Raw genomic sequence first — 40,693 nt, forward strand, 5'->3', positions numbered from 1 at the left:
GCGGCTTTCGAACAGAAATACGGCTACAAGCCCACCGCTATCCCGGTCGCGGTCGATGCGTTGGCTATTTTCGTGCATAAAGACAACCCGATTCAGCACCTGACCATGGAACAAGTAGACGCGATTTTTTCGGCGACCCGTCTGTGCGGCGCCAAGACCGAAGCAAAAACCTGGGGTGAAGTGGGTGTGACCGGCGATTTGGCAAATAAGCCGATTCAGCTTTTTGGTCGTAACTCGGTGTCTGGCACTTACGGTTACTTTAAGGAAGAAGCGCTATGCAAAGGCGACTTCCGCGCTAACGTTAACGAGCAACCTGGATCGGCCTCGGTCGTTAGCTCAATCAGCAGCTCGCTGAACGGTATTGGCTATTCGGGCATAGGTTACAAAACCTCCAGCGTCAAGACCGTAGCCCTGTCGAAGAAGGGCGGCACTGAGTTCATTGAAGACAGCGAAGAAAACGCGCTCAACGGCAAATACCCGCTGTCGCGCTTCCTGTTCATCTATGTGAACAAAGCGCCGAATAAACCGCTAGCACCACTGGAAGCGGAGTTCGTGAAAATGGTCTTGTCGAAACAGGGTCAAGAAGTCGTCATAAAAGACGGGTACATTCCATTGCCAGCCAGAGTTGTCGCTAAAGCACTGGCTGACTTGGGTCTGCAAGAAGGCACTCCCGGTGTAGCGGGCAAGTAGGTAGGGTTGGGCAGATGCTGATCTGCCCTGATTAAAGTCATTAAGCGAAACCCGGTAGACCGGTTTCGTTTCAGGTTTAGTAGTCCGCTGCCAGAAGGTTTGGGCGGCGGATTTTTTGCGTCTCAGAATTGTAATGTTTTTGTCATAAAGGACGGCTAGGGTGAGCGCATGAATGATTTGTCGAACTCCACCATGACCCAAAAGTCACCCCCTGAGCGCATTGATTTCAACACGCCCGACATGAAGCGTAAGCGCCGTGTCCGCGCGTTGAAAGACAAGTTGACCCAGTGGTATGTATTTGTCGGTGGCTTGGCCGTGCTAGCTGCCATTACTTTAATTTTTTTCTACCTCGCTTATGTAGTCGCGCCACTGTTTCAAGGCGCTAAATTGACCGCCCAAACGGCGCTTAGCCCTGCGTGGATGCAGGACGCGGGCAAGCCATTGCTGCTATCTATCGAAGAGCAAAACCAGGTCGCCCTTAGGGTTTCCGACAAAGGTGAGGCGATATTCTTCCGTGTTGAAGACGGCACCGAACTAAAGCGTGTTGTCTTGCCGGTTCCGGTCGGCGCGACCGTAACGTCTATCGGTGAAGATCAGCCGGGCACCCCATTGATGGTGCTGGGTCTGTCCAACGGCCAAGCGCTGGTGTTCAAACACAATTATCTGATCACTTATCCAGACAACAAAAAGACAATCACCCCGACCATCAGCTATCCCTATGGCGAGGCCGCGCTGAGCGTCGATGAGGATGGTCGGCCGCTGGAACACGTCAGCCTTAATGCCACAGATAAAGCGCTGGTGCTGGCGGGCGCAACGGGCGCCCAACTGCATGTTCTGTCCCTGACTCAGGAAGAGAACATGATGACTGGCGAAATTATCCGCGGGCAGACGCGTATAGAACTTCCGCGCATGACCGAGGTGGTCAAAGCGATCTTTATCGATCCTCGTCAGCAATGGTTGTATGTGATCAATGGTCGTGCTCAAGCGGATGTTTTTAACCTGCGTAATCGAAGCCTCAACGGCCGTTATAAATTGCTTGAAGATGCGAATGCTGAAGTGTCTGCCAGTACTCAGCTGGTGGGAGGTGTGTCATTGATTGTCGGTAGTTCCAAGGGGGGGTTGGCCCAATGGTTCATGGCCCGAGATACCGACTCAGAGATGCGCTTCCAGCACATCCGCGATTTTCAGATGGGCTCCGCGCCGATTGTGCGTATCACTGCGGAGCAGCGGCGCAAAGGTTTTGTCGCGCTTGACGCCTCGGGCAAACTCGGCGTGTTTCACAGCACTGCGCACCGCACATTGCTGATCGACCAAGCGGTCGGCGGTCCTGGTATTTTGGCACTGTCGCCACGAGCCGATGAAATCATTATTGAGCAGGGCGGCAAATTGCTGCCAATGACCCTTTCCAACCCACACCCGGAAGTATCGTGGAGCGCGTTGTGGGGCAAGGTCTGGTATGAGAACTATGACTCGCCGCAATATGTCTGGCAGTCCACGGCCTCCAATACCGACTTCGAACCCAAACTGAGTCTGGCGCCGCTGACCTACGGCACCTTGAAAGCCGCTTTCTACGCCATGTTGTTGGCTGCGCCACTGGCCATTGCGGCGGCGATCTATACCGCTTACTTCATGGCACCGAGAATGCGTCGCAAGGTCAAGCCGGTGATCGAACTGATGGAAGCGATGCCAACGGTCATTCTTGGCTTCTTCGCCGGTCTATTTTTAGCGCCGTATCTGGAAGGACATTTGCCTGGAGTTTTTAGCCTGCTGTTGCTGACCCCCTTGGGTATTTTGCTGGCGGGCTTCTTGTGGACCCGCTTACCTGAGTCGATCCGCTTGCGGGTACCGGACGGTTGGGAGTCGGCCATCCTGATTCCGGTAGTGCTGTTGGTGGGTTGGTTGTCGCTGGGCATGAGCTCACACATGGAAAACTGGTTCTTCGGCGGCGACATGCGCATGTGGATTTCCAATGATCTGGGCATCACCTACGATCAGCGCAACGCACTGGTGGTTGGCTTGGCAATGGGCTTTGCGGTGATTCCCAACATCTATTCGATTGCTGAAGACGCGGTATTCAGCGTGCCGCGAGGTTTGACCCTTGGCTCGCTCGCCTTGGGTGCGACGCCTTGGCAGACCTTGACGCGGGTGGTGATTCTCACCGCCAGCCCCGGTATTTTCTCGGCCTTGATGATCGGCATGGGCCGTGCAGTCGGCGAAACCATGATCGTACTGATGGCTACCGGTAACACCCCGATCATGGACATGAACCTGTTTGAAGGCATGCGCACCTTGGCGGCAAACGTTGCGGTGGAGATGCCGGAGTCTGAAGTGGGCGGCAGCCATTATCGGGTGCTGTTCCTCGCGGCATTGGTTCTTCTGATGTTCACCTTCGTGATGAACACGTTCGCGGAGCTGATTCGTCAGCGCCTTCGCAAGAAATACTCATCTCTCTAAGGAAGGTAGATGTCTGTGAAACAGAATTCCGTCAAGAGTTGGATCAAAAGCGGCGCCCCTGGTGTCTGGATGAGCGCCGGCGCGGTGTCCATTGCCGTGATCATGACCCTGGGCCTGTTAATGGTGATTGCCGTCCGTGGCCTGGGTAATTTCTGGCCAGCGGACGTTGTGCTGGCGCAGTACAACGTGCCCGGTCAGGAAAACCATGTCCTGATCGGCGAAGTGGTGCAGAAAGAAGAAGTACCCCGTGCACGGCTCAAAGGCGCAGGCTTGCCGGTGCCGGACGTTGGCCCTGAGTTCATGACCCGTGAGCTGTTCAAGGTGGGGAACCGCGACATCAACCCGAGCGATTTCACTTGGGTAGTCGGTGAGTGGCTGACCGAACAAAGCACGCCCAAAGAAATGATGACTCTGGAACGCCGCGAGTGGGGCAACTTTTACGGTTACCTGGTGAATATCAAGGAGAACGGTAAGGTCATTGCTGAAGGAGACGCGGCCTGGCCAATTCTTCAACAGCGCATCAAGCGCGTTGAACAACTCTCCAATGAGCTGAGCGGTCTTGAGAAGAAAGACATAGGCGCCATTAACCACGGCATCGAACGACTGCGCCTGCACAAACGTAAACTTGAACTCGACGGCAAGCTGGATGCCGCCGCGCAAGCAGACATCGACAGCGAGCGCGCAGAATACGATGCTCAGTACAAACGCATTGAAGGCCGATTGGGCATGCTGCACCAAGCGTTCAACCGCGACAGTCTGACCGCCCGCGATGCCAACGGCAAAGACATTGAAATAAGCGTCGGTAAAGTGGTCCACGCTTACCAACCCAATGCCATGAGTACCGTCAGCAAGCTGGGTTTCTACTTCAAGAAACTTTGGGAGTTTCTCAGCGAAGATCCGCGCGAAGCCAATACCGAAGGCGGGATTTTTCCGGCAATTTTCGGCACAGTGATGATGACTCTGATTATGGCCGTGATCGTCACGCCATTCGGCGTATTGGCGGCGGTTTACCTGCGTGAATACGCAAAACAAGGCCCGGTCACCCGGTTAATTCGAATTGCCGTCAACAACCTCGCTGGGGTGCCAGCCATCGTTTACGGGGTGTTCGGCCTGGGCTTCTTCGTTTATGTTCTAGGCGGCTCGCTCGACAGGCTGTTCTTCCCCGAAGCCTTGCCCGCACCGACGTTCGGTACCCCAGGTTTGCTCTGGGCCTCGTTGACTCTAGCTCTGTTGGCCGTTCCGGTTGTAATCGTTGCCACCGAGGAAGGTTTGGCGCGTATCCCGCGTACGGTTCGCGAGGGATCGTTGGCGCTGGGTGCGACCAAGGCCGAAACGTTATGGAAGATCGTACTGCCCATGGCTAGCCCGGCAATGATGACCGGCCTGATTCTGGCAGTTGCACGTGCTGCGGGTGAGGTTGCCCCGTTGATGCTGGTAGGCGTGGTGAAACTGGCGCCGTCGCTTCCGGTAGACGGCAACTATCCTTATGTACACCTTGATCAGAAAATCATGCATTTGGGCTTCCACATTTACGACGTCGGTTTCCAGAGCCCGAACGTTGAGGCTGCGCGTCCATTGGTTTACGCCACCGCGCTATTGCTAGTGCTGGTCATTGCGTTGCTCAACCTGTCGGCAGTGGCGATGCGCAACCACCTGCGCGAAAAATACAAAGCGCTGGAGAGCTGAACATAAGCCACAAGCGGCGAGCTAAATGCCGCACGTCGTTTTGCGCAACACTTGCAGCCTAGAGCTTGCAGCTACGAACGGAGTGAGATCATGCCACCGAAAGTCCATACCCACGGCGTCAATATGTCGGCTTTGGGGCGCACCAAACAGAGTTTGAGCCTGGCTAATGAATCCGTGGCCATTGAGGTTCCGGGTCTGAACCTGTTCTACGGCGATAAGCAGGCACTGTTCGACGTGGGGATGAACATTCCCAAGCAACGTGTCACCGCTTTTATCGGCCCGTCTGGCTGTGGCAAGTCGACCTTGCTGCGGACCTTTAACCGTATGAACGATCTGGTCGACGGATGCCGAGTAGAGGGTGCGATCAACCTCTATGGACACGATATTTATCGAAAAGGCGAAGACGTTGCCGAGCTGCGTCGTCGCGTTGGTATGGTGTTCCAGAAGCCGAACCCGTTCCCGAAAACTATTTATGAAAACGTCGTCTACGGGTTGCGCATTCAGGGCATCAACAAAAAACGCGTCTTGGATGAAGCCGTTGAATGGGCACTCAAAGGTGCGGCATTGTGGGACGAGGTCAAAGACCGTCTGCACGAGTCGGCACTGGGGCTATCTGGCGGCCAGCAGCAGCGATTAGTAATCGCTCGTACGATTGCGGTGGAGCCTGAAGTATTGTTGCTCGATGAACCGTGTTCGGCCCTCGATCCGATTTCGACGCTGAAAGTTGAAGAGCTGATCTATGAACTGAAATCCAAATACACCATTGTTATCGTCACTCACAACATGCAACAGGCTGCGCGGGTTTCCGATTACACCGCCTTCATGTACATGGGCAAGCTGGTCGAGTTTGGCGACACCGACACGTTGTTCACCAACCCGGCAAAAAAACAGACGGAAGATTACATCACCGGCAGATACGGTTAGGAAGTCAGCGGCGAGCGTCAAGCCGCAAGCTGAACAATCAGAAGCGGCGCTGGTTTTTGGATCACTACATAACTATTTGCAGCTTGAAGCTTGGCGCTTAGAGCTGTCGCGGAGCGACCCCATGATCGATAAAGACAGTCTTACTCACCACATCTCCCAGCAGTTCAATGCTGAACTCGAAGAGGTGCGTAGCCACCTGCTGGCGATGGGCGGCCTGGTGGAAAAGCAGGTCAACGATGCCGTGACGGCTCTGATCGAAGCGGACTCGGGCCTGGCCCAACAGGTTCGTGAGGTCGACGATCAGATTAACCAGATGGAACGCAACATCGACGAAGAGTGCCTGCGTATTTTGGCGCGACGCCAGCCTGCGGCATCGGATCTGCGGTTGATCATCAGTATTTCCAAGTCGGTTATTGATCTGGAGCGTATCGGCGACGAGTCCACGAAAATCGCCAAGCGCGCCATTCTGTTGTGCGAAGAAGGTGAGTCGCCGCGTGGGTATGTCGAGGTGCGACACATCGGCGATCAGGTGCGCAACATGGTTCGTGACGCGCTCGACGCATTTGCCCGTTTCGATGCCGACTTGGCGCTGTCCGTGGCCCAGTACGATAAAACCATCGACCGCGAATACAAAACCGCGTTACGTGAGCTGGTTACCTACATGATGGAAGACCCGCGCTCCATTTCGCGGGTACTGAACGTCATATGGGTACTGCGTTCGCTGGAACGTATCGGTGACCACGCGCGCAATATTTCCGAGCTGGTCATTTATCTCGTACGTGGCACCGATGTACGCCACATCGGCCTAAAGCGCATGAAAGAAGAAGTGCAAGGTATCAGCGGCAAAAACGCTAATGTTTTGGACAAGCCTGACGATAAATAAGACTGCCTGCGAAAAAAACGCCCAGCACGCTGCTGGGCGTTTTTCGTTATAAGCGTTGTATTTTGAAGCCGCCCGCGAACGAAAAGTCCTGGCGTCAAAAATGGACTGAGCAATGGCGATCTGCCAGCGCTATGCTGCCAGGAATTTAAGGAGCGTCGATGAGTAAAGTCAGTGTGTTGGTCGTGGATGACGCGCCGTTTATTCGCGATTTGGTGAAGAAAGGCTTGCGCAATTATTTTCCCGGTATCCATATCGAAGACGCGGTCAACGGACGCAAGGCGCAAACCCTGCTGGAACGTGAGACGTTCGACCTGGTGCTGTGCGATTGGGAAATGCCGGAGATGTCCGGTCTTGAGTTGCTAGCTTGGTGCCGCACGCAGGACAAGCTTAAAGCGATGCCTTTCATCATGGTGACCAGCCGTGGTGACAAGGAAAACGTAGTCCAAGCGATTCAGGCGGGTGTGACCGACTTTATCGGCAAGCCGTTCACCAACGAACAGCTGCTGACCAAAGTTAAAAAAGCCTTGGCCAAGGTCGGCAAGCTCGACACGCTGCTCGCTGGCGCGCCGACCAAGATGAATTCCGCATTCGGTAACGATTCGCTCAGCGCTTTGACTGGCGGCAAAACGGAAGTGGTTCGTCCACCTGCTTCGCCTTCGGTCGCACCGACGAGCCCGGGGTTGCTTAATGCGGTTGCTCGTCCGGCAGCGTCTGCTCCAACGCTGGCTGGTCGTGGCCAAGGTCAATTGCGTCTGCCCAGCGGCAACCAGCAATGCGTGATTAAAGCCTTGAGCCTCAAGGAGGCGCTATTGGTGGTGCGTCGTGGTGATGTCCTGCCACAGATCCTTGACAGCGCAGTGCTAGACCTTGAACAAGGCGAGAATGCTGAAGTCGCGCGCCTCAACGGTTACTTGCACGCCATCGTCGCGTATGAACAAAAGCCAGACAGTGACTGGCTGCAGTTGACGTTCCGTTTCGTCGATCAAGACGCGCAAAAGCTCGATTACGTCTCGCGCCTCATCGCTCGTGGCACCGCACAGAAGCACTTTGTTCCCGGCGGTTGAGAGTACTTTGTGGGAGTGAACTGGTTCGCAAAGAAAGCGAACCAGGCCATCAGCAACCTGTGTCATCGCCATCGCCAACAGTTCGGGCTCACCGCGATTGCCTGGGAGTTGCGTCAGTTACATGACCAGCGGGCTTATCTAGTAACGACTGATTTGATTCAGCGGTGCGCAGCGGTTAGCGAATCGCTGCTACGCTTGCCCTGCCTCCAGCCAACCTGATCAATCACCATGCTTAAACGGCCCCTCTTGCTGTGTGTTCTGCTGCTGACCGCACAAACGGCGTCGGCATTGACCATTTACAAGTTCACCGATGCCAATGGCGTGGTGTCTTTCACCGACAGGCCGACGGCGGGCGCCACGGTGGTGGTACCGCGTGAGCGTATCGTCGAGCACCTGGAACATCAGGTACACCTAGAGACCAGGCGGGACAAGGGCGTGCACAGCCTGTCTGTGCGCAACGATACCTATGCGCCGGTCGAGGTTGAATTGCAGCTCAACGGTCTGAAAAACGTGTTGGGCGCCACCGATAAAGCCATCCATCGAATCGTGCCAGCACGCAGCACGGTTCGCTTTGCGGTGCTGAGCCCGCGGTTACCGGGCAAAGCACTTAGCTACACGCCAAAGCTGCGTTATTCCTTGGGCGATCCGGAGCGTCAGCCCTTCGTTTATAGCTATCCGCTGCCGTGGAAAGGCGGGCCTTTTCGACTAAGTCAGGGGCCCAATGGCAAGTTCAGTCATTTTGGTGCGAAAAGCCGCTATGCAATGGACATCGCCATGCCGGAGGGCACTCAGATTATTGCAGCGCGGGCGGGCACCGTTATAAAAGTTGAAAATGGGCAGTCAGGTCGCGGTTCCGACCCTTCGGGCAACTTTGTGCGAATACTGCACGATGACGGCACTATGGGCGTGTACCTGCACCTGATGCGCGGTTCGGTTAGCGTCACGGAAGGCCAGCGCGTGGTGGTTGGTACTGACTTGGCCAAATCCGGTAACACCGGCAACAGCACCGGACCCCATCTGCACTTCGTCGTACAGCGCAATGTCGGGTTGGGACTGGAATCGATCCCGTATCAATTTGTGGTGCATGTCGCAACCCTGCCCAACTTTGCGTTGGGCGGAAATTGAGCGCGATCCTTGGACAAGCCCCGACGGAGGTTGTTGACTACCCGTTCAATCGATCTTCAGCACCTTGGCCAAGACGATTTTCGGGCCTTTCATCTTTTTGATGATGATGCGCAGGCCTTCAACTTCCAACACTTCTTCTTCGCCGGGAACCCGCTTCAGTGTTTCGTAGATCAAGCCGGCGAGTGTCTCTGCTTCTATGTGATCTAGATCGATGCCCAGCAGGCGCTCGACCTTGAACAGTGGAGTATCCCCTCGTACCAGTAGCTTTCCTGGCTGATAAGCGAGAATGCCGCGCTCAGCTTTGCGGTGTTCATCTTGAATATCACCGACCAATACTTCGAGTACATCTTCCATGGTCAGGTAGCCGATTATGTTGCCGTCAGCCTCCTCAACCAGTGCGAAATGCGAACCGCCTTGGCGAAACTGTTCCAGCAACTTTGACAATGGCATGTGTCTTGAAACGCGTTCCAGCGGCCGGGTTAGCTCTAACAGGTTGAACGATGCAGGCAGGTGATCCAGCGCTGCCAACTCCAATAGCAAATCCTTAATGTGCAGCAGGCCCACAAAGACGCCGCGCTCGGCGTCGTAGACGGGGTAACGGCTGAATTTGTGGCGGCGAAATAGCGCGAGTATTTCCTTTAGCGGTGCGTTGCAGTCCAGAGTGACCAAATCTTCGCGAGAGTTCGCCCAATCTACGACTTCCAACTCCCCCATCTCGACAGCAGAGGCGAGTACCCGCATGCCTTGATCGCTTGGATCCTGGCCGCGACTTGAGTGCAGAATCAGCTTCAATTCTTCACGGTTGTAATGGTGGTCGTGATGCGGGCCAGGCTCTCCCTGACCGGCAATACGCAGAATACCGTTGGCGCTGGCATTGAGCAGATAGATCGCCGGGTACATGCACCAATAGAACAGGTACAGCGGCACGGCCGTCCACAGCGACAGGATCTCTGGTTTACGGATCGCCCAGGATTTAGGCGCCAGTTCACCAACCACAATGTGCAGATACGAGATGATGAAGAATGCGCTGAAAAAGGACGCACCTTTGATTACTTCCTGCGACTGTACGCCGACGGCGTGCAGCACTGGCTGAAGCAAATGTGCAAACGCGGGCTCGCCGACCCAGCCCAAGCCTAGTGAGGCAAGGGTGATACCCAACTGACAAGCGGACAGGTATGAGTCCAGCTGGCAGTGGACGGTGCGCAGGATATGCCCGCGCCAACCGTTTTTTTGAGCAATGGATTCGACGCGAGTCGAGCGCAGCTTGACCATGGCGAACTCTGCGGCGACGAAGAAGCCGTTGAGCAGAACCAGAATCATTGCAAAAAGAATCATGCCGAAGTCGGCGAACATCGCGGAGAGGGTGATGCTAGGGGAAGGGTCCATGGTGGAGTTTTAAAGGTTCCGTATCATCTATTGAGTGTGTTGCCGCAGCTAAACCGGCGAATATGAGACCGGCAATGTAGCGGCTACCGGCCAGCTTGACTAGTGGGCTGGTTAAGAATTGATCACTTGAGTGGGCGTGAAATGGCAAGTAAACGTGCAGCCTTTGCCAACTATGCTGATGATTTCCAATGTTCCGCGGTGGCGTAGCAAAACGTGCTTAACAATGGCCAAGCCAAGCCCAGTGCCGCCTGTATTAGAGGCACGACTGGAATCGACGCGGTAGAAACGTTCAGTCAGGCGCGGCAAATGTTTGGTTTCAATTCCCGGTCCCGAATCCTGCACGCTCATGTGTGCGCCCTGTTCGTCATCCCACCAGCGAATGTGAATCGTGCCTTCAGCCGGCGTGTATTTCACCGCATTGAACACCAGATTGGAGAAGGCGCTACGCAGTTCAGGCTCGCTGCCTTTGAGCTTTGCGCTGCTATCGACGGATAACGTGATGTGCTGGTTACGATGCGCAGACAACGCTTCAGCGTCGTTTCGGATACTTTGCAACAACGATGAGACGACAACCGGATGATTATCCGACGGGTAGTCGGTGGCTTCGAGCTTTGCCAGCAGCAGCAGGTCATTGAGCAACGTTTGCATGCGTTCGCCTTGCTGCTGCATTTGTTGCAGCGCTCGAACCCAGCGCGGATTCACGTCCTCAGCGTTGTCAATCAAGGTTTCCAGGTAGCCGCAGATCACCGTCAGCGGCGTACGCAATTCATGGGAAACATTGGCCACAAAGTCTTTGCGCATCTGCTCAAGCTGATGAATACGGGTAACGTCGCGCACCAGCATCAAGTGTTCGTTATTGCCGTAGCGGGTGATCAGTAACTGCACGCGCACCCTGTCGTTGATCGGCGAGGGAATCTCTAGCGGTTCGACGTAGTTGTTCTGTTCGAAATACTCTTTGAAGCGCGGATGGCGTACCAAGTTGGTTACAGGTTGACCACTGTCCTGTGGCGATTTAAGGCCTAGCAAGGTTTCTGCTGCGCGATTCCACCATTCCAGATTCCCGTCACTGTCGAGCATGATCACAGCGTCTTTAAGCGCGGCTGTTGATTCTTGGACGCGATCAATCACCGCTTGCAGACGGCCACGCACGCGTTGGTCACGGCGTTGCAGGTGGTAGATGCTATCGAACACGTCGCCCCACAAGCCGAAACCGTCCGGCGGCGGTTCATCGGGTTGATGCTCACGGAGCCAATCGTGCATGCGCAGCAGTTGCTTTAGCGTCCAGGCGAGGTAAATGCCAAGGCCAACCGCCATGCTCCAGCCGAAATAACCGGTGATCAATCCAACCGACAGACAGGCGGTGACCAACAGCAGCAGGTGGCGGATCAGCGTACCGTGCCAGTTTTGATTCAATTCAAACGCATCCTAGTCGAGTAAACGTCATCATGCTTCCAGCATGCAAAGCGCAAAAACGACGTTTAACTCTTTGTGGAAAAACGGTAGCCCGTGCCGCGCACGGTTTGTACCAGATTTTCGTATGTGTCGCCGAGGGCTTTACGCAGGCGCCGGATGTGTACATCCACTGTGCGTTCTTCGACATAGACGTTGCCGCCCCACACTTGGTCAAGCAGTTGGCCACGGGTATAAGCACGTTCTTGATGGGTCATGAAAAATTGCAGTAGTCGGTATTCAGTCGGGCCCATTTCTGCGGGCTTACCATCAATGGTGACGCGATGGCTGATGGGGTCGAGTAAGAGACCGCCGACTTCGATCGGTGCCTCGCCATCCGTCGGCCCCGCTCGGCGCAATACGGCCTTCAGGCGTGCGACCAGTTCACGTGGCGAAAATGGTTTGGTGATGTAGTCGTCAGCGCCAACTTCGAGACCTTGGATCTTATTGTCTTCTTCGCCCTTGGCAGTGAGCATGATGATCGGAATGTCGCCAGTCAGTTCGTCACGCTTGAGGCGACGAGCCAGTTCGATTCCGGAAGTACCAGGCAGCATCCAGTCGAGCAGGATCAAGTCCGGTTTACGGTCAACGATGATTGCATGGGCCTGCTGAGAGTTTTCTGCTTCCATGCAGTCATAGCCGGCCATTTCTAATGCAACGGCGATCATTTCGCGAATAGGCGCTTCGTCGTCAACGATCAGAATACTCCTGCCAGCCATGCTCAATCCTCTTGTCATTTAACTGTCTTGGAGCGCATTAGATAACGGAATTATTGCAGTCGTGTGACAGCTTAGGTGGTCACTGGCTTCACTGCCCGCTCTAGGTCTAAGCTTAGGCTCCGACTTAAAGCAAATAAGAGGACGTATCCGATGACTAATATTTCTAAGACCTTGCTCGGCTTGTTCACCGTGGCAGCCTTGGCTACTTCGGGAATGGCGTTTGCTATGGACCCTGCCATGATGAAAGGCGGGATGATGGTCGATCAGAAGGGCATGACGCTTTATACCTTCGACAAGGACACCATGGCGGGTAAATCCATGTGTAATGACAAATGCGCTGAAAACTGGCCGCCGTTAATGGCTCCGGCCGATGGTAAAGCCATGGGTAAGTGGTCAATGGTCAAACGTGATGACGGTAAAATGCAATGGGCCTTTGATGGCAAGCCGCTCTACACTTTCAAGATGGACAAAAAAGCGGGTGACATGATGGGTGATGGCAAGGGTAACGTTTGGCACATGGTCAAATAACCCAAACCTATGCAACGCGGCGACCGTCAGCGTGGTGCTGACGGTCAGCGCAGCGCGTAGTCTGCAACGATGCCCAGGAAAATCGCTAGTCCGGCCCAATGGTTATGCAAAAAAGCCTTGAGGCAGCGTTGCGGCTCACGGTTGCGCGTGTACCAGAACTCCCAGGCGAAGCACGCGGCGGCCACCAGCAGTCCCAGGTGAAAATAGGTTCCCAGCTCGAAGCGTGATCCGGCCAGCAGCAGACAGCCTAACGCCAGCGCTTGCAGCGTCAGGATAATCACCCGGTCAGCGTCACCAAACAGCACGGCTGTAGATTTGACGCCGATTTTCAAGTCGTCTTCGCGGTCTGTCATTGCGTAGTAGGTGTCGTAGCCCACCGTCCACAGCAGGTTAGCGATGTAGAGCAACCACGCTGCTGCGGGTAGGTCGCCGGTCTGGGCGGTAAAGGCCATCGGCATCCCCCACGAAAACGCCGCGCCCAGCACCACTTGCGGGTAATAGGTGTAGCGCTTCATGAAGGGGTAACTGGCCGCCAGCAGCAGGCCGCCAAACGACAGCCAGACTGTTATCGAATTGGTGAGCAACACTAACAGAAAGCTCAAACCCACCAGTACCGCGAACAACACCAATGCCTCCCGAGAGCTGACTTTTCCGCTGACTAATGGACGCTGTTCCGTACGTTTGACGTGACCATCGACCTTGCGGTCAGCGAAGTCATTGATCACGCAGCCCGCAGCGCGCATCAAAAACACCCCTCCGACAAAGATCAGCAGATTGCCAACCGACGGCACGCCTTTAGCGGCAATCCACAGCGCCCACAACGTCGGCCATAGCAGTAAATAAATGCCGATGGGTTTGTCGATACGGGTCAATTGAACAAAGTCCCACACCCGACGGTTAAGGCGATTTAGGGACTTAAGCAAGCTCACGTACATCAATGACGCTCCGTTACAGCGGTGCCGGTAGTTCCGACCGCGCGCCAAAAGTTCGGCAGGAAGACTTCCGCCACCAACAGATTTAACGCTCCCCGGCTAAAGCAAGAGCGCCGCCCCCATAAACCGTTGGCGGTGTCCTCGATGGGCAACCATTCGACTGGATAGCGACAGACTCCAAGTGGGCCACGTTCGAACGCTTCGTCGCAAAACAGTAATTCGCCAAGGGAGCGGGTGCCCAGTTCGTCCATGTTCAAACCGCCTTGTTGCAGGGCACTTTGGGCCGCTACGCTACGGGCAAACACCCACTTCTGGCCGTTGCCCCGCAGATACACCTCCCGTACCCAGCCGATACTCTGGTCGGGCAGCGACAGCGCAGCGCATTCGTCGGGGCGCAAGACTTGCCATCCTTCTAACAATGGCAAAATGCTGAAACCATTGGCCGACTGACGCGTCAGACGACGAGTCAGGGAGTCCTGATTGAATAGCCAATCGAGCACAACAGGCTCGGGCAACTCCATTAGTTGATGTTGCTGACGCCAGTCAGAAGCAACGAGAAGAGTATTTTGTTGGGGCACGGTGGGTAATTATTGGCAACAATCGAGGCGAAGAGCTTAGCATGTTTGATTGCTGGGTCTGAGCCTGCGGTGCAACCCGCCTACATAGATCCCGCTTGCATCTGAGCGCGTCGATCAGTACAAACGCCCTAAGCTTGGCGGCAATTACTTTACTTAAAGACTACTTTGGCCATGAAAGCCTGAGAACCGAGAGAATATACGATGAAGAAGAAGTGGCAATGCATTGTTTGTGGTTTGATTTATAACGAAGCCGATGGCTGGCCGGACGACGGGATTGCGCCAGGGACGTTGTGGCAGGACGTGCCTGCGGATTGGCTGTGCCCGGACTGTGGCGTTGGCAAAATGGATTTTGAAATGATCGAAATCGGCTGATAGCTGTTCGATTCTCTATGCAATGCACTTCAATCGGGAAAACGTAATGAACGCACCTGTCGTGATCGTCGGCACTGGCTTGGCTGGGTATAACCTGGCCAGGGAGTTTCGCAAACTGGATAGCGAAACACCGCTGCTGCTCATTACTGCGGATGACGGGCGTTCTTACTCCAAACCGATGCTTTCTACCGGTTTTGGCAAAAACAAAGAAGCTGATGGTTTTAGCATGGCAGAACCCGGCGCAATGGCTGAGCAACTAAAGGCCGAAGTGCGAACCCACACCCGTGTGACTGGCATCGACCCCGGTCACAAGCGATTGTGGATAGGCGAGGAGGCGGTGTATTACCGCGACTTGATCCTGGCGTGGGGCGCTGAAACAGTGCGGGTTCCTGTTGACGGCGATGCTGGTGAGTCGATTTTCCCAATCAATGACCTGGAGGATTACGCGCGTTTTCGTACAGCGGCAGCGGGCAAGCGCCGGGTAGTGATTTTGGGCGCCGGGTTGATTGGCTGTGAATTTGCTAATGACCTTATTCTGGGCGGTTATGAGGTTGAACTGGTGGCGCCGTGCGAGCAGGTCATGCCGACCCTGCTCCATCCGGCTGCCGCCGCTGCCGTGCAAGCGGGTTTGGAAGGCTTGGGGGCTCGCTTCCACCTTGGCCCCGTGCTGGCTCGACTCTTACGCACAGAGCAAGGGCTTGAGGCGCATTTGTCGGACGGCGAGGTATTGCCCTGTGACCTAGTGATCTCAGCTATAGGTTTGCGTCCACGTATCGACTTGGCAGCGGCGGCCGGTTTGCAAACTGATCGCGGGGTGACCGTTGATCGTCACCTGAAGACTTCTCACGCCAACATTTATGCGCTGGGTGACTGTGCTCAAGTTGATGGCTTGAATCTGCTGTACGTCATGCCATTGATGAGCTGTGCCCGAGCCCTGGCCCAAACGCTTTCGGGCAACGCGACGGCGGTTAGCTATGGTCCGATGCCTATTACGGTAAAAACGCCAGTATGCCCGTTAGTGGTTTCGCCTCCTCCTCGCGGCATAGACGGCGTCTGGACAGTGGAAGGGCGGGGTGCCGATATCAAAGCGCTTTGCCATGACGTTGACGGTAAGTTGCTCGGTTATGCATTGACCGGCACGGCTGTAACGGAAAAATTGGCGTTTAATAAAGTTCTACCTCCACTGTTGGCATAAATACCAGTCGTTCTGTCGGATAAGCCACGGTATCGGCGCGATAAACGTCGCGTCCAGGGTGGCGCGGGTATCAGCAGCATGCCATTCTCATTCCCGTCTGCCGCACCGTAGAGCAGTTGCGGCACTTTGGTCGCCGTTCGGGAAGAACGGCACGGACATAACAACAAAAATCCAAACCGTCAAAGAGGCTTTATATGCGTAAACCAGAACTCGCAGCCGCTATCGCTGAAAAAGCAGATCTAACCAAGGAACAAGCGAACCGCGTTCTTAACGCCGTTCTTGAGGAAATCACGGGTGCCTTACATCGTAAGGACAGCGTAACGCTGGTCGGCTTCGGTACTTTCTTGCAACGACACCGTGGTGCTCGTACCGGCAAAAATCCGCAGACGGGTGAGCCAGTCAAAATAAAGGCAAGTAACACCGTGGCCTTTAAACCCGGAAAGTCCTTGAAAGACAGCGTTAATCCGTAATCTGTCTGACGCCTTAGCGGGAGGCGGATAGCAGCAAAAAATGGGCACGCCGACTCGATCGGGTGCCCTTTTTTATGCGTACACTGCAGCGTTCGCCGCTTTGAATAAACGGTTTTTTACTGAGGTTGTGCAATGAAGTTTCGTTTTCTTTTATGGATGCTCGGCCTGTTGATGGCTAAGGCCAGTCGCAATAATCCGGCTTTTCAAAGTCAGTTGGCCGGTAAAGAGCTGACCTTTCAGCTGGATACCTTTGACGGCAAGATTGCTCGGCATTTCATCGTTAGCGGACAGCGCCTTGTCAGTAAACCAGGAGTGGTTGCCGAGCCGGCGTTCGCGATTTCTTTCAAGGATGCGGCATTTGGTTTCGCCACGATGCAGGCCAAGAACAAGCAATTGGCATTTATGCAGGGCATTCAAAACAAAGATATTTTGATAAAGGGCAACCCTGGATTGGTTATCTGGTTCCAAGGTTTGACCAAATATTTGAAGCCGAAGAAAAAGACGGTTTAGCAGCGAACACATTTTGCTGACATTTCAGTGCTGCTACTGATTGAACTGCGACGCCAGTTCGCGCAGCAGCACTTCGGCCTCCAGCACTTTTTGCACTGACTCTTCGGCTTTTTCCCGCGACAGACCCAAACGTGTGAATAGCTCATCTGGAATGTTTTCTTGCGGCCCAGAGCCGATTCCGTGTTTGCGCAGTAATCGGACTGTCAGGCACACCAAATTTGCGTACTCGCAGTGAGCGCCTGCATAACTTGGATCATGCTGGAAGCGCAATGCTATTGCCAATTCTTCAGGCATGTCCCAATAGCGCATCAGCCAGGCGCCAATTTGTTCACGGCTAATGCCGAGCAGATGCTGTTCGACATAGCTGTGGCACAAGTGTGGGTTGACTTCCAGATGACGGCAAATCAGTGAGAAATGCGGTGGGAACACGTGAGCCAAGAGCAGGTAACCGAAGTTGTGCAGCAGGCCTGCCAGGTAGGTCAGCCCAGCTTCCGGGCGTTGAGCTCGGGGCATAGCGCGGGTTAGGCCCTCGATTACGGCGGCAGTGTAAATCGACTGTTGCCAATACGGCGTAGTCTGTTGGGGGTGATCTTTAGGCAAGCTCAGAGTTTTGCCCAACGCCAGGCCCAACGCCAGATTGATTACCAGATCAAAACCCAGCACGCGAACAATGGCGTCTTCCACCGAGCGAATTTTGCCAGGAGACGCGTAATAAGGTGATGCCGCCCAACTGACAACCTGGGCAGCCAGCGCCGGGTCAGTCTCGACCACGCCGGTTATGTCATCGATGGTGGCGTTGGGATCGACGCGCAATTTGATGATCTTTTGTGCAGTTTCCGCCAGAGGCGGTATCTCCAGCGTGGCTTCCAGACGCTGCTGAATACGGCGCGCTGTGAACGCATGCATCGCTTGAATGATTTCTTCGCGGTCATCGTCCGGGCGATCCAGGTTCGGACGGATCGTGATCAGGGGCTCGCCGAAATTCGCGGCGCTGGCTTTGCTCACCATACCTTTGAAGTCTTCGCAAGAAATCTCCAGGAGCACCCCCGTCTCGCCGGAGTTGATCAGCAACGTGGGTTCTTGTAGCAGCCGTTCCTCATACAGACACGGCGAGCCATTCAGCCCTGGCAGGCCGGGCAACAGGCTACGGTTGCTTTTGCCGAGCAAGCGCACAAGGCGCTCTTCATTCATGGCGCTGAGCTTGCGCCCCGTCAATTCGGCCAAGCGATTGAGGTCGAGTAAATGACTCTGTGGGAATAACACCAACAGCGGGCCCACAGCATCGTCGACTAATATCGCCTGAAGTTTTCTAGATGCAGGGAGACTATTGTCATCAATGACTTCGCTGTATCCGATGGCAAGTTTGTCCAGCAACAACCGGATGACAGAGGGGGCGAGCGGGATTGCATCGGCGAAGGCAACTTCTGTCATGGTCCGTATCCAAATTCTTACAATCGAAGGAGTATAACCAGCCTGATTATTTCTGCATTGTTATTGGCGGATGACTCTTAAACTTGCCCATATTGCTGCCCATGACGCAGCCAGCGATCCAGCAGCGGGCTTACATGGTTGGGCCAACGTTCTAGAAGCGCTTGCGCGGCATCACGAACGGCGGGCAATAGATCGGCGTCACGCATCAGGTCTGCAACTTTGAACTGCAACAAACCGGTCTGTCGCGTGCCGAGCATTTCGCCCGGACCACGAAGTTCTAAATCTTTTTCAGCGATGATGAAACCATCATTCGTCTCGCGCATGATGCCTAGGCGTTGACGCCCTATCTGTGACAATGGCGGATGATAGAGCAGTACACAGTGGCTTGCTGCGGTGCCTCGGCCAACACGCCCGCGCAATTGGTGTAATTGTGCCAAGCCAAGGCGTTCAGGATTTTCGATAATCATCAAACTGGCGTTGGGCACATCGACGCCTACTTCGATCACCGTAGTAGCAACCAACAACTGTATTGCGCCTTGCTTGAACTCGGCCATGACCGCTGCTTTATCCGCAGATTTCATGCGGCCATGGACCAGGCCTACGCGTAGCTCACCCAAGGCGCTGGTCAGCTCTTGAAAGGAGGTTTCTGCCGCCTGACAGGTCAGTTCCTCGGACTCTTCAATTAGCGTACACACCCAATAAGCTTGGCGTCCTTCGGCGCAGGCCGCACGAACGCGCTCAACCACTTCGACACGGCGTGTATCAACCACCAGCACGGTATTAACCGGCGTTCGGCCCGGCGGAAGCTCATCCAGGATCGACGTGTCGAGGTCGGCGTAGGCGCTCATGGCCAAGGTCCGCGGAATGGGCGTCGCGGTCATGATCAATTGATGGGGGCACATCAACCCGCCGACGCCTTTTTTGCGCAGGGCCAGACGCTGCTGTACGCCAAAGCGATGCTGTTCATCAATGACCACTAACGCCAGGTTCTTGAACTGCACTTCATCCTGAAACAACGCATGAGTGCCCACGACCATTGGCGTGCCCGTGGCGATTTGCTCCAACGCGGCGATCCGCGCCTTGCCTTTGAGCTTGCCCGCGAGCCAAGCGACATCAATGCCCAGCGGCTCTAGCCAACGCTTGAAATTGACATAGTGCTGTTCGGCAAGAATCTCGGTGGGGGCCATCAGCGCCACTTGATACCCGGCTTCAAGTGCCTGCAAGGCGGCCAAAGCGGCCACCACGGTCTTACCGGCGCCTACGTCGCCCTGAATCAGGCGCAGCATCGGTTCCGGCTGGCTGAGGTCGTAAGCCACTTCCTTGCCCACTCGCTGCTGTGCGCCGGTTGGGGCGAAGCCGAGGTTGGCGAGAAATTGTGCGGGTAGTCGTTTCGCGATGGGTAGGGCCGGTGCGCGCTGGGAGCGAAGGCTTTCACGCAGGCGTTGCTGCGAGAGCTGATGAGTCAACAGTTCCTCAAAAGCCAGGCGGTGTTGAGCCCAGTGATGGCCCAAGGCAAGTTCTTCGAGGTCGGCATCCGCAGGCGGGTGATGCAAATAACGAATGGCCTCGTCCAGCGGGGCCAGTTTGTAGTCGCGTGCCAGTTCTTCAGGCAGCCAATCGGGCAGGCTCTTGGGGCCTAGCAGTGCAAGACTTTGTTGGCACAACTGGCGCAACCGCTGCTGGGTCAGTCCTTCTGTGCTCGGATAGATCGGGGTGAGGGTCTGCTCAACCGGGAGCGGTTCGGCGCCTGCCAACGCACGGTATTCCGGATGGTAGATTTCCAACCCGGATGCGCCAGGCCGGGCTTCACCGAAGCAGCGTAAATGAGAGCCGCGTTTCATGCCGTCTTTCTGCGCGTTGCTGAAATGATAGAAGCGCAAGCTGACGACACCGGTGCCGTCGCCGAGTCGCACCAATAGGCTGCGCCGCTTGCCCATTACCACATCGGCTCCGCTGACTACGCCTTCGATTACCGCGTCCTGTCCCGGACGTAATTGGCCAATTGGCACAACGCGGGTTCGATCTTGATAACGCAATGGCAAATGAAACAAGACGTCCTGAAGGTTTTCAAGGCCAACCTTGCTCAATTTTTCAGCCATGGCATCGCCGACGCCCTTCAGCGCCGTGACGGAGACTTTTGACAGCTCGCTCATGATGGAACTTAGCTCGCTTCAACTTTCGGGCGAGCCACTGAACACAAACGCACGGAATCCGCGAGGATCTCGATCGCTTTAGGGCGAGGGAAGCTTGCACGCCAAGCAATCGCCACTGTACGGAACGGCACTGGAGGCGTGAGAGGACGAACTTCGATGATTCCGGCTGCGTAATGGTGACTGTCGACGGCCGACATCGGCAGAATCGAAATGCCCAGGCCCGACGCTACCATGTGCCGAATAGTTTCCAGAGAGCTGGACTCGACTGTGGTGTGTCGTGCGCCTTCGCTACCCTTTACCAGCGTCGGACAGGCCTCTAACACTTGGTCTCGGAAGCAGTGACCTTCGCCGAGCAGCAGCAGACTTTTGTCGTTCAGAGCCGAGGCATCAATGGTTTCTTTTTTGGTCCACGGATGATTTGCCGGCATCAGAACATAAAACGGTTCGTCGTACAGCGGCAGAGTCAGAACGTCTGCTTCGTTGAACGGCAGCGCAATGATAATCGCGTCAAGTTCACCGTTGCGCAGTTTGTCGCGCAGCACGTGGGTGAAATTTTCTTCGATGTACAACGGCATTTGCGGGGCGACCCGGTGCAGCTGCGGAATCAAGTGCGGGAACAGGTACGGACCGACGGTATAGATCGCCCCGACTTTGAGCGGTGCAACCAGCTGGTTTTTACCGGCTTGCGCGAGTTCTCGAATGCCTTGAGCTTGCTCAAGCACCTTCTGAGCTTGAGCAACAATGCCTTCGCCAACAGGCGTTAAGCGCACGGCACTCTTGCTGCGCTCGAAAATCAGCACGCCAAGTTCATCTTCAAGTTTTTTCACGCCCACAGACAACGTCGGCTGACTGACGTGACAACGTTCGGCCGCATGACCGAAATGTTGTTCTTGGGCGAGCGTAACGATATATCGCAGTTCTGTAAGGGTCATAGCGTGCGTCCATGAAGTTGCGAGCCCAGCATAGCGGCTGCAATCGATAGACGCACGTTATCAACGGACCTCATATCGATCAAAAGCGCGATTTAACGTTCTCGAGCGAGTAGTCGAAGGGCGCAGTGACCTCAATTGAGCCGTTTCTCAAAATTTCGGCCGGTGGTTTCGGCAGCGGCTGGGCTTGACGAATCATCGTCAGAGTTGCCCTGTCCAGCAACGCATGGCCGGATGACTGAGCAACCGAAACCGAGATTACTTTGCCGTCAGCACCCACATCAAAGCGCAGGTGCGTGGAGCCGCTGATGTTCCGACGACGAGCATCTTCAGGATATCTCTGATATTTGGCCAAATGGTTTTGAAGATCGCTTTGCCAAGAGCGTTGAGCGTTGCTGACAGATGGCGGGCTCGCCATCGCAAGCGGTGCACCGGATGTTACCAACTGTGAAGCGATCAACGGAGCTTCGACAGGCTTGGGGTCTACGGGTTCTTCTGGCGGTGGTTTTGGCTTCATTTCTGGTGTGGGCGGCTTCGGTTTTGTCTTCGGCTTGACCGGTTTTGGAATAGCAGTTTCTGGGTTTTCAGCTTTTGCCAGTTTTGGTAGCGGTGTTTCTTCAACCGGAGCTGGGAGCTGCGGTGATTGCACGACTATAGGTGAAGGCATTGGCGAGGCTGCAGGCCTTGGCGCCAGCTGGACCAGCATAGCTGCCGGCGGAAACTCGATGATCTGAGGCGCCGACCAACGCAGCGCGATAATGATCGCTACTGTGTGTGCGGCGAGCACCAACAAAAGACTGCCGCTATAGCGTGTCAGTTTTTGGCGCAAAGTCATCATTGTTCACTAACCGTCTCAAGACCTACGAGGCCAATCTTTAGGTAGCCCGCGCCACGCAGCGCGTTCATGACGCCCATCAAATCGCCGTAATCCAAGCCTTTGTCGGCTTGAAAGAAAATCGTCGTGTCTTTTTTGCCTTTGGTTTTGGCGTCTAGCAACTTACCAAGGTGCTCAAGGCTGACCTTGTCTTCGCCTAGAAACAGGCTCAGATCGGCTTTGACGCTTAGGAACAATGGTTTTTCCGGTCGTGATGCTGGCTTCGACGTTGAAGCAGGCAAATCGACTTTGATGTCGACCGTCGCCAATGGGGCAGCCACCATAAAAATAATCAGCAGTACCAACATGACGTCGATAAAGGGCGTGACGTTAATTTCGTGGTTCTCGATGAGATCATCGCCGCCACTTTCGTTCAGATGCAGGCCCATGACTTACCCCGCTCTCACCACGTGCGGCTGCTGGCCAGGTTGCGCCGGCAGGTGGTCGAGATCACGGCTGACCAGCAGCAGGACTTGGGCAGAGGCATCGCAAACCTGCGCTTTGTAACCCGCGATGGAGCGGGCAAATACGTTGTAGATCACCACGGCAGGAATCGCAGCAACCAGGCCCATCGCGGTTGCTAGCAACGCTTCAGCAATGCCGGGTGCAACAACGGCGAGGTTGGTGGTTTGTGTTCTGGCGATACCGATGAAGCTGTTCATGATGCCCCACACTGTACCGAACAGTCCCACAAACGGTGCGGTGGAGCCAATGGTGGCGAGTACGCCGGTACCGTTGCTCATGTTGCGACCGCACTCAGCCACAAGCCGCTCCAGACGGAAACTGACGCGTTCCTTGATGCCTTCGCGCTCGCGGCTATTGGTAGAAAGGCGCATTTCTTCGAGGGCGTCGTGAACCAGTAAGTGGGCCAGAGTGCCTTCTTTGCTTGCGCCGTCACTGGCTTCTTTAAGGGTGCGGGCTTTTTTCAGCGTAACGATTTCACCGCGCAGGCGACGTTTGGCGCCTACCAGTTCAAACCCTTTGGCGACCCAGATGGTCCAAGTGATTAAAGAAGCAATCGATAGACCGATAAGGACGATTTTTACGATGATATCGGCGTGTTGGTACATACCCCAAGGCGACAAGTCATTAGCCATGCCGAGGCTACTGTCAACAATGGTCGGAACGGTACCCAGTGCGGCTACGGAAAAATCGCTTGCCGCGGCTTGGGCTGTGGGTGAAACAGGAGAAGTCGCCTCCGCTACAAATTGCGTGGTGGGCGTCGCCTCGAATGCGGTCTGATAGGCAAATGCCGTGGGGGCAAGTAGTAAGCTAAGTATCACGACAGCAGTGCAGCACGATGCACGTGGCAAGCTGAACAGTTTGGTTGGCGAAGCGGAGGCTTGAATACATGTCATGCTGGCCGGACCTGGAAAAATGAGAAAATATGTTCTGCACTTGGGCTGGACAAAAAGCCGAGAGAGGAGAGCAAAATAGGCGGGCATTATTGCAAATAATTCTCGTTAGCAACAGCGATGCGTAATCTTTCTATTTGTAGGTGGCGTTAAATTATCTGTATTTAGCGGATATTTTGGGTCGTCTACCGTGCTCTTTTCGCACGCTTATCCGGAGCCCCAGAATGTCTGCCCCTTCTGTTTTAATTGCTGGCTGCGGTGACGTAGGAGGCCGTTTGGCCAACCAACTGCTCGCCCATGGTTGGACGGTTTATGGCCTGCGCCGGTCGATCTCACGACTACCCGCCGGAGTAGTTGGAGTTGCCGGCGATCTTTTCAATGCGGGTTGCCCTGGCGATTGGCCAACTGGGCCCTTGGATTATGTGGTCTACAGCGCGGCCGCGACTGATCATGATGAAGCGGGTTATCAGGCAGCTTATGTGGATGGGCTGAGTCATGTGTTGAACTGGCTCAAGCAACACGGACAACGACCGAAACGTTTGCTGTTTGTGTCCAGCAGCAGTGTGTATGGGCAGCTGCACGGCGAGTGGGTCGATGAATTATCCACCACCCAAGCCGTAGGCTATTCAGGTCGGTTGATGCAGCAGGCCGAGCGGCTTGCATTGGGCAGTGGCATTCCTGCAAGTGTAGTGAGGCTGACCGGTATTTATGGTCCTGGGCGCGAGTGGCTTCTGACTCAAGTACGCCAAGGTTATCGTGTGGCCACCGAGCCACCGTTATATGGCAACCGAATCCACGTCGACGATGCAGCAGGGTTGTTGGCGTACTTGCTACAGGCAGATGCTCGCGGGGTAGCGTTGGATGATTGCTACATAGGCGTTGACGATGCACCTGCGCCACTGGCTGAAGTGGTCGCTTGGCTGCGTGAGTATTTGGGCGTTACCGAGTGGTCCGCCGAAGCGAGCGTTCGCCGTACTGGCAGCAAGCAGTGCAGCAATGTCCGAGCCCGTGCTTTGGGCTGGGTGCCGCGCTATGCGAGTTATCGAGAAGGTTATGCCGCGATTATCGAGGGAAACCTGTAGAGCCAACTTGTGGCGAACGGTTAACGGGTGTAACCGCGTCAAGCCTTTCGCCAAAAGAGGGGAATGCACGTTAGTCGCGCTCAAGCAGCCATCGGCGAGGACCGGGATGCAGGTCGGGCATTTCGTCCGAGCGTGCTTGGTTTACGGCTTGCAGTATTTCAAGCTGATCGCCCTTGCGGACGAATATCCAAGCATTGCCTTGCTTGTTTTTCTCTAGCCAAAGACTGTCGTTTTCACCGCTCATGGCGGCGCAATCGCCGGCCAGGCAGAGTGCATAGCGGTCATCATCAGGCAAGCCATCGACACTACCGTCGGCATGAAATTGCACAATGTTCCCGACACCTTCGCCATCGACAATCTTCCATTTGCCGCCCATGTAAGCCCCATACAGCGCTTTTTCGAAGCTGCTACCCGGTGGTGCAGCAGCAGGTGCGGGGTCTTTTGGCTGTTGGAAGCGTTGTTCTGGACCTGATTCGCTGGCGATTTGGATCAGGTCATCACCTTTGATCTTTAAGTCTTCGAAGAAATTGCCATAAAAATCGACGTGATACTTACCATCGGCTGCGCTAGTGATCTTGCCTTCACTTTGCTCAAAGCCATTGGAAAACGAGGCCTGGGCGGCTTTGGAGTTAACATTCCACTCCAGGTTTGGTCCGTTGGCGAGAAGTGCCTGACGCAGATTACCGCCCTTTACAGCGGCATCGATTGCGGTTTGATTGATCCAGATACCGTCCGGGTTACGGTCGGAGTTGCTGGCACAGCCGCTTATAAGGGCAGCGAGCAGCGAGAGGGCAAGCGCAAAGCGCATGGCGATCATTCCTTTGCGTGGAGTAGGGCGAAACGGTTGACGATCCGCCCGGGAAAATTATTCGATGACGAGAATGGCGTCCATTTCTACCAGCGAGCCTTTTGGCAGCGCAGCAACACCGATCGCAGCCCGAGCCGGGTATGGTTGATCGAAGTATTTGCCCATGATCTCGTTAACCTTAGCGAAGTGGCTCAGGTCCGTCAGAAAGATATTCAGCTTGACGATATCCTTGAACGAACCACCAGCGGCTTCGGCAACGGCTTTCAGGTTCTCGAATACTTGTACCGTTTGAGATTCAAAGCCTTCAACCAATTCCATGGTTTTCGGGTCCAGTGGGATCTGCCCGGACATATAGACGGTGTTGCCAACTTTAATCGCCTGAGAATACGTGCCAATGGCCGCAGGTGCTTTATCGCTGGTGATAACTGTCTTGGTCATGAAAAACTCCTTGGGATAGTTTTTGGCTACGCGCGCATGCGAGTGATGCGAATCACTCCAGTCAGCGCGCGTAGTTTTCTGATTACACGCGCCAGGTGCACACGGTCGTGCACGCTGACTACCAGTTGGACCACGCTTATACGGCCGTCGCGTTCGTCCATGCTGATTTTTTCGATATTGCCGTCTGCGGCGTTCACGCTGCTCGCCAACAACGCGATAAGGCCGCGTTGGTGTTCCAACTCGACGCGCAACTCGACGTTGAATTCGCCGGTGACGTCTTTGGCCCATGACAACTGGATGCATTTTTCCGGGTTGTGTCGGAGTTCACTGATATTGCGGCAGTTGTCCAAGTGCACAACCATGCCTTTGCCTGCAGACAAATGGCCGACAATCGGGTCGCCCGGGATCGGTGTGCAGCACTTGGCATAACTGAGCACCAAGCCTTCGGTGCCGCGAATCGCCAGCGGGCCCTCCGAGCTTGGTAATTGCTCGGCATCACTGGTCAACAAGCGGCGGGCAACAACATAAGCCATGCGATTGCCCAAGCCGATGTCTTCGAGCAGGTCTTCAATAACCTCCACTCGGTACTCGGTGAGGATCAACTGCACTCGCTCTTCCGGAATCTTTTCCAGGGTGCTGTCGAAACCGTTGAGTACCTTGTTCAGCAGGCGTTCGCCCAGGCTGATGGACTCAGAACGGCGTTGAAGCTTAAGGGCGTGGCGAATGTGCGTGCGTGCTTTGCCAGTGACAACAAAGTTCAGCCATGCCGGGTTTGGGCGTGCGCCGGGCGCGCTGACAATTTCAACCGTCGAGCCACTTTGCAACGGCTCGGAGAGCGGTGCCAGGCGACGATTGATCCGACACGCAATGCAGCTGTTGCCGACATCGGTGTGCACCGCGTAAGCAAAGTCCACCGCCGTCGAGCCTTTGGGCAGCTCCATGATTCGGCCTTTAGGCGTGAATACGTAAACCTCGTCCGGAAACAGGTCAATCTTCACGCTTTCAATGAATTCCAGCGAATTACCGGCACGCTGCTGCATTTCCAGCACACCCTTAACCCACTGGCGGGCGCGGGCATGGGTGCTTATCGGCAGCTCATCACCGCTGGATTTGTACAGCCAATGCGCGGCAATCCCGTTGTTCGCCATCTCCTCCATTTCGCGGGTGCGGATCTGGATTTCGATGGGAACGCCGTGCATGCCAAACAGCGTGGTGTGCAGAGATTGGTAACCGTTGGCTTTGGGGATCGCGATGTAATCTTTAAAACGCCCGGGCAGCGGCTTGTACAAATTATGCACAGCACCAAGCACGCGATAACAAGTGTCGACCTTGTCAACGATGACCCGAAATGCGTAAACGTCCATGATTTCGTTGAAAGCCCGGCGTTTGCCGCGCATCTTCTTGTAGATGCCGTACAGGTGTTTTTGTCGACCGCTGACTTCGCCTTCGATACCGTCCACCGCCAGGCAATGGCTCAGGGACTCTTCAATCTTGTTGACCAGCTCTTTGCGGTTGCCCCGTGCGCGCTTGACCGCTTGACCGATACGTGAGGATCGCATCGGGTACATCGCCTTGAAGCCAAGGTCTTCGAACTCGATACGGATGCTGTGCATGCCTAGGCGGTTAGCGATGGGCGCGTAGATTTCCAGCGTTTCTTTGGCAATCCGTCGACGTTTTTCGCCTGACAGGACTTCCAGTGTGCGCATGTTGTGCAGCCGATCGGCCAGCTTGACCAGGATCACCCGAATGTCGCGGGCCATGGCCATGGCCATTTTCTGGAAGTTTTCGGCTTGAGCTTCGGCTTTGGTTTCGAAGTTCATCTGGGTCAGCTTGCTGACGCCATCGACCAGTTCGGCCACGGTCTCACCGAATTGCGCACAGAGCGCTTCTTTGGCGATTCCGGTGTCTTCGATTACGTCATGCAGCATGGCCGCCATCAGGCTTTGATGGTCCATATGCATGTCGGCAAGAATATTCGCAACCGCTAAAGGGTGCGTAACGTAGGCTTCGCCGCTGCGGCGACGTTGGCCGTCGTGGGCTTGTTCGGCGTAGAAATACGCTCGGCGGACCAGGTTGACCTGGTCTTTGCCGAGGTAGGTCGACAGGCGATCGGCGAGGGCGTCTATGCTCGGCAAGGCACTACTCCTCGCTGAAGGCGATAACCCTTTGCCGTACTACGTCGACCGGGCATAGGCTTAAATGGCCTCGTTGGACTCGTCCTCGAAGGCCGCGAACAGTGGCTCATCTTCAACGATTTCGGCTTCAGCGATGACAGCGTAACTCATAAGGCCGGCCGCGATTTCGCGCAGAGCCATAACGGTAGGCTTGTCGTTTTCCCAAGGCAGCTTAGGTTCTTTACCACCGGTAGCCAACTGGCGGGCACGCTTGGTAGAGAGCATGACCAGTTCAAAGCGGTTAACGACGTGGTCTAGGCAGTCTTCAACGGTCACGCGGGCCATGGGTATTCCTCGTAGCAAATGCAGTATGCGCGGTGCCCGGATGGGCGAGCGGACTCGATAGTTTAAAAAAACACCAGCGTTTAGGGAAGGGGAGATTTCATAAGCTTCAAGTTTTAAGGTACAGGCGGCCAGTAAAAGCGTCTTAAACACCGCCAACTTGAGGCTTACAGCTTACGTCTTGATGCTCCTAACCTATGCCAACAACTGAGCGAGCAAATTACCAAAACGCTGCTGTTGCTGTTTCTGATGCAGCTGGTTGGCGCGGAAGATCGCTTTAAGGTCTTCAAGCGCGGTGGCGAAGTCGTCGTTGATCACGATGAAATCGTATTCCACGTAGTGACTCATTTCACTGACGGCTTCATGCATGCGTCCTTCGATGATCTCGTCACTGTCCTGGCCTCGGTTAGTCAAGCGCTGGCGGAGCGCCTGTTGAGTCGGCGGCAAAATGAAGATCGAACGAGCGTCGGGCATTAACTTGCGTACTTGATCCGCGCCCTGCCAGTCGATTTCAAGAATCAGGTCGTGACCTTCATCCAGCGTCTGCTGCAAGCGACTTTGCGATGTGCCATATAGGTTGCCGAACACTTCAGCTTGTTCGAGAAAGTCGCCGTGTTCGATCATTCGCACGAATTCGGCTCGGTCGACGAAGTTATAGTTCACATCGTTGATTTCACCGGGGCGCATGGCCCGCGTGGTGTGTGAGACGGAAACACGAATCTGCGGCTGGGCGTCGATCAGGGCTTTGACCAAGCTGGTTTTGCCCGCGCCAGAGGGTGCAGAAACGATATAAAGGGTGCCGGTGCTGTGGGTCATGTCGGGGTTGCCTTACTCAATATTCTGCACTTGTTCGCGCATCTGCTCGATCAACACCTTGAGGTTGACCGCTGCCTGAGTGCTGCGCGGGTCGAAGGCTTTGGAGCCTAATGTGTTGGCTTCGCGATTGAGTTCCTGCATCAGGAAATCCAGGCGCCGGCCGGCCTGTCCACCTGCCTTCAAGACGCGGCGTACTTCGGAAACATGGGTGGCAAGGCGATCCAGTTCTTCGGCGACATCGCTCTTCTGTGCCAGCAGCACCATTTCTTGCTCAAGGCGCTGCGGATCAAGCTCGGCTTTCATGTCGGCGAAGCGATCCAATACTTTCTGCCGTTGCGTGGCGAGCATCTGCGGAACCAAGACACGCAGGGTCGCTACCTCTTCGGTGATGGATACTAACCGTTCGTCCAGAAGTTTAGCCAAGTCCGCACCTTCACGGCCTCGCCCCGCTTTTAACTCGGTCAGCGCTTCGTTGAATACGGCGATTGCGTCGTTGTTCAACGATTGCGGATCGCTGGCATCTGCCACTAAAACCCCAGGCCAGGCCAACACTTCCAGCGGGTTCAAGGGTGCGGGTTGCTTGATCAGGCTGGCGACCACTTCAGCGGCGGCTACCAATTGCGCTGCGCGATCACGATCTACTTGCAGTGGTTTGCCAGCGGTTTCCTCGGTAAAGCGCAGCGTGCATTCAACCTTGCCCCTCGACAATCCCTGACGCAGGGCTTCGCGGACGGCGCCTTCAAGATCGCGGAACGACTCCGGCAAGCGCAGGTGCGGTTCTAAATAGCGATGATTAACCGAGCGCAGCTCCCAGCTCAGGGTGCCTTGGGCGCCAACCCTTTCGATCCGGGCAAAGGCTGTCATGCTGTGCACCATGGGGAATACCTCTTTTACGCGAGCGGAAGAAAACTGCCATGGCCGGTAAATTGCCCAATAAATGTAATAAAAAGCCGCCAGGCTGTGAAGGCGCGCGATTGTAGCGCAGTGCAGTGGATGCGCCCAAATTGACGCGGTGGCAAGGTGCTGCCAAACGCCTATTCCGACTCCGCAAGCAGGTCAGAATCGGACCAATAGCGTTTTAGCACTGCCCACACCGGGTTGTGATCACTATAATGCTCGGCAGATTTCCGTCTTAGTACAGGTATTTCAAATGAAACGTCCAAGTGGCCGCGCTGCCGATCAGCTGCGCTCGATCCGCATCACCCGTAACTACACCAAGCATGCCGAAGGTTCGGTACTGGTCGAGTTCGGTGACACTAAAGTGATCTGCACAGTCAGCGTCGAAAACGGTGTGCCGCGGTTCCTTAAAGGTCAGGGTCAAGGTTGGTTGACCGCTGAATACGGCATGCTGCCGCGCGCCACTGGCGAACGCAACCAGCGTGAAGCGAGCCGTGGCAAGCAAGGCGGGCGAACGTTGGAAATCCAGCGTTTGATTGGCCGATCCCTGCGCGCAGCGCTAGACATGTCTAAATTGGGTGAAGTCACGCTGTATGTCGATTGCGATGTGATTCAGGCTGACGGCGGCACTCGAACTGCCTCTATCACAGGCGCCATGGTTGCGTTAGTTGACGCCTTGAAAGTGATCAAGAAGCGTGGCGGCCTCAAAAGCGGCGACCCACTCAAGCAGATGATCGCTGCGGTGTCGGTGGGCATGTATCAGGGCGAACCCGTACTCGACCTCGACTACTTGGAAGACTCTGCCGCTGAAACCGACCTCAATGTGGTGATGACCAGCACTGGCGGCTTCATCGAAGTGCAGGGCACGGCTGAAGGTGCACCGTTTCAACCTGAAGAATTGAACGCCATGCTCGCCTTGGCGAACAAAGGCATGACTGAACTGTTTGAACTGCAGCGCGCAGCACTGGCTGACTGATCCGCCTCCTACAAGTGATCGACAACAGTTCAGCGCCCACAAAAAAGCCGACACGGAGTCGGCTTTTTTGTGGGCGACGGAACGTTAAATGGTCAACGTCCAGTCGTAATCCACGATCAATGGAGCATGCTGTGAAAAGCGAGGTTGACGCGGTAAGCGCGCGCTGCGCACGAAGCGGCGCAAGCCCGGAGTCAGCAACTGGTAATCGAAACGCCAACCGAGGTTGAGCATTTCTGCCTGTTCGTTATCCGGCCACCAGCTGTACTGATCACCTTCGCGACTGACTTCACGCAGCGCATCGACATAACCCATGGTGCCGACAATCTCGTCCATCCAGGCGCGTTCTGGCGCAAGGAAACCTGGAGATTGCTGACTGTCGCGCCAGTTCTTGATATCAAGCTTCTGTTGCGCAACGTACAACGAGCCGCAGTAGATGTACTCACGGCGTTTGCGTCGTTGTTTGTCCAGGTAGCGAGCGAAGTCGTCCATGAGCTTGAATTTTTGATTCAAGTCTTCATCACCGTTCATCCCGGAAGGAAGCAGCAAGGTCGCAATACTGACTTTGTCGAAATCTGCTTGCAGGTAACGCCCGTAACGGTCGGCTGTTTCGAAGCCGAGCCCGCTGATTACCGCTTTCGGTTGCAACCGCGAGTAAAGCGCCACGCCACCCTGGGCAGGAACTTCAGCTTCGCAGGCATAAAGGAAATAGCCATCCAGTTGGAAGGCTGGGTCGTCCAGTTCAAAGGCGGAGGCGCGGGTGTCCTGTAGGCAGATGACGTCGGCATTCTGAGCTTGCAGCCAACTGAGCAAACCACGCTCGACTGCGGCCTGAATGCCATTTACGTTCACACTGATGATCCGCATAAATGGCCCCAAAAATCACGTGCGTGTATGATACCCGAGCTCTACCTAATTAGCTAAATCCGTGGTATTTGGGGCTTTTTTCATGCATGAGTATCAACGCGACTTCATCCGTTTTGCCATCGATCGTGGGGTTTTGCGCTTCGGTGAATTCACGCTTAAGTCCGGGCGCATCAGTCCGTATTTCTTCAATGCGGGGCTGTTCAATAGCGGTTCTGCTCTGGCGCAGCTAGGCCGTTTCTATGCCGCAGCAGTGGTCGACAGTGGTATTTCTTTCGATGTTCTGTTCGGCCCGGCGTACAAAGGAATTCCTCTGGCCGCCGCCACAGCCGTGGCGTTGGCTGAACATCACCAGCTCGATCTGCCGTGGTGTTTCAACCGTAAAGAAGCCAAGGCCCACGGCGAAGGTGGAAGCTTGGTCGGCGCGCCTCTTACCGGCAACGTGTTGATTATCGATGACGTAATCACCGCCGGTACCGCCATTCGCGAAGTAATGCAGATCATCAAAGACCAAAACGCTACGGCGGTCGGGGTACTGATCGCGTTGAACCGCCAGGAACGAGGCCGCGGTGAGCTGTCGGCCATTCAAGAAGTTGAGCGCGACTTTGGTATGCCAGTCGTCAGCATCGTGTCGCTGAATCAAGTTCTGCAATATTTGGCCGATGATGTACAACTAAAGCAGCATTTGCCGGCGGTCGAGGCCTATCGCAAGCAGTACGGAATCTGAGGATAGTGTCTATATGCCCAAGCTGAGCGTGTACGGATTAGTTCTGGCGTTGTACGTTGTGGCTGGGCAGGCAGCGGAAAAGCCTCAGATCTTGTTCTATCGCTACGTCGACAGCAAAGGTGGGGTTGTCCTTGATCGCCAAGGCGTGCCACCCGAGTACGTGGGCAAAGGCTATCAAGTGCTCAACGAGCGCGGGCGCGTGATGAAAGTAGTGCCCCCCGCGCCGACTGCCGCCGAACTTGTACAGCAGCGTGCCGATAAGGCCCAGGCCGATTCTGACGCTCAATTGCTGCGCCTTTACAGCAGCGTCGCCGACGTCGACAACGCCAAAGCCCGCAAACTCGCCGAGTTGGACGCACTGGTCGCCGTTGCACAAGGCAATCTACAGAACCTGAGCGCTCAGCAAAGCAACCTGCAAAGCCAGGCGGCGGACCAGGAACGAGCGGGGCGGGTTGTGCCGCAATCGTTAGTCGACCAGATGAAAAGCCTGCGAGACGACCAGAACAACATCAAGGCCGAAATTGTTCGCTACCGGGATTCGCGTAAGCAGGTGGACACCAGTTTCGCGGTGGACCGGGTGCGGGTGCAGAAGTTAGTGCCGTGATGGGCGTTGCTGCGGTTATTGGATAAGCCACCACCCGCATGAGCACACACGTAACAGTTGGAGGAGCGAGCCTGCCCGAGATCGGCTGTGCAGCAGTCATTCATTACAGCCATCCCAGTGGCATTGTTCGAAGTGGGTGCATGTTGGGGCGTACAGTTTAGCGATTCTGATTAAGTCATCTATTTGGTCTTTGGGTACAAATGCTTGAAAGCAAACATACTGCTCTTCAAGGGTCCTGCTGGGGTCCCAATGCGCTGTAAATACAACGAGCTTTCGTTTTCTATCAATGACGATCCAATCTAATTGGTCCCAAGTAAATCTAGTGTATTTAATTTCTCTTTTCCAATTTAGAAGGGATTTGGAGGCTAGAATTGCCATGCCTCCGGGGCCTGCCAGTAACCAGATTCCGGACGGCATGACTGCGATCAGGCAAACGACAAGGAATATGCCTATGCCCACCGTCCACCTGAAAAAAATATTGATGTTTTCAGGAATGTCAGCCCAGTAATTGGCTTGCCCGCCAACCTCAGTGATGCGCATCTTATAAACGTTTTTTTGAAGAACTACTTTTTTCCAAAAAAATATCCATATGCAAAGGAACAAAATAGCAGAGTCGGTCTGCGTGTCTTCTGTTATCGCAGGTCGGCCGGTAAAGTATTCGTAGACAATAACTCCAAGGGGTAAGCTGAAAACTACAGCCATCATTATATTACCTGCCAGGGTCGGGTGCGGCAGGGCCTTGGTTGTCCATGCCATAAGCTCTTTCCCTCCAAACAGAACTATTGCATTGAGCGGCGTCCGACTATCTGCTTGAAAGTAGGGCTGATCCTCATCAAGCTTATTCATGCTTTTCTTCCAATGGGGGACGACAAGAACCGTTACTCATTACAGCCGTCCCAGTGGCATTGTTCGAAGTGGGTGCATGTTGGTGCATGAAATTTAGCGATTCTGATTAACTCATCTATTTGGTCTTTGGGTACAAATGCTTCAAAGCAAACATACTGCTCTTCAAACGTCCTGCTGGGATCCCAATGTGCTGTAAATACAACGAGCTTTCGTTTTCTATCGATGACGACCCAGTTAAGTTCTTCCCATTTAAAGTCATTGTAGCGAACTACTCTTTTCCAATTTAGAAGGGATTTCGAGGCTAGAATTGCCATGCCTCCGGGGCCTGCCAGTAACCAGATTCCCGACGGCATGACTGCAATCATGCATACGACAAGGAATACGCTTATACCGACCATCCATCTGAAAAAGAACTTCATGTTTTCAGGAATGTCCGCCCAGTAATTTGCTTGACCGCCTACTTCAGTGATACGGACTTTATATACGTTTTTTTGCAGAGCACCTTTTTTCCAGAACAACAGCCATAGGCAGAGGGCAAAAATGCCGCAACCGAGAACTGGGAGGTCACCTATGACGGCCTGGTCGCCAAAATAGCCGTAAAAGACCACCCCGATGATGATGGCGCACACTGCGCCCATCACTATATTGATAGTCCCCACTGGATGCGGCAAGGCCTTCGTGGTCCAAGTTCTAAGCACTTTCCCGCCGAATAGCTCTATGGCGTTCAAGGGTAAGCGGCTATCTGGTTGGAAGAAGGGTTTATCCTCATCAAGCGTGTTCATGCTTTTCTTCCAGTGGAGGATGACAAAAATCGTTACTCATTACAGCCGTCCCAGTAGCATTGTTCGAAGTGGGTGCACGTTGGTGCATGAAATTTAGCGATTCTGATTAGGTCATCTATTTGGTCTTTGGGTACAAACGCTTCAAAACAAAAATACTGATCTTCAATCGGATCGTCCGCATTGTAGTGGCGTGTGAGCACGACGACATTTCGTTTTCTGTCAATGACAATCCAATTCACTCTATCCCATTTGAATTTTGTGTAATTTATTTCTCTTTTCCAATTTAGAAGGGATCTGGAGGCTAGTATTGCCATGCCGCCGGGGCCTGCCAGTAACCAGATTCCCGACGGCATGACTGCGATCATACAAACGACAAGGAATACGCTTATACCGACCATCCACCTGAAAAAGAACTTCATGTTTTCAGGAATGTCCGCCCAGTAATTTGCTTGACCGCCTACCTCAGTGATGCGGACTTTATATACGTTTTTTTGCAGAGCACCTTTTTTCCAGAACAGCAGCCATAGGCAGAGGGCAAAAATACCGCAACCGAGAACTGGGAAGTCACCTATGACGGCCTGGTCGCCAAAATATCCGTAAAAGACCACCCCGATGATGATAGTGCACACTGCACCCATCACTATATTGATAGTCCCCACTGGATGCGGCAGGGCCTTCGTGGTCCAAGTTTTAAGCACTTTTCCGCCGAACAGTTCTATGGCGTTCAACGGTAAGCCGCTATCTGGTTGAAAATAAGGCTGTCTTTCTTCACTGTTGTCCATGCTATTCCCAACCCGGTACAGCAAGAGCGGTCGCTTCATCTCGGCCACCCAGAGTTTGAACTTGTATATTTTTGGTATCCAAGCTGCTCATAAGCGTATCTTTTTCATCCGTAACACCTTGTTCTACCAATTCCAACTGGAAGCGAAATCCGCGATCACCCTCGGCGTTGGCCAGAATTTCCGCGGGATACCAAACTTGAGCTTCAATAAACTGGGCTTCTACGGTTAGGGGAACCCAAGCTTGCCAGATAATACCTTCGCCCCCCGAGGGTATGGGATGACAGCTTTCTATTCGTTTTTTAGCTCCACTCTCGCTTGGCGTATTACCGAGTAGCGAGGGGTCGATAATTTCGCCGTTATCGATAAAGGATTTTTGCAGTGAATGACCTGACTTCTCAACGGTGCCCACGTAATAGGGGCGATGGCTAGCTATCAAATTCACTTGAATCACTGATCCCTGAAGTTCCGTTGGGATGAGCAACTGAACCCATGCTCCGTTTTGGATGGGTATCTGTTCATGGCCTTTTTTGTAGGTATATCGTTCAATATATTCATACGTCGGTTTCACATGGAGTGTCGGGCTTAGTTGTATTTCCAAAAATGATCTGTTTTCTTCCAAATGGGTTATTTGACTTCCAGCTAGATCTTCAGGGTGACGTGACCATGAGCCCTTTCGCAGCCATTGACCAACGGCATCGCGTTTCAAGTAATTAAGTGCAAGCGTGGCCAAAAGATAAATTAAACCAACTGCAAGTGCACCCCCAGCGATGTAAGGATTCATAGCTAGCGCCAGCAACGCAGGGTTTCCAGCGAGAGCCATGCTCCCCGCTGTCAGTTGCAATATCCCTACAAGTGACATCCCCACAACGGCTCCAGCTTTTATCCACAGCAATTTTTTATCGCCCAACGAACTCGCATTTGTTATGTCGTCTGAAATGTCCCAAGTTTCTGTAAAGGTCGCCACCAAAGTAAACGCACCCAATCCCACCAGTCGAGCACCGAAACCACGTATGAGCGTTCCCCACCCCGGCTGTCTCTGACTCCAAAAACTAGCGCGCCTTTTTGTGATTTTTTCCTTTTCTCCATCAACAACCGTACTCAAATCCTTCATCACCCCCCACTTCGTCTCCACAAACAACCCCATCAACGCACTCCCGGTATACGCCGCCGCCGATGTCAGCTTCACCCAGTCTTTCTCACTCAACTCCCCATCTTTCGACAGGTCGCGATAAACCAGCGCGGTATTAATCAAGTTAGAAATGATCACGGCGTAGGTAAACGCTCCAGCGTTGAGGCCGCGTTTTTCGCTCCAGGTGCGGACTCCGTTGAGCCAATTATCGGCAGCGAGGCCGCCGCGGGCGAGGGAAGCGGCGATGCCTTCCTGGATGGATTTGAGGTACGGCGAATGTTCGAACTCAAACAACAGCGGTAGTTTTAGAGCATGGACTTTGAGGGCGTTGTCCGCGTCAGCCACGGCGCGGCCCAGGCTGCGGGCGTTGTAGGTGTCGCGTTGGTAGGTGAAGCGATACTGGGCGCCGTTTAACCCAGCGCGTAATTGGTTCATCTCCTGTTTCCACTGCATGAGGCGTTTGGCAAAGTCAGGGACGGACTTGAGTACATTGGGATGTCCCATCAGGAAATTGCCGATGGCCAGGTTGCGCAGCAGGGCGCCCAAGTGCGGACTTTTCCCACTGGCCAAACGGCTGTCCGCAGCCAATAAGGCGAGCAGGGTTTTCTCCAGAACGTGTTTGCCAGCGCCTTTGACCAGATCGCCCATGGCCTTGAAGGTGTTTTGAATCGGTTCGCTCAGGGCCTTCATCCAGGGGTGGCTGGCGATGGCGTCGTGGCCCAGCAACGCGTTCAGTTCGCTGGCACGACTGAACAGCCCATTGATATCGTTATGGTCTTGGATCAGGTCGTTAACTTGCGCATCGAAAGCGGCTTTCAGGCCGACGGAAAATCCGAAGCGGGCGACGCCGAACAGCGATTTGGCGTGCAGTTCTTCTTCCATCATCCAGTGCGAGGTCGTCAGGTCCTGGCCGAGGATTTCCAGCAGGCCCGCGATAAGGCTTTGCAGGTAGAGCAGGCTGTCGGGGTGGGTGGTGTCAACGAACAGTTTTAGCGGTTCGGTGCCGATGTGCTCGGCCCACGTCCTGAGGTCGTGCTGGGTTTTTGAGAGCTGCTGGCGCAGGGCATCACGCCGGGGCTGCTGGGTTTCGGCAAAGCTGCGTGCCGCGACATGATCGGCTTGCAGGCGCCACTTTTGCCGGTTCTCCCAACTTTCGCGCAGCTTGGGGTCGGGCCGACTGTGGAATTTCCAGTAGATCTGATTGCCGATTTCGGTGGACGGCAGGGCGTTCAATCCAAGGATCAAGCCGGTGCCGGGGGTCATTGCTCCGGAATCTTCCTCAAGTTTGAGTTGTTCGAAGTATTTTTCAGCCAGGGCGACGTATTCCCGGGTCGCGCTTTCATCCTTGAGCGCCGACTTGGGGAGCAGTGATCGATCGCTGCCGGCGCCGCAGAGTTGCTCGACAATCCCGGCAATCCCCAGTTTGTGCCCGTGCTCGTCCTGCCATTCCTGAAAGGCGGCTTGGTCGGCGGCCAGTTGCATGCCGAGGTCTTCCATCACTGCCAAGGGGTCGTTGAGAGCGATAAGCACTGAACTGAATTTGTCGTCGACGGTGCCGGTCCAGATCACATCGGCGGCCAGTGGTACCTGGTGTCGGGTTTCACCAAGGCCGCCGATGGCCTTGGGTGGATGGGCCGAATCGGCAAAACGACCGTCGTGGGCAATCGGCCAGGCATCGATGTCCGCTACAGCTTTCTTCGCCAATTGCATCAACGGCAGAGCGTGGGGCACCGACAGGCTGCGGCTGTAATCTTTCAGGTCCAGCGGCTGCATCCACTGTGCGCGATCCTTGGCGTGGGAACGCAAATGCTCACACGTGCGCCAGGTCCATTGCTGGGGCGAAAAGGCGATGTACAGTTGATGGCTGCGCGGGTAAAGCAAGTGTGTCTGGCGAATGCCTCTGTTTGAATTAGAACGTTGATCCAAACCGGTCTCGGACTCGTCCCAAAGGATGCGCGTGAGGAGGGCGGTAACCGCCGAATATTCGTACTCGTGCAGAGTGTTGGCGGTTTCATCAAAGACATAAACATAACCCTCACGCAGTTGGCGCAGGGTGTAGGTGCGGGTTTTTAGCGAGGGTAAACAGGCCCATTTTCCGCGTGGGCTCAGCGGGGTGAGCGCGGCGGGATCGACGTCGTAATGCGAGCGATCCAAGGCGTAGCGCATCGGCACGATGGCGATTTCAGGGTTTTTGAACGGGCATGACGCTTTGGCCGCCGCTGGCGTATCAGTGAACAGAGCGTCGCGCCGTTCTTGCAGATTGCCGGTTTTAGCGAGCATGAATGAAGTCCCTGTGCATATGGCGAAAAATGTCGAATGCTTTGATACGCAACTCGGGTGACAGGCCCGGATGCTCGGGGTCGCGGTCAAGCCAGGTTTGATAGCGGCCGTCCCTTTGATCTGCAAAGTCGGAGCCCATGTCCAGGCTTATTTCGGCCCAAATGATCAGTCCACGTTCGGTGAACAATCCCCAGGCAAGCCCGCTATCGATCGTTGTTTGCATCCAGTCCGATGTTTGCTGATTGTTCATGGCTGCAAAAGAGTCGGGGCGGCGGCTGTTTAACCACTGGTAAAAACGGTCCTCCAGCTGCCAGCGTTGCGCCCGTGCAAGCGCTGCCAGCTGTGGATAGTCGAGAAAGGCAACGTTCGGCGTCCACGACGATTGGGCTTCAACTCGGCTAAACCTCTGCCAGGAACGTGGAGACGGTTCTTGCCAGCTGTGTGTCGGACGGCCTACCCACCAGTGTTCGATAGGCCCCAGCCGTTCAGCCAGTTGTGAGTCCGAGAAGCTCGACAGCCAAAAAGACGCGACCAAGGGATCGGAAAACCGCAGCAAGCCGTTGCCGCCCCATGCGTCGGGGGGGCAAATGAATTGCCGCAGATGGTTGGCCACGACGTTCAGCGGCTTCGTGCTGTACAGCAACGTTGAATCTTGTTGCTTGCGAGGTTCATTGAGCCATTGCGAGACGAGCCGGCTGTCCGCGTCCAGCTGGATCAGAATCGGTCCCTGGTCGCGTAGTTCACTCCAGCGGCCCCCCGAGTACAGCGGATTGGCCTGCGCGGACTGATCGTCCTTGAGTCGCTCAACCAGCGCGCCCGGACGTAGCGCTCCATCGATCAGCAGGTAGTTGGCATGCTCAGGGCTGCTCATGGCGCCTTGTCCTCTTCCATTTCACAGACTTCGCAATGGGGAGGTGCCTGCTCCAAGAGCTGCTCGATGGCCGGCGCTGAAATCGGCGTGACCGGTGGAATAACGTCGGCGCCCAGAGCGTCTACGCCCTCGGGTGGCAACGGCACAGCCGGTGTTCCCGGCAGAGGAACGCCACCCAGCAGGATCGGTACGCTGGAAAATATGCCCGCAGGGCTGAGGAAAAGGTGCTGTCCGCCCGCTTCCAGTGTCAGGGTGGTACCGGCATCAATGATCAAGTTGACGCCTGCCATGAGGTGCACCTCTTGACCCGCCTCTACAGACAGCCCTTCGGTGACTCGGGTGTGGCTCGCACCCGTGACGTGTAGGTGATCACCCGCCAACAACTGCACCTTACGGTCGCCGGTGATGGTCTGGTGGTGTTCAGCTTCGAGCACTGAAACGCTGTCACCCTTGATCGTTTCCAAGCGCTGGCCGCGCACTTCAAGGCGGCTGTCGTTCTGAACCAGTTGCTCCATATCGCGCTGGGCACGCAGGTAGACCAACTCAGCGCCGTTGCGGTCTTCAAAGGAGACTTCGTTAAAGCCCTGGCTGGCCTTGGAGCTGCGGCTACGGAACACGCTTTTGGTTTTGT

Annotated in this window: 40 protein-coding genes (1 of these 40 running past the window's edge); 16 read left to right on the top strand and 24 right to left on the bottom strand. The window is 54.9% G+C overall.

The annotated features are described in order from the left end of the window. The 7 genes from QN378_RS19570 to QN378_RS19600 form a co-directional block, all read left to right on the top strand. Positions 1-690: the 3' portion of a phosphate ABC transporter substrate-binding protein PstS family protein gene (locus QN378_RS19570; protein ID WP_322206105.1), read on the top strand. It extends 312 nt beyond the left edge of the window; the window shows 690 of its 1,002 coding nt (coding positions 313-1,002); the start codon falls outside the window, past its left edge; the stop codon is at positions 688-690. A 420-nt stretch (positions 691-1,110) separates the two neighbouring features. After that, a complete protein-coding gene (locus tag QN378_RS19575; protein WP_322206976.1) occupies positions 1,111-3,144 on the top strand; it encodes an ABC transporter permease subunit in 2,034 nt (677 codons plus the stop codon). Between the two features lie 9 nt (positions 3,145-3,153). Then, entirely contained in the window at positions 3,154-4,830 is a 1,677-nt protein-coding gene (pstA, locus tag QN378_RS19580; protein ID WP_322206106.1) for a phosphate ABC transporter permease PstA, read from the top strand. A gap of 90 nt (positions 4,831-4,920) precedes the next feature. Further along, positions 4,921-5,754 carry a phosphate ABC transporter ATP-binding protein PstB gene (gene pstB, locus QN378_RS19585; protein WP_322206107.1) on the top strand — a complete coding sequence of 278 codons (834 nt, stop codon included), beginning with the start codon at positions 4,921-4,923 and terminating at the stop codon, positions 5,752-5,754. A gap of 121 nt (positions 5,755-5,875) precedes the next feature. Beyond that, on the top strand, positions 5,876-6,637 hold the full coding sequence (gene phoU / locus QN378_RS19590) for a phosphate signaling complex protein PhoU (RefSeq protein WP_322166698.1): 762 nt from the start codon (positions 5,876-5,878) through the stop codon (positions 6,635-6,637). 158 nt (positions 6,638-6,795) lie between these two features. Further along, the gene (locus QN378_RS19595; protein WP_322206108.1) at positions 6,796-7,701 is read left to right on the top strand and encodes a response regulator; all 906 of its coding nucleotides are present in this window, start codon (positions 6,796-6,798) and stop codon (positions 7,699-7,701) included. 228 nt (positions 7,702-7,929) lie between these two features. Beyond that, positions 7,930-8,826 carry a peptidoglycan DD-metalloendopeptidase family protein gene (locus QN378_RS19600; RefSeq protein ID WP_323548772.1) on the top strand — a complete coding sequence of 299 codons (897 nt, stop codon included), beginning with the start codon at positions 7,930-7,932 and terminating at the stop codon, positions 8,824-8,826. Positions 8,827-8,871: 45 nt separating this feature from the next. On the opposite strand, the gene QN378_RS19605 is transcribed toward QN378_RS19600, so the two are convergent. The 3 genes from QN378_RS19605 to phoB form a co-directional block, all read right to left on the bottom strand. Beyond that, positions 8,872-10,212, bottom strand: a complete 1,341-nt coding sequence (locus tag QN378_RS19605; RefSeq protein WP_322206110.1) for a hemolysin family protein — start codon at positions 10,210-10,212, stop codon at positions 8,872-8,874. Positions 10,213-10,323: 111 nt separating this feature from the next. Continuing rightward, positions 10,324-11,625 carry a phosphate regulon sensor histidine kinase PhoR gene (phoR, locus tag QN378_RS19610; protein WP_322206111.1) on the bottom strand — a complete coding sequence of 434 codons (1,302 nt, stop codon included), beginning with the start codon at positions 11,623-11,625 and terminating at the stop codon, positions 10,324-10,326. Between the two features lie 65 nt (positions 11,626-11,690). Further along, positions 11,691-12,380: a phosphate regulon transcriptional regulator PhoB gene (gene phoB / locus QN378_RS19615; RefSeq protein ID WP_322206112.1), complete on the bottom strand. Its 690-nt coding sequence runs from the start codon at positions 12,378-12,380 to the stop codon at positions 11,691-11,693. A 150-nt stretch (positions 12,381-12,530) separates the two neighbouring features. Between phoB and QN378_RS19620 the strand changes: the two genes are divergently transcribed. After that, the gene (locus QN378_RS19620; protein ID WP_322206113.1) at positions 12,531-12,908 is read left to right on the top strand and encodes a hypothetical protein; all 378 of its coding nucleotides are present in this window, start codon (positions 12,531-12,533) and stop codon (positions 12,906-12,908) included. A 44-nt stretch (positions 12,909-12,952) separates the two neighbouring features. Here QN378_RS19620 and ubiA read toward each other — a convergent pair whose 3' ends face one another. After that, positions 12,953-13,843 (bottom strand): 4-hydroxybenzoate octaprenyltransferase, encoded by an 891-nt coding sequence (ubiA, locus tag QN378_RS19625; protein ID WP_323548774.1) that lies wholly within the window; start codon positions 13,841-13,843, stop codon positions 12,953-12,955. Beyond that, positions 13,843-14,418: a chorismate--pyruvate lyase family protein gene (locus QN378_RS19630; RefSeq protein ID WP_322206115.1), complete on the bottom strand. Its 576-nt coding sequence runs from the start codon at positions 14,416-14,418 to the stop codon at positions 13,843-13,845. Before QN378_RS19630 ends, ubiA begins: the two co-directional genes overlap by 1 nt. A 201-nt stretch (positions 14,419-14,619) precedes the next feature. Between QN378_RS19630 and QN378_RS19635 the strand changes: the two genes are divergently transcribed. The 4 genes from QN378_RS19635 to QN378_RS19650 all read left to right on the top strand — a co-directional run bounded on the left by QN378_RS19635 (position 14,620) and on the right by QN378_RS19650 (position 16,965). Beyond that, complete coding sequence (locus tag QN378_RS19635; RefSeq protein ID WP_322206116.1) at positions 14,620-14,790, top strand: rubredoxin; 171 nt, start codon at positions 14,620-14,622, stop codon at positions 14,788-14,790. Between the two features lie 46 nt (positions 14,791-14,836). Continuing rightward, positions 14,837-15,985 carry an NAD(P)/FAD-dependent oxidoreductase gene (locus QN378_RS19640; RefSeq protein ID WP_322206117.1) on the top strand — a complete coding sequence of 383 codons (1,149 nt, stop codon included), beginning with the start codon at positions 14,837-14,839 and terminating at the stop codon, positions 15,983-15,985. 194 nt (positions 15,986-16,179) lie between these two features. Continuing rightward, positions 16,180-16,455, top strand: a complete 276-nt coding sequence (locus tag QN378_RS19645) for an HU family DNA-binding protein (protein WP_003213368.1) — start codon at positions 16,180-16,182, stop codon at positions 16,453-16,455. 132 nt (positions 16,456-16,587) lie between these two features. Beyond that, positions 16,588-16,965: a helicase gene (locus QN378_RS19650; RefSeq protein WP_322206118.1), complete on the top strand. Its 378-nt coding sequence runs from the start codon at positions 16,588-16,590 to the stop codon at positions 16,963-16,965. Positions 16,966-16,998: 33 nt separating this feature from the next. Here the strand turns inward: QN378_RS19650 and QN378_RS19655 are convergent, their stop codons facing one another. The 6 genes from QN378_RS19655 to exbB form a co-directional block, all read right to left on the bottom strand. Further along, on the bottom strand, positions 16,999-18,396 hold the full coding sequence (locus QN378_RS19655; protein WP_322206119.1) for an aminoacyl-tRNA deacylase and HDOD domain-containing protein: 1,398 nt from the start codon (positions 18,394-18,396) through the stop codon (positions 16,999-17,001). A 77-nt stretch (positions 18,397-18,473) separates the two neighbouring features. Next, positions 18,474-20,549 (bottom strand): ATP-dependent DNA helicase RecG, encoded by a 2,076-nt coding sequence (gene recG, locus QN378_RS19660; RefSeq protein WP_322206120.1) that lies wholly within the window; start codon positions 20,547-20,549, stop codon positions 18,474-18,476. Positions 20,550-20,557: 8 nt separating this feature from the next. Continuing rightward, complete coding sequence (locus QN378_RS19665; RefSeq protein ID WP_322206121.1) at positions 20,558-21,481, bottom strand: hydrogen peroxide-inducible genes activator; 924 nt, start codon at positions 21,479-21,481, stop codon at positions 20,558-20,560. 79 nt (positions 21,482-21,560) lie between these two features. Beyond that, on the bottom strand, positions 21,561-22,316 hold the full coding sequence (locus tag QN378_RS19670; RefSeq protein WP_322206122.1) for an energy transducer TonB: 756 nt from the start codon (positions 22,314-22,316) through the stop codon (positions 21,561-21,563). After that, the gene (gene exbD / locus QN378_RS19675; protein ID WP_322206123.1) at positions 22,313-22,741 is read right to left on the bottom strand and encodes a TonB system transport protein ExbD; all 429 of its coding nucleotides are present in this window, start codon (positions 22,739-22,741) and stop codon (positions 22,313-22,315) included. Before exbD ends, QN378_RS19670 begins: the two co-directional genes overlap by 4 nt. Before the next feature lie 3 nt (positions 22,742-22,744). Further along, complete coding sequence (gene exbB, locus QN378_RS19680; RefSeq protein ID WP_322206124.1) at positions 22,745-23,710, bottom strand: tonB-system energizer ExbB; 966 nt, start codon at positions 23,708-23,710, stop codon at positions 22,745-22,747. Positions 23,711-23,931: 221 nt separating this feature from the next. Here exbB and QN378_RS19685 point away from each other — a divergent pair, with 221 nt between their 5' ends. Further along, a complete protein-coding gene (locus tag QN378_RS19685) occupies positions 23,932-24,789 on the top strand; it encodes an SDR family oxidoreductase (protein WP_322206125.1) in 858 nt (285 codons plus the stop codon). Between the two features lie 70 nt (positions 24,790-24,859). On the opposite strand, the gene QN378_RS19690 is transcribed toward QN378_RS19685, so the two are convergent. From QN378_RS19690 to QN378_RS19715, 6 genes are all read right to left on the bottom strand, one after another. After that, positions 24,860-25,597: a hypothetical protein gene (locus tag QN378_RS19690; protein ID WP_322206126.1), complete on the bottom strand. Its 738-nt coding sequence runs from the start codon at positions 25,595-25,597 to the stop codon at positions 24,860-24,862. A 57-nt stretch (positions 25,598-25,654) separates the two neighbouring features. Further along, entirely contained in the window at positions 25,655-26,035 is a 381-nt protein-coding gene (locus tag QN378_RS19695; RefSeq protein ID WP_322206127.1) for a RidA family protein, read from the bottom strand. 26 nt (positions 26,036-26,061) lie between these two features. Further along, positions 26,062-28,170, bottom strand: coding sequence for a bifunctional GTP diphosphokinase/guanosine-3',5'-bis pyrophosphate 3'-pyrophosphohydrolase (gene spoT, locus QN378_RS19700; protein ID WP_322206128.1), 2,109 nt, complete (start codon positions 28,168-28,170; stop codon positions 26,062-26,064). Positions 28,171-28,230: 60 nt separating this feature from the next. Continuing rightward, positions 28,231-28,494: a DNA-directed RNA polymerase subunit omega gene (rpoZ, locus tag QN378_RS19705; protein WP_322206129.1), complete on the bottom strand. Its 264-nt coding sequence runs from the start codon at positions 28,492-28,494 to the stop codon at positions 28,231-28,233. 192 nt (positions 28,495-28,686) lie between these two features. Continuing rightward, positions 28,687-29,307 (bottom strand): guanylate kinase, encoded by a 621-nt coding sequence (gene gmk / locus QN378_RS19710; protein ID WP_323548837.1) that lies wholly within the window; start codon positions 29,305-29,307, stop codon positions 28,687-28,689. Between the two features lie 12 nt (positions 29,308-29,319). Beyond that, entirely contained in the window at positions 29,320-30,183 is an 864-nt protein-coding gene (locus QN378_RS19715; protein WP_323548838.1) for a YicC/YloC family endoribonuclease, read from the bottom strand. Between the two features lie 274 nt (positions 30,184-30,457). Between QN378_RS19715 and rph the strand changes: the two genes are divergently transcribed. Continuing rightward, positions 30,458-31,180, top strand: a complete 723-nt coding sequence (gene rph, locus QN378_RS19720) for a ribonuclease PH (protein ID WP_323548839.1) — start codon at positions 30,458-30,460, stop codon at positions 31,178-31,180. Positions 31,181-31,264: 84 nt separating this feature from the next. Here rph and QN378_RS19725 read toward each other — a convergent pair whose 3' ends face one another. Further along, positions 31,265-32,044, bottom strand: a complete 780-nt coding sequence (locus QN378_RS19725; RefSeq protein WP_219063057.1) for an exodeoxyribonuclease III — start codon at positions 32,042-32,044, stop codon at positions 31,265-31,267. 82 nt (positions 32,045-32,126) lie between these two features. On the opposite strand from QN378_RS19725, the gene pyrE reads away from it, so the two are divergent. Both pyrE and QN378_RS19735 read left to right on the top strand, forming a co-directional pair. After that, positions 32,127-32,768, top strand: a complete 642-nt coding sequence (pyrE, locus tag QN378_RS19730; RefSeq protein WP_323548841.1) for an orotate phosphoribosyltransferase — start codon at positions 32,127-32,129, stop codon at positions 32,766-32,768. A 13-nt stretch (positions 32,769-32,781) separates the two neighbouring features. After that, a complete protein-coding gene (locus QN378_RS19735; RefSeq protein ID WP_323548842.1) occupies positions 32,782-33,372 on the top strand; it encodes a DUF4124 domain-containing protein in 591 nt (196 codons plus the stop codon). Between the two features lie 96 nt (positions 33,373-33,468). Here the strand turns inward: QN378_RS19735 and QN378_RS19740 are convergent, their stop codons facing one another. From QN378_RS19740 to QN378_RS19765, 6 genes are all read right to left on the bottom strand, one after another. Next, on the bottom strand, positions 33,469-34,218 hold the full coding sequence (locus QN378_RS19740) for a hypothetical protein (protein ID WP_322206135.1): 750 nt from the start codon (positions 34,216-34,218) through the stop codon (positions 33,469-33,471). A gap of 32 nt (positions 34,219-34,250) precedes the next feature. Beyond that, entirely contained in the window at positions 34,251-35,000 is a 750-nt protein-coding gene (locus tag QN378_RS19745; RefSeq protein WP_323548844.1) for a hypothetical protein, read from the bottom strand. A gap of 32 nt (positions 35,001-35,032) precedes the next feature. Then, complete coding sequence (locus tag QN378_RS19750; RefSeq protein ID WP_323548846.1) at positions 35,033-35,782, bottom strand: hypothetical protein; 750 nt, start codon at positions 35,780-35,782, stop codon at positions 35,033-35,035. Position 35,783: 1 nt separating this feature from the next. After that, positions 35,784-39,191, bottom strand: a complete 3,408-nt coding sequence (locus QN378_RS19755; protein ID WP_323548848.1) for a T6SS effector BTH_I2691 family protein — start codon at positions 39,189-39,191, stop codon at positions 35,784-35,786. Beyond that, entirely contained in the window at positions 39,181-40,062 is an 882-nt protein-coding gene (locus tag QN378_RS19760; protein WP_322206141.1) for a DUF4123 domain-containing protein, read from the bottom strand. The genes QN378_RS19755 and QN378_RS19760 overlap by 11 nt, the downstream gene beginning before the upstream one ends. Further along, a partial coding sequence (locus QN378_RS19765; RefSeq protein ID WP_416350649.1) for a bacteriophage T4 gp5 trimerisation domain-containing protein occupies positions 40,059-40,693 on the bottom strand: 635 nt, incomplete at its 5' end. The genes QN378_RS19765 and QN378_RS19760, both read right to left, overlap by 4 nt.

The organism is Pseudomonas sp. 10S5, assembly GCF_035019745.1.
Classification (GTDB): Bacteria; Pseudomonadota; Gammaproteobacteria; order Pseudomonadales; family Pseudomonadaceae; genus Aquipseudomonas.

Bases quoted from the DNA above. Each gene is read 5' to 3' on its own strand.
- QN378_RS19575 (WP_322206976.1), top strand. From the start codon at position 1,111: ATGCAGGACGCGGGCAAGCCATTGCTGCTATCTATCGAAGAGCAAAAC.
- pstA (WP_322206106.1), top strand. From the start codon at position 3,154: ATGTCTGTGAAACAGAATTCCGTCAAGAGTTGGATCAAAAGCGGCGCC.
- pstB (WP_322206107.1), top strand. From the start codon at position 4,921: ATGCCACCGAAAGTCCATACCCACGGCGTCAATATGTCGGCTTTGGGG.
- phoU (WP_322166698.1), top strand. From the start codon at position 5,876: ATGATCGATAAAGACAGTCTTACTCACCACATCTCCCAGCAGTTCAAT.
- QN378_RS19595 (WP_322206108.1), top strand. From the start codon at position 6,796: ATGAGTAAAGTCAGTGTGTTGGTCGTGGATGACGCGCCGTTTATTCGC.
- QN378_RS19600 (WP_323548772.1), top strand. From the start codon at position 7,930: ATGCTTAAACGGCCCCTCTTGCTGTGTGTTCTGCTGCTGACCGCACAA.
- QN378_RS19605 (WP_322206110.1), bottom strand. From the start codon at position 10,212: ATGGACCCTTCCCCTAGCATCACCCTCTCCGCGATGTTCGCCGACTTC.
- phoB (WP_322206112.1), bottom strand. From the start codon at position 12,380: ATGGCTGGCAGGAGTATTCTGATCGTTGACGACGAAGCGCCTATTCGC.
- QN378_RS19620 (WP_322206113.1), top strand. From the start codon at position 12,531: ATGACTAATATTTCTAAGACCTTGCTCGGCTTGTTCACCGTGGCAGCC.
- ubiA (WP_323548774.1), bottom strand. From the start codon at position 13,843: ATGTACGTGAGCTTGCTTAAGTCCCTAAATCGCCTTAACCGTCGGGTG.
- QN378_RS19635 (WP_322206116.1), top strand. From the start codon at position 14,620: ATGAAGAAGAAGTGGCAATGCATTGTTTGTGGTTTGATTTATAACGAA.
- QN378_RS19640 (WP_322206117.1), top strand. From the start codon at position 14,837: ATGAACGCACCTGTCGTGATCGTCGGCACTGGCTTGGCTGGGTATAAC.
- QN378_RS19645 (WP_003213368.1), top strand. From the start codon at position 16,180: ATGCGTAAACCAGAACTCGCAGCCGCTATCGCTGAAAAAGCAGATCTA.
- QN378_RS19650 (WP_322206118.1), top strand. From the start codon at position 16,588: ATGAAGTTTCGTTTTCTTTTATGGATGCTCGGCCTGTTGATGGCTAAG.
- QN378_RS19655 (WP_322206119.1), bottom strand. From the start codon at position 18,396: ATGACAGAAGTTGCCTTCGCCGATGCAATCCCGCTCGCCCCCTCTGTC.
- recG (WP_322206120.1), bottom strand. From the start codon at position 20,549: ATGAGCGAGCTGTCAAAAGTCTCCGTCACGGCGCTGAAGGGCGTCGGC.
- QN378_RS19665 (WP_322206121.1), bottom strand. From the start codon at position 21,481: ATGACCCTTACAGAACTGCGATATATCGTTACGCTCGCCCAAGAACAA.
- QN378_RS19670 (WP_322206122.1), bottom strand. From the start codon at position 22,316: ATGATGACTTTGCGCCAAAAACTGACACGCTATAGCGGCAGTCTTTTG.
- exbD (WP_322206123.1), bottom strand. From the start codon at position 22,741: ATGGGCCTGCATCTGAACGAAAGTGGCGGCGATGATCTCATCGAGAAC.
- exbB (WP_322206124.1), bottom strand. From the start codon at position 23,710: ATGACATGTATTCAAGCCTCCGCTTCGCCAACCAAACTGTTCAGCTTG.
- QN378_RS19685 (WP_322206125.1), top strand. From the start codon at position 23,932: ATGTCTGCCCCTTCTGTTTTAATTGCTGGCTGCGGTGACGTAGGAGGC.
- QN378_RS19690 (WP_322206126.1), bottom strand. From the start codon at position 25,597: ATGCGCTTTGCGCTTGCCCTCTCGCTGCTCGCTGCCCTTATAAGCGGC.
- QN378_RS19695 (WP_322206127.1), bottom strand. From the start codon at position 26,035: ATGACCAAGACAGTTATCACCAGCGATAAAGCACCTGCGGCCATTGGC.
- rpoZ (WP_322206129.1), bottom strand. From the start codon at position 28,494: ATGGCCCGCGTGACCGTTGAAGACTGCCTAGACCACGTCGTTAACCGC.
- gmk (WP_323548837.1), bottom strand. From the start codon at position 29,307: ATGACCCACAGCACCGGCACCCTTTATATCGTTTCTGCACCCTCTGGC.
- QN378_RS19715 (WP_323548838.1), bottom strand. From the start codon at position 30,183: ATGGTGCACAGCATGACAGCCTTTGCCCGGATCGAAAGGGTTGGCGCC.
- rph (WP_323548839.1), top strand. From the start codon at position 30,458: ATGAAACGTCCAAGTGGCCGCGCTGCCGATCAGCTGCGCTCGATCCGC.
- QN378_RS19725 (WP_219063057.1), bottom strand. From the start codon at position 32,044: ATGCGGATCATCAGTGTGAACGTAAATGGCATTCAGGCCGCAGTCGAG.
- pyrE (WP_323548841.1), top strand. From the start codon at position 32,127: ATGCATGAGTATCAACGCGACTTCATCCGTTTTGCCATCGATCGTGGG.
- QN378_RS19735 (WP_323548842.1), top strand. From the start codon at position 32,782: ATGCCCAAGCTGAGCGTGTACGGATTAGTTCTGGCGTTGTACGTTGTG.
- QN378_RS19740 (WP_322206135.1), bottom strand. From the start codon at position 34,218: ATGAATAAGCTTGATGAGGATCAGCCCTACTTTCAAGCAGATAGTCGG.
- QN378_RS19745 (WP_323548844.1), bottom strand. From the start codon at position 35,000: ATGAACACGCTTGATGAGGATAAACCCTTCTTCCAACCAGATAGCCGC.
- QN378_RS19750 (WP_323548846.1), bottom strand. From the start codon at position 35,782: ATGGACAACAGTGAAGAAAGACAGCCTTATTTTCAACCAGATAGCGGC.
- QN378_RS19755 (WP_323548848.1), bottom strand. From the start codon at position 39,191: ATGCTCGCTAAAACCGGCAATCTGCAAGAACGGCGCGACGCTCTGTTC.
- QN378_RS19760 (WP_322206141.1), bottom strand. From the start codon at position 40,062: ATGAGCAGCCCTGAGCATGCCAACTACCTGCTGATCGATGGAGCGCTA.